Origin of the sequence: Streptomyces sp. NPDC046712 (assembly GCF_040645695.1) — a bacterium.
In the GTDB taxonomy this organism is placed as follows: Bacteria; Actinomycetota; Actinomycetes; order Streptomycetales; family Streptomycetaceae; genus Streptomyces.
Genome location: NZ_JBEYYW010000003.1, coordinates 53,212 through 108,699, shown reverse-complemented (window position 1 = coordinate 108,699; position 55,488 = coordinate 53,212). Strand labels below are relative to the sequence as shown.

Genomic DNA, 55,488 nt, shown 5'->3' with positions numbered 1-55,488 from the left:
TCCGGGCCGGTGTGGTGCCGCCGCACATCGACCTGCATCTCCATGTAGCGGGCGAACTCACTGCGCACATGGTAGAGATCACGCGGCAGCGAGTGGATGGGCCGCGGATCGCCGAGCATCTCGCACTCCATGCCGATCACATGGGACACGATGTCGCGCACCGACCAGCCCGGGCACGGTGTCGCGCGGTTCCATTCGCCTTCCACGAGCGGCTGCACCAGCTCGGATATCGCTTCGATGGAGTGGGTCCAGGCGTCGGCGTAGGTCTGAAGGCTGGGATGGACGGTCACGGGACCCCTCGGCGGTTCTGCGGTGCGCGGGCTGAAAACAAGACTGCGTGGGAGGCTCGGACGCTAAGTTACGCTGCCCGAAGGCACCCCGGCAGTGCTTTCGTGTGACGATCGTAGGCCCGTGTTGACGGCTCGAATGCCAGGACGGTGGTAGTGTGCGCGCCTCGCTGATCCAGATCGCAGTAGACCCGGACGAATCGGTCGAATCTCGTCGAGCGCGGGTGGCCGGTCTCGTACGGCAGGAGCGCGGCGCCGCGGACCTCGTCGTCCTGCCGGAGCTGTGGCCGATGGGGGCGTTCGCCTACGAGTCCTTCGCGGCCGAGTCCGAGCCGCTGAACGGCCCGACCTACCGGGCGATGGCGGCGGCGGCCCGGGACGCGGAGGTCTGGCTGCACGCCGGGTCGATCGTCGAGGCGGCCGGCGGAGCCCTCTACAACACCTCGCTCGTCCTCGCCCCGGACGGCACACTCGCCGCCGCGTACCGCAAGATCCACCGCTTCGGCTTCGACAAGGGCGAGGCCGTCATGATGGCGGCGGGGGACGAGCTGGTGACGGTGGCTCTGCCGGAACTGACGGTCGGCGTCGGCACCTGCTACGACCTGCGCTTCCCGGAGCTGTTCCGGGGGCTGGTCGACGCGGGCGCGCAGGCGTTCGTCGTCCCGGCCGGCTGGCCCGCCCGCCGCCGCGCCCACTGGACGCTCCTCGCGCAGGCGCGGGCGGTGGAGAACCAGGCGTACATGCTGGCCTGCGGCACGGCGGGCACCCACGCGGGCGTGGAACAGGCGGGGCACTCGATCGTGGTGGACCCGTGGGGCGAGGTCCTCGCCGAGGCGGGCCCCGGCGAGGAGATCCTGCGCGTCGAGCTCGACGCGGCGAAGGTGACGACGACCAGGGAGCAGTTCCCCGCACTGAAGGACCGGGTCCTGGGCGTGGCACGGCCGGAACGGGCCTGACGGCGGGTCGAGGCGTCGACGGGCCTGACGGCGGTCGAGGGGCGTGCGCCCTGACGACAGGTCAAGACCCGAGCCCGCCGGACGGGTCGGTCGAGCGGGGTGTGGTCGGGGCGGCCTCCCCCAGGGCGAGCGTGGGACCCGGCCGTCCCCAGGGCGGGCGGGTGACCTGGCCGTCCCCAGGGCGAGCGGGCGGACCAATCCGGCGGGATTGGATCTGGGGTTCGCCGGCTTGGTCCCTGTTCACTGACGCCATGAGCGACGACACCGGAGCCCTCCGTCCCGAGACCCTCGCCGTCCACCCTCCCCAGCCGGAGATCACCGGCAGCCGGCCGATGAGCGTCCCCCTGTACCAGGGGCACATCTTCTCCTTCGACAGCGCCGACGCGATGGCGGACGCCTTCCACGCGCCCGACACCTTCCTCTACAACCGCTTCGGCAACCCCACCGTCCGCGCTCTGGAGGACGCCGTCGCCCGCCTGGAGGGCGGGGCCGCCGGGCTCTCGTACGCCTCCGGCATGGGCGCCATCAACGGCGTCCTGCTCGCACTGCTCTCCGCCGGCGGGCACGTCGTCGCCCAGCGCTGCCTCTACGGCGGTACGTACGCGGTCCTCACCGACCTCACCGAACGCTGGGGCGTCGAGGTCACCTACGTCTCCGGGACGGACCCGGAGGAGGTACGCCGTGCGCTGCGCCCCGAGACACGGCTGCTGTACCTGGAGACCATCGCCAACCCGACGACGCGGGTCGGCGACCTGCCCGCCCTGATCGCCGTCGCCGCGGAGGCGGGCGTGCCGAGCGCCGTGGACAACACCTTCGCCTCGCCACTGCTCTTCCGGCCGATCGAGTACGGGGCGGACATCGTCATCCACTCCGCGACCAAGTACCTCGCCGGGCACGCGGACGTCCTCGGCGGCATCGCGGTCTTCAAGGACGCCGAACTGTACGACCGGGTCCGCCACTACGCGATCGAACTGGGCGCGTCCACCGACCCGTTCGCCGCCTGGCTGACCCTGCGCGGCCTGCAGACCCTGCCGCTGCGGATCGAGCGGCAGTGCGCGAACGCCCTCGACCTGGCCGGCCGGCTCGCCGCGCACCCCGCGGTCTCGGCGGCGCTCCACCCGGCCCTGGCCGGACACCCCGACGAGGCCGTCGCCCGGCGGCTGCTGCCGAAGGGCGGCGGCGGGGTGATCTCGTTCGACCTCGCGGGCGGCCGGGAGGCCGGCCGTGCGTTCGTGGGGGCGGTCCGGGTGGCCTCGCTGAGCCCCTCGCTCGGCGATGTGAAGACCCTGGTGATGCACCCGGCCTCCACCTCGCACCGCCAGCTCGACGCGGCGGCCCTGGAAGCGGCGGGCATCGGCCCGGGGACCGTACGGGTGTCCGTCGGCATCGAGCACGTCGACGACCTGTGGACGGACCTGGAGCAGGCCCTGGAGGTGGCGGCGAAGGCCGCCTAGGAGCGGCCAGGTCAGTCCTCCCGTTCCGCCATTCGGATCACGCACACCGCGACCGCGATCAGCAGCGCCGCGTCGGCGTCGTCACGGACGACGTTCACGGCGTAGGTGTCCCGGACGTGGAACCACTGCCGGGAGATGTGGGCCAGGAGTTCGCCGTCGTACTCGACGGTGAACTCGCGGTCCAGGATCCGGCCGCTGACGTCGAGCTCGGTGCCCTCCACCAGCGTGACCCGGTAGTGGTTGCGGAGCAGCGAGAGCCGCTTCCTGCGGATCGTGGCGAGCGGACGGTCGTCCCGCTCGATCGTCATCGCGTCCCGCAGGCTGAACATCTTCTGCCGCAGCGTGACCAGCACCTGACCCTGCGGGTCCTTCAACTCCAGGGTGTCGCGCACCCGCAGGGCCTTGCCGTCGACGAGAAAGGCATGGCGGCCGCTCTCGTCCTCGATCCAGTAGTCGTCACCGATGGCGAAGATTTTGTCCCGTACGAGGTATTTCATACGGTCAGGGCTTCCCCGGCGGTCCCTGGTTCACGCAGGCGGGTGGGGGTCCGGCGCGGCAGGGCCGGGGTCGGGTTCGACGGCGCCGAGCGCCGCCGGATCGTGTGGGCGGTGGCGCCCGCGACCGGGGTGCACGCTCCCGGATGGCAAGCTTGAACCATGAACGATGCCGCCCCGGCGCCCACCCCTGCGCCCCGCCGTGCCCGTGTCCGCGCCCCCGAGCTCATCGGCAAGGGCGGCTGGCTGAACACCGGTGGAGACGAACTGACCCTCGCCGACCTGCGAGGAAAGATCGTTCTGCTCGATTTTTGGACGTTTTGTTGCATCAACTGCCTACATGTCCTCGACGAGCTCCGTGAGCTGGAGGAGAAGCACCGCGACACCTTGGTGATCATCGGCGTGCACTCCCCGAAGTTCGTGCACGAGGCCGAGCACCAGGCCGTCGTCGACGCCGTCGAGCGGTACGAGGTCCACCACCCCGTTCTCGACGACCCCGAGCTCGCCACCTGGAAGCAGTACGCGGTCCGCGCCTGGCCGACGCTCGTCGTCATCGATCCCGAGGGGTACGTCGTCGCCCAGCACGCCGGTGAGGGGCACGCCAACGCGATCCGGACGCTCGTCGAGGAGCTGGAGGCCGAGCACGCGGCCAAGGGGACGCTGCGGCGCGGGGACGGGCCGTACGTGGCACCGGAGCCGGTCGCGACCGATCTGCGGTTCCCGGGCAAGGCCGTCCTGCTGCCCTCCGGGAACTTCCTGGTCTCCGACACCACCCGCCACCAGCTCGTCGAGCTGGCCCCGGACGGCGAGACCGTGGTGCGGCGGATCGGGGACGGCGAGTTCCGCGAGCCGCAGGGGCTCACCGTGCTCCCCGACGGTACCGTCGTCGTCGCCGACACCGTGAACCACGCGCTGCGCACCTACGACCCCGAGAGCGGCGCGATCCAGCTGCTCGCCGGCACCGGGAAGCAGTGGTGGCAGGGGTCCCCGACCTCCGGGCCCGCCCTCGAGGTCGACCTCTCCTCGCCGTGGGACGTGGCCTGGTGGCAGGGCAAGGTGTGGATCGCCATGGCCGGTGTCCACCAGCTGTGGACGTACGACCCCGCGACGCGGACCGTCGAGGTCGCGGCCGGTACGACCAACGAAGGGCTCGTCGACGGGCCGGCCGCCGAGGCCTGGTTCGCGCAGCCGTCCGGGCTCGCCGCCACCGAGGACCGGCTGTGGATCGCCGACTCGGAGACCAGTGCCGTGCGCTGGATCGACACCGAGGGCGTCGTCCACACCGCTGTCGGCACCGGCCTCTTCGACTTCGGCCACCGCGACGGCGCCGCCGACCAGGCGCTCCTCCAGCACCCGCTGGGCGTGACCGCTCTGCCCGACGGTTCGGTCGCCGTCAGCGACACGTACAACCACGCCCTGCGCCGTTTCGACCCGGCGACGGGCGAGGTGACGACGCTCGCCACCGATCTGCGCGAGCCGAGCGACGCCGTGCTCGTCGGGGACGAGATCGTCGTCGTCGAGTCGGCCCGGCACCGACTGACCCGCCTGCGGCTGCCCGAGGAGGCCGTCCAGGTCGAGGCGGTCGCCCACCGCACGCAGCGCGAGGCCACCGAGGTGGCACCCGGCCGGCTCCGGCTCGACGTCGTCTTCCAGGCGCCGACGGGCCAGAAGCTGGACGAGCGCTACGGTCCCTCGACCCGGCTCCTCGTCTCCTCGACCCCGCCCGAGCTGCTGCTCGCCGGCGAGGGCACCGGCACGGACCTCTTCCGGGAGCTGGACCTCAACCCGGAGATCACCGAGGGTGTGCTCCATGTGTCGGCGATGGCGGCGTCCTGCGACGACGACCCGGCCAACGAGTACCCGGCCTGCCATGTGCACCAGCAGGACTGGGGTGTTCCGGTGAAGGTCACGGCGCAGGGTGTCCAGCGGCTCCCGCTCATCCTCGCCGGGATGGACGCCTAGGGACCGGGGCCCAGGCCCGCGGTCTGTCCGACCCTGATCCGCCGGACACTCCTAGCGGACGAACCCCTGGTTCCTCGACGGGCGGCCCGCCGCGCCGTCCAGGCAGCCGGTCACCCAGGCCGGCGGGTCGTGGACGGCACGGTCGCCGCCCATGCCCCGGCGTTCCATGGCCGCGCACTCCCCGGCCAGCAGGGCGCGGGTTCGCTCGCCGTCCAGGTCGCTCTTGCGGATGCGGACGGCCTGGAGGTATCCGCCCTCATAGGCGATGTCCGTGCCCCATGGCGGGCGTTCGTCGTAGCGTGCGACGACGGCGCCGGCCGTCGCCGTGCCGAGCAGCACGGCGACGGTGAGACCGGCGGCGAACGTCGCCCGTGAGGGCCCTTCCGGGCGAACCTGACGCTCCATGAGGTCGAGGCTGCCAGGAGGGGCCTTTCGTGGATGTTTCGCGCTCGGCGGTGCCGTCGGTGGGGTCAGTAGCCGCCGTCGCGGCGGTCGTCGTCCACCACGGTCGGGGCGACCGGCGGGACGACGGCCCGCCGGCGCCGCGCGATGCTCGTGAACGTCGCCGTGCCGATGAGACCGACGGCCATCATGATCAGTCCCGCCACGTCGAGATTGACTCCGTCGATCTCCCAGTCCGTGGCGAACGTGAGGATGGCGCCCACGGCGATGAGGATGATGCAGCCTCCCAGGCCCATGAATCCCGCCTCCTATTGGGGTAGTCGGGATCGCGTACCCGGGCTGGCCCCCGCTATCCCTCCAGGAACGCCACCAGCGCGTTGGCGAGCAGGTACGGGTCCTCGGCACCGCACAGCTCGCGGGCGCTGTGCATCGAGAGGCAGGCGACGCCGATGTCGACCGTGCTGATGCCGTGGCGGGCCGCGGTGATCGGGCCGATCGTCGTGCCGCAGGGCATGTCGTTGTTGGAGACGAAGGACTGCCACGGCACGCCGGCCTTCTCGCAGGCCGCGGCGAACACCGCCCGGCCGCTGCCGTCGGTGGCGTACCGCTGGTTGACGTTCACCTTCAGGATCGGGCCGCCGTTGGGACGCGGGCGGTGCGTCGGGTCGTGGCGCTCCGCGTAGTTGGGGTGGACGGCGTGGCCGACGTCGGAGGAGAGACAGATCGAGCCGGCGAAGGCGCGGGCGCGGTCCTCGTAGGCGCCGCCGCGGGCGTAGACGGAGCGCTCCAGGACGTTGCCGAGGAGCGGGCCCTGCGCGCCGGTGTCGGCCTCGGAGCCGTTCTCCTCGTGGTCGAAGGCGGCGAGGACGGGGATGTACGGGAGCTCCTCCCGGCCCGCGACGGCGGCCAGGGCGGCGACGCCGGCGTGGACGGAGATGAGGTTGTCCATGCGGGGGCCGGCGAGGAGTTCGCGGTCGCGGCCCAGGTAGGTGGGGGCCTCGATGGCGTGGACCATCAGGTCCCAGCCGCTGACATCCTCGGCGTCGACACCCGCCTCCTCGGCGACGAAGCGGATCAGGTCGCCTTCGCGCACCTCGCCGAGGCCCCAGATCGGCTGCATGTGGCGCTGGCGCTCCAGCTTCATGCCCTCGTTGACCTGTCGGTCGAGGTGGATGGCGAGCTGCGGGACGCGCAGTACGGCCCGGTCCACGTTCACCAGGTGGTGGCTGCCGTCGCGCAGGGTCAGCCGGCCGGCGAGGCCGAGGTCGCGGTCGAGCCAGGTGTTGAGCAGCGTTCCGCCGTAGATCTCGACGGCGACCTGGCGCCAGCCCTGGGCGCCCATGTCGGGCTCCGGCTTGACGCGCAGGTTGGGGGAGTCGGTGTGGGCGCCGACGATCCGGAAGGGGGTGTGGGCGGCGGCGCCTTCGGGCACGTACCAGGCGATGAGCGCGCCGCCGCGGATCACGTACTTCCCGCCGGCGGTCCCCTCCCAGGCCGCGGTCTCCTCGACCTGCCGGAAGCCGGCCTTCTCCAGCCGCTCGGCGGCGTTAGCCACGGCGTGGTACGGCGACGGGGAGGCCGCCAGGAAGGTCATGAGGTCATCGGTGTGGCCGCGGTCGAAGCGGGCGGTGCTCGTCATGGGTTCACCTTACGCACGCCCCGGAATGCGGCGCCGGGACCCCGAAAGACGGACCCGTGACCTCCGCAAACTCGGAACCGTGGCCTCCGCAAAGGCGGCCCTGTGGCCTCCGCGAAGACGGCGCCGTGGCCTCCGCGAGCCCGGACCCATAGCCGCCCCCGCGGGTCCGGACCCATCCGCTCCGCAATGACGGAACGGCCCACTCCCCTCCCCGGGAGCGAGCCGTTCGTCAGTGGACGGGGCGCGTACTAGAACGCGGCCTCGTCCAGGTCCATCAGCGAGCCGTCGACGGCCTCGGCGAGCGCGCGCTCGGCGGAGACGCCCGGCAGGACGTTGGCGGCGAAGAACTTCGCGGCCGCGATCTTGCCCTGGTAGAAGGCCTGGTCCTTGGCGGAGGCGCCGGCGGCCAGCTTCTCGGCGGCGACGGCCGCGCCCTTGAGGAGCAGGTAGCCGACGACCACGTCACCGGAGGCCATCAGCAGACGGGTGGTGTTGAGGCCGACCTTGTAGATGTTCTTGACGTCCTCGCCGGTGGCGGTGAGGTCGGTGAGCATCGCGCCGACGATGCCCTCCAGGTCCACGGCCGCCTTGGCGAGCGCGTCGCGGGCGTCGGCCAGCTCCTCGCCGCCGGTGCCGACCGCGAGGAACTTCTTGATCTCCTCGGCCAGCGCGTTCAGGGACGCGCCCTGGTCGCGGACGATCTTGCGGAAGAAGAAGTCCTGGCCCTGGATGGCCGTGGTGCCCTCGTAGAGGGTGTCGATCTTGGCGTCCCGGATGTACTGCTCGATCGGGTACTCCTGCAGGAAGCCGGAGCCGCCGAAGGTCTGGAGCGACTGCGCGAGCTGCTCGTAGCCCTTCTCGGAGCCGTAGCCCTTCACGATCGGCAGCAGCAGGTCGTTCAGGCCGATCTCGGCCTTCGCGTCCTCGCCGGCGGCCTCCTTGAGCTGGATCGCGTCCTGCACGGCGGCCGTGTAGAGGACGAGGGAGCGCATGCCCTCCGCGTACGCCTTCTGCGTCATCAGCGAGCGGCGGACGTCGGGGTGGTGCGTGATGGTGACCTTGGGCGCGGCCTTGTCCATGAAGTTCGCCAGGTCGGTGCCCTGGACGCGCTCCTTGGCGTACTCCAGGGCGTTGAGGTAGCCCGTGGAGAGGGTGGAGATCGCCTTCGTGCCGACCATCATGCGGGCGAACTCGATGATGAGGAACATCTGGCGGATGCCGTCGTGCTTGTCGCCGATCAGCCAGCCCTTGGCGGGGTGCTGGTCGCCGAAGGTCATCTCGCACGTGTTGGAGGCCTTGAGGCCCATCTTGTGCTCGACGTTCGTGGCGTAGACGCCGTTGCGCTCGCCCAGCTCGCCGGTCTCCCAGTCGAAGTGGTACTTCGGCACGAGGAAGAGCGAGAGGCCCTTGGTGCCGGCGCCGGCGCCCTCGGGGCGGGCGAGGACGTAGTGGAGGATGTTCTCCTCCATGTCGTGCTCACCGGACGTGATGAAGCGCTTCACGCCCTCGATGTGCCAGGAGCCGTCCTCCTGCTGGATCGCCTTGGTGCGGCCGGCGCCGACGTCCGAGCCCGCGTCGGGCTCGGTGAGGACCATGGTGGAGCCCCACTGCTTCTCGACCGCGATCTGCGCGACCTTCTTCTGCGCCTCGTTGCCCTCGTTGAAGAGGATGCCGGCGAAGGCCGGGCCGGAGGAGTACATCCAGACGGCCGGGTTCGCGCCGAGGATCAGCTCCGCGTAGGCCCAGATCAGGGAGCGCGGGGAGGTGGTGCCGCCGATCTCCTCGGGCAGGCCGAGGCGCCAGTACTCGGAGTCCATGAAGGCCTTGTAGGACTTCTTGAAGCTCGCGGGGACCGGGGCGGTGTTCGTCTCGGGGTCGAAGACCGGCGGGTTGCGGTCGGCGTCGGCGAAGGACTCGGCCAGCTCGTTCTCGGAGAGGCGGGTCAGCTCCTCCAGGACGCTCTTGGCGGTCTCGACGTCCATCTCCTCGAACGGACCGGTGCCGTACACCTTGTCGCGCCCGAGCACCTCGAAGAGGTTGAACTCGATGTCGCGGAGATTCGACTTGTAGTGCCCCATGGCGACGGCTCCGTATGGATCGGGGAGGCAGGGTTCCTCGTACACGTACCAGCGAGTAGCTAATGCTCTCTCCGATAATGCTACCCACCGGTAATAAGAAGCAACCCCTATCCCGTCAACTGTGACGTCAATCGCTGCCCGCCGAGTCGGACGGTGTGGGGTCCGTCTCGGCCCGCCGTACCCGCCCTGCGGGCTTCGCCCGCTCGATAGGCTGGGGCCCATGTACGGCTACGACCAGAATCAGGGCGCCCAGCAGCAGTACGCCCCGCCGCCGCAGCAGCCGATGTCGGGCGGTGTGCAGGGTGGGATGCAGGGCGGGTACGGGCAGCAGCCTCCCCTGTATCCGGAGCCGTCTCCACCGTCGCTCGCCGACGCCGTGCGGGCCTTCACGACCGGTTCGCTGGCGGCCGAGGACTTCCAGCAGATCTTCGCGACCTCGAAGGTCTACTGCCCCCGGGGCGACAACCCCGGCTTCCTGGCGCTGCACAACACCCAGCAGCCGGTCATCCCGATGTTCACCTCGCTCAAGGAGCTGCGGCGGTACGCGGGCAAGGAGTCGAAGTACTTCGTGATCACCGGCGCCGAGGTGATCGACCTGCTGCCGACCGGCTACGGCTTCGTCCTGGACATGGAGGGCGACCACCGCATGGTCTTCGACGCGAAGGCCGTGGAGCAGATGGTCGACTTCGCGATGCGGCGGATGTACGGCTAGGCCGGACCGACAGTGAGTGAGCGGTGGCCCCGGAGGGATTCCCTCTGGGGCCACCTTCTCTTTACGGAGTCGGTGAAGGGCTTACGGAGTCGGTGTCGGAGCGGGCGTCGGCGTCGGCGTCGGTTCTTTACGGAGCCGGTGACGCTGTCGCAGCCGGCGTCGGCGTAGGCGTCGTGCCGCGGTGGGTCCACCGGGCGTAGCCGCACCACGCCCCGGCGGCCAGCAGCACCGCGGCCGCCCCCGATCCCAGAATCGCCGGTTCCGGGCGGTAGGCGAGCGCCAGCCGGGTACCGAAGAAGACGAGGGCGAGGCAGACCCGGCCAGGCCCGTAGACCGGAATCCGTGCCGCCGTGACGCGCAGCAGCGCGGCGGCGGCCAGGCCCGCGACGCCGCACACGGCGAGCAGCGGCCAGGGCGAGCCGGGGGCCGCGCTCGGGATGCCGAACTCGGGCGGACCCAGGCGGAACGTCGACGCGGCCCAGCCGAGGCCGAGGCCGCAGAGGGTGACGCCCACGGTCCAGAGCGCGTGGCGCCACAGCGGGCCGGGTCTGAGCTCGCCCTCCTCGTGCTCCGGCAGGTCGTGGTCGGGGTCGGGGTCCAGGGCATCCATCACGGACCGTAGGACGCCGGACGGCCGGTGTCGGTTGGGTCCGGGGGAATGTCTTCCGGGACTCTCGGTGTTCCGGGTGGCAGGAAGTTCATTGTTCAACTAAACTGGTCGCACAAGGAGGTCCCGCCATGCCCGCTGTGACTGTCGAGAACCCGCTCACCCTGCCGCGCGTCGCCGCCCCGGCCGACGCCGTCTCCCGCCCCGTGCTCGCCGTGACCACGGCACCTTCCGGCTTCGAGGGCGAGGGATTCCCGGTGCGCCGCGCGTTCGCCGGGATCAACTACCAGTACCTCGACCCGTTCATCATGATGGATCAGATGGGGGAGGTGGAGTACGCCCCAGGAGAGCCCAAGGGCACGCCCTGGCACCCCCACCGCGGCTTCGAGACCGTCACGTACATCATCGACGGCATCTTCGACCACCAGGACTCCAACGGTGGCGGCGGCACCATCACCAACGGCGATACCCAATGGATGACAGCCGGTAGCGGGCTGCTCCACATCGAGGCCCCGCCGGAGTCCCTCGTCGTCAGCGGCGGTCTCTTCCACGGGCTCCAGCTGTGGGTCAACCTGCCGGCCTCCGACAAGATGATGGCCCCGCGCTACCAGGACATCCGCGGTGGCCAGGTGCAGCTGCTGACCTCCCCCGACGGCGGCGCGCTGCTCCGCGTCATCGCCGGCGAGCTCGACGGCCATGCCGGCCCGGGCATCACCCACACGCCGATCACCATGATCCACGCGACGATCCGGCCCGGCGCCGAAGTGACCCTGCCCTGGCGCGAGGACTTCAACGGACTCGTCTACGTCCTGGCCGGGCGCGGCTCCGCCGGCACCGAGCGGCGACCGGTCCACATGGGCCAGACCGCCGTCTTCGGCAAGGGCGGCGCGCTGACGGTCCGGGCCGACGAGAAGCAGGACGGGCACACGCCCGACCTGGAGGTCGTCGTCCTCGGCGGGCAGCCGATCCGCGAACCGATGGCTCACTACGGCCCGTTCGTGATGAACACCCAGGCCGAGCTGCGCCAGGCGTTCGAGGACTTCCAGGCGGGCCGACTGGGCACGATCCCGGCCGTCCACGGCATGGGCGAGTAACGAGCACCCAGGGGTATGGGTACGGGACCGGGCACGCGCCCGGTCCCGTATCCGTATCCGGTCGTGTCCGTACCCCGTCCCGTATCCGGTCGTGTCCGTATCCGTATCCGGTCGCATACCGGTTCCGTGCCCGTCCCCTTACCCGTACGAGGTCTGACGGGGCGTCACCCGTCCGGGTCCGCAGCGCAGGACGACACGCCGAGCCGCGTGGTCCGGTGGACGGGTGCAGACGCCGACTTCCCGCCCCCTCCTCCCCGAGGTCGCCCGCCGGGTCGCCGCCTGGTGTGTCGTCGCGCTGCTCGTCGCGGGGGTGGCCGCCGTCGGCATCTGGCTGTGCATCGTGTTCCAGACGGCCGTCACACCCGTCCTGCTCGCGATCCTCGGCACCGCGCTCCTCGGGCCGCTCAACCGGCGCCTGCTGCGGATGAAGGTGCAGAAGTCGCTGGCCGCCGGACTCACGGTCCTCGCCGTCCTCGCCTTCGTCGGCGGCGCCACCTACATCGTGGTCGTCGCGCTCATCGAGACCGGCGACCAGATCATCGCCTCGGTGCGGCAGGCCGCCGCCGACATCGCCGAGCACCTGGGCGCGGCCGGCACCTCGCTCGACGACCTCGCCAAGAACGCGCGGGCGCTCCTCGAGAAGTTCGGCGGGACCGCCGCCTCCGGGGTGATCTCCGGGCTGAGCGTCGTCGGCGAGGTGGCCGCCACCGCCCTCCTCGCCCTGCTGCTGATCTTCTTCTTCCTCCGCGACTCCGACCGGGCCGCCGAGGCCCTGCGCTCGCTCGCCCCCCGCTCGACCGGCGACACCCTGGAGGCCATGGGCCGCCGCGCCTTCGAGGCCGTCGAGGGCTTCATGCGCGGCACGACCCTCGTGGCCCTGGTCGACGCCGTACTCATCACCATCGGGCTGCTGATCCTGCGGGTGCCCGGCGCCGTCGGGCTCGGCGCGCTCGTCTTCGTCACCGCCTACATCCCGTACCTCGGCGCCTTCCTTTCCGGGGCCGTCGCCATCCTCGTCGCCTTCGCCGACCGCGGATTCGTCATCGCGCTCTGGGCCCTCGGCGTCGTGCTGGCCGTCCAGGTCATCGAGGGCAACGTCCTCCAGCCCGCGATCCAGAGCCGGACCGTGCAGATGCACCCCGCCGTCGTCATGCTCGCCATCACGGCCGGGGCGTCCGTCGCCGGGATCCTGGGCATGCTTCTGGCCGTACCGGTGACGGCGGCCGCCTTCGGGGTGATCGGCGAGTTGCGGAGCCGGTACGGGGCGGAGGAAGGGACATCGGAGGAGCCCGCCCCGGAGTGACTGAGCTTCCGGGGCGGCATGGCACCCGCCCCGGAGTGACTCAGGTTCCGGGCCGGCATGCCCCACCCGCTCCGGAGTGACTCAGGTGGCGGCCGGCATGCCACCCGGCTCGAAGGAGGCCAGCATCTGCTCGAGCGCCGCCTGGTCCGGTCCCACGAACGGGTCCGCGTCGGGGGCCATCGTGATCGTCTCGATCATCAGGTCCGTCATCCGCACGGCGGGCGGCAGATGCGTGCTGAGCACGATCTCCGGGTTCATCTCCCGCAGGGGCGCGATCGTCGCCCGGTACTTCACCGGGTCAACGACGTGCACCCAGGGGCTGTCCACGGTCGCCCACAGCAGCTGAGCCTGCTGCAGCTCCTCCGGCTTGAGGTCGTTCGCGTGCCCGCTCTCGGCGAGCTCGGAGGTCGGCATCGGTCCGCCGAAGCAGTCGGAGCTGAAGCAGATCCGGGTCTTCTCGTCGTAGAAGCCGACGGTGGCGGGGTTGTCGAAGAGCGGCGGCTTGAAGGCGTGCAGCATGCGGTCACCGACGTCGAGGGACTGGCCGGGGTTGAGGAAGTAGACGCGGTCCATCGGCAGCGGGCGTTCGGTGGTCATGATCCCGGCGCCGATGAAGGTGGTCACGACCTTCGCCCGGGGCGCGGCCACGAGCAGGTCGAAGATGCCGCCCGTGTGGTCGCGGTCGGGGTGCGTGAGCCAGATCCAGCGGACGTCGGCGGGGTCCATGACCGCGCCGAGCGTGCTGACGAAGTTCCGGTCGGCTATCGAGAGCCCGGTGTCGACGACGACCGGTTCCTTGGCGGTGAGGACGTACGCGTTGGCGGGGATGTGGCCGATCCCCGGTACTTCGAGGCTGTCGGCCAGGACGGTGGTGTCGCTTCCGACCTTGTGGGTGTCCATGGGATGCTCCGTGGTCCCCCCGGCGGCGGTCGTACGACACCAGTGTCCTCCCCACCCGTGCGCGTCGCGTTTTTTGCGCCGGCTCCCCGGGGGCGACTACGCGCAGCAGCCCTTCCCCGAGGCCGGTTCGGTCAGTTCGAACCAGATCGACTTGCCCTCGCCCCGCGGGTCGACGCCCCACGCGTGCGCCAGCATCTCCATCAGCACCAGACCGCGTCCGGACGACGCCATCTCGCCCGGGTGCCGCTTGTGGGGCAGCTCGTCGCTGGCGTCGGAGACCTCCACCCGCAGTCGGCGGGAGTCGTCGCCGCAGGTCACCTCCGCGACGAGGAGGGCGTCGCCGTCCGTGTGGATGAGGACGTTGGTGACCATCTCGGAGACCATCAGGACCGCCGAGTCGATCTGGTCCTCGTCGGTCCAGTCGTGCAGCAGCTGGCGCAGGTGCTGGCGGGCCGCCGCGATCCGCTGGGGTTCCGCCTGGGCGACGGTCATCATCGTGCGGCGCGGCGCCTCGCGGACGGCCGGGCCCTGGCGGGACAGGAGCAGGACCGCGATGTCGTCCTCGCGCCGGTCCGCGAGCGGCCCCGTGGTGTGGTGGGAGCCGGGGCCGTGGACGGCCTCGACGAGGCTGTCGGCCAGGTCCTCGAGGGAGTCCCCGTCGTGCCCTTCGAGCAGGTCGCGGACGCGTTTCCAGCCGGTGTCGAGGTCGTGGCCGCCGGTCTCCAGGAGCCCGTCGGTGCACATCATCAGGGTCTCGCCGGGCTCCAGCGTGAACCGGGTGGTGGGGTAGTCGGTGTCCGGGTCGATGCCGAGAGGGAGCCCGCCGGCGGTGGGACGCAGAAGAACCGTTCCGTCTGTCATCCGGACCGCCGGGTCGGGGTGTCCGGCCCGGGCGATGTCCACGACACCGGTGACCGGGTCGATCTCCAGGTAGAGGCAGGTCGCGAAGCGCGGCCCGCCGTCGTGCGCACGCCTGCCGTGCCCGTCCACGCCCGAGATGCCCGCGCCGATGCCCCCGCCCGAGATGCCCACGCCCGAGACTTCCGCACCCCTGCCGCTCGGTACGTCACCGTCCCCGTCGGTGATCCCGTACAGGAAGCGCGAGGCGCGGGAGAGGACGGCGTCCGGCCGGTGGCCCTCGGAGGCGTAGGCCCGCAAAGCGATCCGGAGCTGGCCCATCAGCCCGGCGGCGCGGACGTCGTGGCCCTGGACGTCGCCGATGACCAGTGCGATGCGTCCGCCGGGGAGCTGGATCATGTCGTACCAGTCGCCGCCGACCTGGAGCCCGCCGCCGGTGGGGACGTACCGCGCGGCGACGTGCAGGCCCGGGATCCCGGGCCCGAGGACCGGCAACATCGTGCGCTGGAGGCCGAGCGACAGCTCGCGCTCGGACTCCGCGACCCCCGCCCGGGCGAGCGCCTGGGCGAGCATCCGGGCGACCGTGGTGAGGACGGACCGCTCGTCGGGGGTGAAGGCGACCGGGTGCTTGAAGGCGGCCATCCAGGCACCCATGGTGCGCCCGGCGACGATGAGCGGCAGGTAGGCCCAGGACTGCCGGCCGAAGCGCTGCGCCAGCGGCCAGGTCACCGGGAAACGCCGCAGGTACTCCTCCGGCGTCGGCAGGTAGATCGCCCGCCCCGTCCGTACGACCTCGGCCGCCGGGTAGTCGGTGTCCACCGACATCGAGGTGAACGGACCCTCGTCGCCCGCGCTGTGCCCGTGGTGGCCGATGATCGTCAGCCGTTCGCCCGCGACCCCGAAGACGGCGAGCCCGTCGGGCGAGAAGCCCGGCATGGAGAGGGAGGCGGCGACCCGCAGCACCTCGGCGGTCGACCGGGCCTCGGCCAGCGCCCGGCCGGCGTCGAGCAGGAACGCCTCGCGGGAGCGGCGCCAGTCGCCGGTGATGGGCGTGCGGGCCGCGGTGCCGGGCTGGGGTTCGGCGACCTCCTGGAGGGTGCCGACGAGCTGGTAGTCGTCACCCTCGATGAGCGGCTTGGACCTGCTCCGTACGGTACGGAGCACCCGCCCGTTCCCGTCCATGATCCGCAGCCGGGACTCGGCGAGGGTCCCTTCGGCCACGGCGAGGTTCACGACCCCGTCGATCTCGTTCCAGTCGACGGGATGAAAACGGGAGCGTACGGCGGCTTCCGTGAGCTGGACCGGTTCGGAGGGCAGCCCGAGCAGCCGGGCCGCCTCGGCGTCGAGCGTGACGATCCCGGAAGCGTTGTCCCAGCGCCACAGGCCGGTCGCGATCGCGGCCAGGACGTCCTCGGTGCGCATTGCCCCACTTTATGAATATCGGACTCCAGGTCGCCACTGAGCGTATTCGAAATGCGATCTTGGGTCTCCCGGTAGTCTTGGTCGGGTCTGCCCTGTGCGGTGGTCAACCCCCTAGATTCCTCAGATCCCGAAGACTGGATGAACGACGATGCATCGGTACAGGTCCCACACCTGCGGCGAGCTCCGCGCCTCTGACGTCGGCACCGACGTCCGGCTGAGCGGCTGGCTGCACAATCGGCGCGACCTGGGCGGCATCCTCTTCATCGATCTGCGCGACCACTACGGCATCACGCAGCTCGTCGCCCGGCCCGGCACCGCCGCGGCCGAGGTGCTCGACAAGCTGACGAAGGAGACCGTCGTCCGCGTCGACGGCAAGGTCGTCTCGCGTGGCGCGGAGAACGTCAACCCGGAGCTCCCCACCGGCGAGATCGAGATCGAGGCCGCCGACATCGAGGTCCTCGGCGCGGCCAAGCAGATCCCGTTCACCGTCAACACCGACGACGGCGTGAACGAGGAGCGGCGCCTGGAGTACCGCTTCCTCGACCTGCGCCGCGAGCGCATGCACCGCAACATCATGCTGCGCTCCGCCGTCATCGCGGCCATCCGCTCCAAGATGGTGGCCCTCGGCTTCAACGAGATGGCGACCCCGATCCTGGCCGCGACCTCCCCCGAGGGCGCCCGTGACTTCGTGGTCCCGTCCCGCCTGAACCCGGGCAAGTTCTACGCGCTGCCGCAGGCGCCGCAGCAGTTCAAGCAGCTGCTGATGATCTCGGGCTTCGACCGCTACTTCCAGATCGCGCCGTGCTTCCGCGACGAGGACGCCCGCGCGGACCGTTCGCCGGGCGAGTTCTACCAGCTCGACGTCGAGATGAGCTTCGTCGAGCAGGAGGACGTCTTCCAGCCGATCGAGAAGCTCATGACCGAGATCTTCGAGGAGTTCGGCGGCGGTCGTCACGTCACCTCCCCGTTCCCGCGGATCCCGTTCCGCGAGTCGATGCTCAAGTACGGCAACGACAAGCCGGACCTGCGCACCGACCTGGAGCTCGTCGACATCTCCGACGTCTTCGAGGGCTCCGAGTTCAAGGCCTTCGCGGGCAAGCACGTGCGTGCGCTCGCGGTGCCGAACACCGGTGACCAGCCGCGCAAGTTCTTCGACTCGCTCGGCGACTTCGCCGTCTCTCTCGGCGCCAAGGGCCTGGCCTGGGTCCGCGTCGGCGAGGGCAACGCGCTGACCGGCCCGATCGCCAAGTTCCTCACCGAGGAGAACGTCAAGGTTCTCGTCGAGCGTCTCGGCCTGGAGGCCGGCCACGCCGTCTTCTTCGGCGCGGGCGACTTCGACGAGGTCTCCAAGATCATGGGCCCGGTCCGGGTCGAGGCCGCCAAGCGCGCCGGCCAGTTCGAGGAGAACGTCTTCCGGTTCGCCTGGATCGTCGACTTCCCGATGTACGAGCGGGACGAGGAGACCGGCAAGATCGACTTCTCGCACAACCCGTTCTCCATGCCGCAGGGCGGCCTGGAGGCCCTGGAGACCCAGGACCCGCTGGACGTCCTCGGCTGGCAGTACGACATCGTCTGCAACGGCATCGAGCTGTCCTCCGGCGCGATCCGGAACCACGAGCCCGAGATCATGTTCAAGGCCTTCGAGATCGCGGGCTACTCGCGCGAGACGGTCGAGCACGAGTTCGCGGGCATGCTCCGCGCCTTCGAGTACGGCGCCCCGCCGCACGGCGGCATCGCCCCGGGCGTGGACCGCATCGTGATGCTCTTGGCCGACGAGCCGAACATCCGCGAGACGATCGCCTTCCCGCTCAACGGCAACGCGCAGGACCTGCTGATGGGCGCCCCGACGGAGCTGGACGAGGCGCGCCTGCGCGAGCTGAACATCCAGCTGCGCAAGCCGGTGGAGAAGACCGTGGAGAAGCCGGCCGACGGCCGCCCGATCACGGAGGCCGTCCACCCGGACGCCTCGCGCTGAGCATGACCGAAGGGCCCGGAACCGTACGACGGTTCCGGGCCCTTCGCGTAGGTGCGTACGTGCGCGTGTGTGGACGCACGAGGAACGGTCTTCCCCGGCTGGTACCGGGGCCGTTGCGTCCACATCCACACCAAGGTGCACGTGGGCGGGAAGATGACGTCTTCCGGCTACGAGGGCGGCCACACCTGCCACACGGGCCAGCTGTTCTTCGCCGAGTCCGCCGTCCTGGACTGCGCGAAGGTCGCCCCGTACTCCACCAGCACGACGGAACGTACGACGCTCGACGCGGACACCATCTACCCGGGCAACGGGGCGGAGGGCGGGCTGCTCACCCTCAAGTACCCCAAGGGGAAGATCGCGAAGGGTGTCGTCGCCACGCTGACGATGGGCGTCGACCCGGACGAGACCCACACGGGCACGTCCTCCTAACCACGGAGCCCGTCCAGGAACAGGGCAGCGGCGAGCAGGTGGCCGCTGCCCCTGGGGCGCAGGCCGCGTGCGCGCAGCCGACGGTCGAGGTCGTCGGGGGCCAGGTGTCCAGCGAGGCCTCGCGTGCCCCGTCCTGCACCTCGCGCAGGCCGTGCGGGCCCGCGGTGTGCAGCAGGCCGGTGTCCTGGAGCGTCGTCATGATCGTGAGCAGGGCGTCGAGCCGCGCCGCCGGTTCCCGCGCCCCGGCCCGCCGCGCGGCGCCCAGGGCCGCCAACGCCTTGCGCACGTGCGGAATCCGGCGCGCGCCTCACCTTTCGCACCCGCGGCCCCGTACCGGACCGAGACGGCCGACCCGGGCGAGGGCCTGCGCGGAGCCTTCCGGTCCGGGTGCGCCGCGATCCGCCCCGCGAGCGCGGTGATCTCCTCCACGTCCCCACCGGGCGCGAGGGCGACCCCCGCCACGAGCAACCCGAGCGGCCACACGGCCCCGTGGTGCAGCCCCCTGCCCCCGTCGGCCCGCGCCATGTCCCGCTCCGCGGCCCGCCCGACGGCCCCGAGCTCCTCGCGCAGCCCCCGACTCGGCTCCCCCACCCGCCGCGCGACCGCCGCCATCGCCGCGAACCCGACCCCCAACGCCTCGGCGGACCACCGCAGAGCATCGAGGTCCACCTCGTGTAGCCCCGGCGTGGACGTCAACGCGACCGCGGCCAGCAGCCCCTCCACAGCGACGCGTGCCAGCCCCTCGTCCTCACGGCTCACATTCATGCGCGGCAGGCTAGGTCCCGGACCTGAGCGCCGGCTCGCGCCGAGCTGTGAGCCCGCTGTGTCACCCACGGGTTCGAAGCGGCAGCGGGCCGGACTTGGGCGCGAGACGGCTGTGGCCGCCGCCCCCCGGAGGGAGCGGCGGCCACAGCCGTGTGCGTACGGGAGGAAGGAGGTCAGTCCTTCTTCGGCTCCTCCAGGCGCGGGAAGAGCACCGCGCCCTTCGTCACCGTCGTGCCCGCCTGGAGCTGGCCCCACTCGCCGGCCGACTGGACCGGCTGGGCGGCGAGGGCGCCCAGGGTGGGTTCGGCGCCGAGGGAGTCCCAGAGCTTCTGGGAGGTCTCCGGCATGATCGCGTTCAGCAGGACCGCGACCGCGCGCAGGGACTCGGCGGCCGTGTAGAGGATCGTCGCCAGACGGGCGCGGCCCGTCTCCGACTCGTCCTTCGCGACCTTCCAGGGCTCCTGCTCGGTGATGTAGCCGTTGACCTGCTTCACGAAGTCGAAGATCGCCAGGATGCCGCCCTGGAAGTCCAGCTCCTCGCCGATCTTCTGGTCCGCGGTCGCGACGGCCTTCGCCAGGCCCTCGTGGATCGCCTTCTCCGCGTCGCCGTCGGCCGTCGCGGCCGGCAGGGCGCCCTCGAAGTACTTGCCGACCATGGCCGCCACGCGCGAGGCGAGGTTGCCGTAGTCGTTGGCGAGCTCGGAGGTGTAGCGGGCGGTGAAGTCCTCCCAGGAGAACGAGCCGTCCTGGCCGAACGCGATCGCCCGCAGGAAGTACCAGCGGTACGCGTCCACGCCGAAGTGCGAGGTCAGGTCCTGCGGCTTGATGCCGGTCAGGTTCGACTTTGACATCTTCTCGCCGCCGACCATCAGCCAGCCGTTCGCGGCCACGCGACCCGGCACCGGCAGGCCCTGGGCCATCAGCATCGCCGGCCAGATGATCGCGTGGAAACGCAGGATGTCCTTGCCGATGAGGTGGACGTTCGCCGGGAAGGTCTCGTCGAACTTCTCGGGGTTCTCGTTGTAGCCGACCGCCGTCGCGTAGTTCAGGAGCGCGTCGATCCACACGTAGATGACGTGCTTGTCGTCCCAGGGGACCGGGACGCCCCAGTCGAACGTCGAGCGCGAGATCGAGAGGTCCTCGAGGCCCTGCTTGACGAAGTTCAGCACCTCGTTGCGGGCCGACTCCGGCTGGATGAAGCCGGGGTTCGACTCGTAGAACTCGATGAGCTTCGGGCCGTACTCGCTCAGCTTGAAGAAGTAGTTCTCCTCCTTGAGGATCTCCACCGGCTTCTTGTGGACGGAGCACAGCTTCGTGCCGTCCTCCGCCTCGATGAGATCGCCGGGGAGCTTGTACTCCTCACAGCCCACGCAGTACGGGCCTTCGTACCCGCCCTTGTAGATCTCGCCCTTGTCGTACAGGTCCTGCACGAACTCCTGGACGCGATCGGTGTGACGCTTCTCCGTCGTCCGGATGAAGTCGTCGTTCGCGATGTTCAGGTGCTCCCAGAGGGGCTTCCACGCCTCCTCGACGAGCTTGTCGCACCAGGCCTGGGGCGTGACGTTGTTCGCCTCGGCCGTGCGCATGATCTTCTGACCGTGCTCGTCCGTGCCGGTGAGGTACCACACCTTCTCGCCGCGCTGACGGTGCCAGCGCGTGAGCACGTCGCCTGCGACGGTCGTGTAGGCGTGGCCCAGGTGAGGAGCGTCGTTGACGTAGTAGATGGGGGTCGAGACGTAGTACGCCTTCGCCCCCTGCTTCTCGGATCCAGTGGCCGCCATGGTCGAAATCCTAACGGCCACTTCAAGATCCACTCACATCGATAACCGGGGGTGGGGCGGGACGGGAGACGGAGAGGTCCGCGAAACGTTCCCCCGCGTAGAAAGCGGGCGTGAGGGAGGAACGTATGCGCGTACTGGTCGCCGAGGACGAGGAGGTCCTCGCGGAGCTCGTCGCCACCGGGCTGCGGCGGGCCGGCTTCGCCGTCGACACCGTCTACAGCGGCGACGCCGCCCTCGCCTACCTGGGCCTGCACGACTACGACGTCGTCGTCCTCGACCGCGACCTGCCCCGCGTCCACGGCGACGACGTGGCGCGCGAGCTCGTCGCCGGGGCCGCCAGGACCCGGATCCTCATGCTGACCGCGTCCGCCTCCACCGAGGACCGGGTCGAGGGGCTCGACCTCGGCGCCGACGACTACCTCGGCAAGCCCTTCGAGTTCCCCGAGCTGGTGTCCCGGGTGCGCGCGCTGCGACGGCGCAGCGCCCGTCCCGTACCGCCGCAGCTGGAGCGGGCGGGGGTACGGATGGACACCGTCCGGCGGACCGTGACCAGGGAGGGGCGCGCGCTCGACCTCTCCCCGAAGGAGTTCTCGGTGCTGCAGGTCCTGCTGGAGGCGGACGGGGCCACGGTCTCCGCCGAGGAGCTCCTGGAACGCGCCTGGGACGCCCACACCGACCCCTTCACGGGCGCGGTACGGGTCTGCATGAGCAAGCTGCGCGCGAAGCTCGGCGAGCCCGCGCTGATCCGTACCGTGCAGGGCGTGGGGTACGTGCTGTGAGCGAGGGTCTGCTCGGCTCGGGATCGACGATCCGGACCCGGATCGCGCTCGTGTACGGAGGCGTCTTCGTCGTCCTCGGGGGCTGCCTGCTCGGGGTGGTCAACCTGCTCTCCCGGGCCGGTACGGACGGGGAGGCGGAGGCCATCGCGGCGCGCGTGCGGGTGGCGGCGCCGTTCGAGACCGTCACCGCGTACCGGCTGAGTGACGACGTCAGCCGGGCGGCGGGCGAGCAGTGGCTCATGTGGTCCTGCCTCGCCCTGGTCGTCATGGCCTTCGGCGCGGTCGTCGTGGGCTGGTGGACCGCCGGGCGGGTGCTGCGACCGGTCCACGAGATGACCGCCCGGGCGCGGCGGCTCTCGGAGCGGAACCTGCACGAGAGGATCGCGGCGAGCGGGCCGGACGACGAGCTGAAGGAGCTCGGCGACACGATCGACGCGCTGCTCGTCCGGCTGGAGGCGGCCTTCGACAGCCAGCGGCGGTTCATCGCGAACGCCTCGCACGAGCTGCGGACCCCGCTCGCCACGCAGCGCACCGCGATCCAGGTCGGGCTCGACGACTCCTCCGAGGTCAAGCAGGTGCTGCTGGACTCCAACCGGCGCAGCGAGCGGCTCATCGAGGGGCTGCTGCTGCTCGCCCGGAGCGAGCGGGGTCTCGAGGCACGGGAGGACGTACGGCTGGGGGACGTGGTCGCGGAGGAGTGCGAGACGTACGGGGTGGAGGTGTCCGGGCAGGTGTCGGGAGAGGGGGGAGTCGTACGGGGGAGCCGGGTCCTGCTCGGGCAGCTCGTACGGAACCTGGTCGCCAACGCGGTCGCCTACAACCTGCCGGGCGGCGGGACGGTGGAGGTGCGCGTCGAGGGCGGGGTGCTGACCGTCGTCAACACCGGGCCGGTGGTGGCGGCCGGCGATGTGCCGGGGCTCTTCGAACCGTTCCGGCGGGGGGAGGGGCGCGACCGGATGGGGCCCGGGGCGGGGCTCGGGCTGTCGATCGTACGGTCGATCGCGGTGGCGCACGGCGGCACGGTGGGGGCCGTGGCACGGGGGGTGGAGGAAGGCGGGGGCCTGGTGGTGACGGTGACGTTGCCCGTCACCACCAGGTAGGCGCGTACTGGTTCCTACTGGCGCCGGTTCCTACTGGTGCTGGTTCCGGTTCCTACTGGTTCTGCCAGTCGGCGAGCAGCCCGCGGTAGAAGGCGGGGTGCGCGGTCTCGGACGGGGTCGCGCCGGCGAGGAAGGTGCCGGTGCGGGGGGCGGTGAGCTTACGGAGGTAGTCGAAGGCCTTGTTGTCCTCCTCGCCCCAGGCCACGAACTGCCAGTGGATCGGGCGGTCGGCGGCCTCGGCGAGTGCCTGGGTGGCGGCGGTCTTCGACTCGGGAGCGCCGTCGGTCTGGAAGACGACGAACGCGGGTCGGGTCGGGTCGGCCTTCTCGTGGTGGGCGAGGACCTCTTCGACGGCGCGGTGGTAGTTGGTACGGCCGAGGCGGCCGAGGCCCGCGTTGATCTCGTCGATGCGGCCCTCGAGGCCCTCGGGGCGGAGTTCGGCGGTGCCGTCGATGTCGGTGGAGAAGAAGACGGCGGTGGCGGTGGCGTCCTCGCTGAGGTGGGCGGCGAGGGCGACGGTCTGCTCGGCGAGACGCTGCACGGAGCCGTCCTTGAAGTACCCGCGCATCGACCCGGACCGGTCGACGACGAGATACACGGCGGCCCGCGCCCCGACGAGCCCCTGCTTCTTGAGCACGGCCCCGGCGGCCTTGTACGCCTCGACGAGGTACGGGGCGTCGGCCTTGACCTTGGCGAGCGGGGTGGCGGGGGCGGCGTCCTGCGCCTCCGGCTCGGGTTCGGCCGCCTCGGCGACCGGCGCGGCGACGTCTGCGGCGACCGCCTGAGGCGCGGGGTCGTCCTGCGGCTCCTCGGCGACCGGCGCCGCCACGTCCGCGGCGACCGTCTCCGGCTCCACCGTGGCGTCGGTGGACGTGTCACCTTCGCCCTCGGCCTGCTCGGCCGGGGCGGCGGTCTCGTCCGCGACGGCTTCGGCCGTCGGCTCCGCCACGGGGGCGGTGGTCTGCTCGTCCTCGGCGGCAGCCTCGTCCGACGCGGTCGCCTCGGCGACGAGTACGTCCTGCGGCTCCGCCGCGTCGGTCGCGGGCTCCGGGGCCTCGGCGGCCTGCGCCTCCGGCTCGCCCGCGTCGGCCTCAGCCACGGGGGCGGTGACTTGCTCGTCCTCGGCGGCAGCCTCGTCCGACGCCTCCGGCGCGGCTTCGGTCTGCGGCTCCGCCGCGGCGGCGTCCGCGGCCTGCGCCTCCGGCGCGGTGTCGGCGTCCGCCACGGGGGCGGTGATCTGCTCGCCCTCGGAGACAGCCGCCTCCGGGGCCTCGGCGGCCTGCGCCTCGTCCGCGTCGGCCTCCGCCACGGGGGTGGTGACCTGCTCGTCCTCGGCTGCGGCCTCGTCCGACGCCTCCGGCGCGGTGTCGGCGTCCGCCACGGCGACGGTGGTCTGCTCGTCGGCGGCAGCCTTCTCCGACGCCTCCGGCGCGGCTTCGGCCGTCGGCTCCGCTGCGGCGGCGTCCTCGGCTTCGGTCGCGGCCTCCGGGGCCGGCTCGACCGACTCGGCGGCGGGGGACGCGTCGGTCGACGTGGTGCTCTCGGCGTCGAGTGCGGAGTGCGGCTCGTCCGCGACAGAGGCCGCCTCGGCCTCGGCGGCCGGCTTCTCCGCGTCCGCGGCGACGGCCTGCGGCTCCGCCGTGGCGTCGGCGGACGTGTCCGTGTCACCTTCGGCCTCGACCTGCTCGGCCGGCTCGGCGACCTCAGAAGCGACCGTGTCGGCGACGGCCGCGCCCTCCGGGCCGGTGGCTTCGTCGGCGGACGCCGTCGTGTCCTGCCCGGCGGGCGTCTCGGCGGCGATCTCGGTCCCGGCCTCGTCCGCGGTGGGGGCCTCGGCGGTTACCTCGGTCCCGGCTTCGTCCGCGGCGGCCTCGGTCTTGGCCTCGTCCGCGACAGCCGGGGCCTCGGCCTCGGCCGTGACAGCCGCCTCCGGGGTCTCGGTCGTCGGCTCCGGCTCCGCCGTTCGGGCGCCCGGGACCTTCGGGTTGTCGAAGGCCGCCGCCACCAGGTCGTCCGCGGCGCGCTGGGCCGCCGACTCCTTCGGGCGGGTGGTCGTACGCTCGGCCGCCACCGGCTCCGTCGCCCGCTCGGTCGCGGACTCCGCCGGGGTCGGGGACGGCAGCGTCACCGACTGGGGCTCCTCAGACGTCGCGCGGTCCGCCTGGGGCGGGACGGAGGTTGCCGGAGTTTCGTCGTGCTGATCCGCACGGTCGCGTCCGAACACCTTGCGCAGCAAGCTCCGAATGCCCATGGGCGAGGCCTTTCGCATGAGTTGGGTGCGATGAATGTCCGTACTGGGAGGAATCATCCCTGGCCAGGGCGGACACGTAAGGTTAGCGGCCCCTGGTGTGTCGCCATCGGCGCCCCAAGCGCCCCTCGAACCGCCCCCCGAATGCCCCCGGTTCCCGCCCATTCATCCGACGTTCACTCCGGCGCCGCCCCCGTGCAGATGTGCACACATAACGTCACCGCCGAACGGATTTCCGACGCCATGTCGGAACCATGGGGGCGCAGTGTGCGCCGGAGGAGGACGAAGTGCGCAAACTGCTGCCGCTGCTGAGCACCAACCCGCACGGAGGCGGCCGTTCCGCCCTCACCTGCCGGTACCGCTGTGGTGACGCCTGCTTCCACGAGGTGCCCAACACCAGCGACAACGAGTACGTCGGCGACGTCATAGCCAGTGCCTACTCGCGCCGCTCCCTGATGCGCGCCGCCGCCGTCGTGACCGTCGCGGCCGCCGCCGGTGGCGCCGTCGTCGGCAACGCCCCGATCGCCGAGGCCCGTACCAGCCGGCCCGGACGCATCGACGGCGCCCGCGGCCTGCGCTTCACGCCCGTCGCGCCCAACACGGCCGACCAGGTCACCGTGCCCGCCGGCTACGAGCAGAACATCGTCATCCGCTGGGGCGAGCCGATCCTCCGCGGCGCCCCGGCCTTCGACGCCGACAAGCAGACCGCCAAGGCGCAGGCCGGGCAGTTCGGGTACAACAACGACTTCCTGAGCCTCCTCCCGCTCCGGGGTGAGCACAACCGCCAGGTCCTCGTCGCGAACCACGAGTACACCGACGAAATCCTGATGTTCAAGGGCTACGACGCCGAGAACCCGACCCGCGAGCAGGTCGAGATCGCCTGGGCCGCCCACGGTCTCTCCGTCGTCGTGGTCCAGGAGGAGTACCGCTCCGGCAAGCTCACGCCCGTCACCCGGCACCCGCTCAACCGCCGTCTGCACACCACCAGCGAGTTCGAGCTGACCGGCCCGGCCGCCGGCTCCGCGCTGCTGCGTACCTCCGCCGACCCGTCCGGCCGCAAGGTCCTCGGCACCCTCAACAACTGCGCAGGCGGCACCACCCCGTGGGGCACCACCCTCCACGGCGAGGAGAACTTCAACCAGTACTTCGCCAACGGCTCCAGCGCCACCGACAAGCGCTACGGCATCGGCTCCGGCGCCACCGAGCGCAAGTGGGAGCGGTTCGACAAGCGCTTCGACCTCAAGCAGGAGCCCAACGAGGTCCACCGCCATGGCTGGGTCGTCGAGCTCGACCCGTACGACCCCGACTCCACCCCGAAGAAGCGCACCGCGCTCGGCCGCTTCAAGCACGAGGCCGCGCAGCCCCGCCTCACCGAGGACGGCCGTCCGGTCGTCTACATGGGTGACGACGAGCGCTTCGACTACTTCTACAAGTTCGTCTCGTCGAAGCGGATGAAGAAGGGGAACTCCCGGGCCGCCCGCGAGCACAACCTCACCCTGCTCGACGAGGGCACGCTGTACGTCGCCAAGCTGACCGGCGACAGCCCGGCCGAGATCGACGGCACCGGCAAGCTGCCCAACGACGGCGAGTTCGACGGCAGCGGCCAGTGGATCCCGCTCGCCACCGGCAACGTGTCCCACGTGCCCGGCATGACCGCCGAGGAGGTGTACGTCTTCACCCGCCTCGCCGGTGACAAGGTCGGCGCCACCAAGATGGACCGGCCCGAGGACGTCGAGCCCAGCCCCCGCACCGGCCGCGTCTACGTCGCGCTCACCAACAACTCCAACCGCGGCAAGACCGGTTACGCCCCCGCCGACGAGGCCAACCCGCGCAACCTCAACAAGCACGGCCAGGTCCTGGAGCTCGCCGAGCACTGGGACGACCCGGCCTCCGACGGTTTCGCCTGGCGTCTCTTCCTCGTCGCGGGCGACCCGAACGACCCGGCCACGTACTTCGCGGGCTTCCCCAAGGACAAGGTCTCCCCGATCTCCTGCCCGGACAACGTCGCCTTCGACCCGTACGGCAACCTGTGGCTCTCGACCGACGGCAACCAGCTCGGCTCGCACGACGGCCTCTTCGGTGTCGCGACGCAGGGCGAGCGGCGCGGTGAGCTCAAGCAGTTCCTGACGGTCCCGAAGGGCGCCGAGACCTGCGGTCCGATCATCCAGGACCGCCGGGTCGTGGTCGCCGTCCAGCACCCGGGCGAGATCGACGGCGCGTCCGTCGAGAAGCCCGCCTCGGTCTGGCCCGACGGCCCCGGCAAGATCGTCCGCCCGTCCGTCGTCGCCGTCTGGCGCAAGGACGGCCGCGACATCGGCGTCTGAGCCGGATGACGGTGGTGTGAGGGCGCGGGGGGCGTCCTCACACCACCCCCAGGCCCTCCCTGAACCGTACGAACTGCTCCTCCGGATCCCCGGTGTACGACCAGGGCACCCACGACGCCCGGGCCCCGAGCATCCCGAGCAGCTCGCGTGCCACCTCCACCTGGCCCGCGTAACAGGCCGCGTGTGCCAGGTAGTTGAGGTCCGCGACCTCCTCCGGGGCGACCGGGCGGCCCGGTTCCCGGCCGCCGATCCAGCGGGCGTGCGTCCGGCGCAGCTCCGTCACCGCGAGCTCGTGCTTCCAGTGCTGGTCGAAGCCGCGCACCGGCCCGCGCCCGAGCGCCCCGTCCGCGATGTAGCGGTACTCCTCCACCCGCGCGAGCTGGACGAGCACCGGCAGCGGCGAGCCGGGCGGTGCCACTCCCGCCGCGTCGCGCGCAAAGTCGTACATCGCGCCGTGCGTGCCGTGCCACCGCGCCGACCAGTAGCGCAGCAGCTGCGCGTGTCCCTCGGTGTTGTACGGGTCCCTGCGCCGCAACTCGTCGAACCACTGCCGTAGTTCGCGGCGCTGCACCCCGCCCTCGTAGAGCCGGGCCACCGAGAGCAGCGAGACCCACGGCATCGGGTCGGTGGGCGCCGCCTGGGCGGCGCCGAGGCAGGCGTCGACGGTCGCGTCGAGCCGTCCCCGGTCCACGGTGCTGCCCCGGCCGGCCGCGATGGCCGTGTCGAAGACCCGGACCACCTCGGTCGCGGCCCGCAGCACCGCCGCGTCCGGGCTGTCCGGCTCGGCCGCCCGCCAGGCCTCGACCGTGGAGCTGCCCGCGGCGGCGTGCGCGAGGAGCCGCAGCCGGTGCGTGCGGCGCGGCCAGTCCTCGCCGGTGGCCCGCAGCAGGTCGCGTACGCCCTGCCAGCGGCCGATGACCATGTCGTGGCGCGCCTCGGTGAGCGCGCGGTCCCCGAAGTCCGGGTCGAGGTCGGGCGCGAAGCGTGCGGAGCGCGCCGAGCGGGACGGTCGGCGGAGAGCGGCCATCCGGGTCCTCCCTCAGTAGCCAGAAGTTCAGTAGCCAGGTGTTCGGAAGCCAGAAATTTTCAGAAGCCGGCGGTGAGACGTCAGGGGTGGGACGTCGGAGGTCAGAAATCGGTGGCGAGCGATTCGTCCGCGCGGCGGGCGCGGGGTGTGGTCCGCCCGAACGGTTCTGCAGCGGCCAGCGCGCGGGCCGCGTCGAGCCGGGAGGGACGGTAGTACGCGCTCCCCTTCCGCCAGTACACGAGCATCGGGACGACACCGGCGAGCAGCCCGCCGAGGCCGATGGCCAGGGCGGTCGTGGAGAGTTCGCCGAGCGACTCGACGAACGCCCACAGCATGAACGCGGCGCCGAGGAGCGGCCAGAGCCCGCCGATGAGGAAGTTACGTACGGAGGTCAGCAGCATGCCCTTGTACGCGACGACCGCGGCGATGCCCGCGAGGCCGTAGTAGAACGCGATCTGGAGGCCGATCGCGGAGACGGCGTCGCGGAGGATCGACCCCACGGAGCCGGCGGCCGCGGCCGCGCCGAACATCAGCAGCGCGGCGGCCCCGACGGCGGCGATCGCCACCCACGGGGTGTTCCAGCGGCGGTGCACGGTGCCGAGCGCGGCCGGCATCGTGCGGTCGCGACCCATCGCGAACAGCGAGCGGGTCACCTGGATGAGGGTGGTCTCCAGGGTGGCGACGGTGGACAGCAGTACCGCCGCGATCAGCAGCTTGCCGCCGACGCCCGGCCAGATCTCCTGGCCGAGGACGGCGAGCACGTTCGCCCCGGCCGACTCGATCTGACCGGCGCTCAGCAGCACGTTGACCGCGACCGTGAACGCCTCGAAGAGCAGGAAGACGACGCCGACGCCGACGAGGGCGGCGAGTCCGGCGGTGCGGCGGCTGTCGCGTGTCTCCTCGCTGAGGTTGCTCGTGACGTCCCAGCCCCAGTAGTAGAACGCGGCGATCAGCGCGCCGGAGGCGAAGCCGGCCGGTCCGTCGAAGTGGCCGAAGCCGAACCAGGACCAGTCGAAGGCGGTGGCGTGGCCGCGGTGGGCGACGGCGGCGAGGACGAAGAGGAGGAGGATCAGGATCTCGACGCCCGACATGAGCAGTTGGGCCCGAACGGTGAGTCGGGCGCCGCCGAGGACGACGAGCAGCATCATCAGGAACCAGCCGGCGCCGACGGCGGCGGCCAGCGGGGTGTTGTCGGCGAGTTCCGGATCGATCAGGGAGAGCGTCATCGCTCCGGCGGGCAGCGAGCCGGCGACCATGAAGACGGTCGCGGAGACGACGAGGGCCCAGCCGGAGAGGAAGCCGAGGAAGGGGTGGAGGGTGCGGCCCACCCAGGAGTACCCGGCGCCCGCGTTGACGTCGATCCGGCCGAGGCGGGCGTAGGCGAGGACGATGCCGAGCATCGGTATCGCGCAGTAGAGCAGCGCCGCCGGTCCGGCCAGGCCGACCGCGCCGAAGAGGACGGCGGTGGTGGCGGCGAGCGAGTAGGCGGGTGCGCTGCCCGCGACGGCCATGACGATCGTGTCGAAGGTCCCGAGGACATTGGGCTGGAGCCCTCTGCCGGTGGTGGTGCGCATGGCGGATGTCCTTGGAGGCACGTGGGGGGTGGTGCAGGACGAAGTGACCGTGTCGCCGGGTCACTTGTTCGCCGGAACGAGCACGGATCAAGGTGAATCGAGCGCATCGTAGTCGCACCCGTGGATTCCGGTAACGGCGGTATGGAGGGTTCCGTTCAGTGACCGCCGGTAAGGGCTTCCGTACGCCCCGCGTCGGGTGTTTAGTCCGTCTCGCGCCGGGGAGTCGCGATGGCCCGGGCCGCCGTCACCTCGTGGCGCAGCGGTGCGAGGACCCCCTCCTCGTCGCCGCTCAGCTCCGCCCGTACCTCCACGAGGACGTCGCTGCTGCGCAGTCCGTCGGCGAGCTCCCGCAACTGCTGTTCGACCGCGTCCACTTCCGCCGGATCGGGCGCCGGGGCGCCGTGGTCGACGCGGACCCGGGCGGCGGTGGTGGCGTCGACGATCCGCTCCACGGCGACGACCAGCGGCCACCAGGCGGAGGCCACGGTGCCGGTCGGCGGCGGTTCGGTCAGGGCGCGCTGGAACTCGGAACGTACGACGGACAGGTCGCGGTAGAGCACGCGACGGGCGCGGACGCGGGCGGCCGGGTCCTCCTCCCGGGGTGAGCAGAACGCCCGGTTCACATACGCCGCGGAGTCGGCGACGGCGTCCGCGAGCCGGTCGCCGATGCGGCTGTGCCAGGACTCCGGCCAGAGCAGGTATCCGAAGACGAGGACGATCCCGCAGCCGATGAGCGAGTCGTACAGCCGGGGCAGCACCAGGTCGAAGCCCTGGCGGTTGAGGAGGTCGGAGAGCAGCAGGATGACGGGGGTGATCGCCGCGGTCTGGAAGGCGTACCCCTTCGCGGAGAAGGCCGGGATCAGCGCGGCGAGCACGAACATCACCGGCACGTCCCACCATCCGCGCGGCACCTCGGCGAGGATCAGCGCGGCGACGACGAGCCCGGCCGCGGTGCCGGCCGCGCGCAGCACGGCCCGGGAGAAGACGGAGCCGAAGTCCGGCTTGAGGACGAAGGTGACGGTGAGGGCGACCCAGTAGGAGCGGGGTACGTCGATGAGGGAGACCAGCGCCTGGGCGAGGCCGATGCAGAGCGCGAGCCGCAGCCCGTACCGCCAGGACTCCTTGGAGAACAGCACGGCGCGGGCGGTGCGGCGGACCCGGACGCGCAGGGCGGCGGGGCGGCCGAGCCGGTCGTCGACGTTGTAGGGGTTGGGCTCCGCCGCGTGGACGACGGTCGCCGCATGGCGCAGGGCCTGGTCGACGGCCTTCTCGGACGGGCGCGTGGCCTCCGGGAGGTCGAGGACGGGCGTGCCGGTACGGCCCTCCTCGACCGCGTCGGCCAGTTCGCGCACGGCCGCCGGGATCTCGGCGGGCAGCGGCCGGTGGAGCCGCCGCGCCGAGAGGTGCGCGGCCGGGGCGGCCTCCACGAGTGGGATCAGGGCGTTCAGCTGGGCGAGTAGCCGGACGAGGGCGGGCGTGCGGCCGTGCACGCGGGTGCGGCGGGCGAGGACGAGGTCGTAGGACTGGTTGAGGGAGGTGGTGACGGCCTGGCGTTTCTCGTCGTACGCGTCGGTTCCGGCGGCTTCGAGGATGTCGGCGACGGTCCGGTAGGTGCCGGCGACGGCCGACCGCTCCGGGATGCCGCGGCGCAGGGGCCAGCCGAGCAGGGTCAGCACGAGGACGACGACCCCGCCGAGGCCGAGCAGCAGCGGCGGCCTCCACCAGGGCTCGGGCATGGGCAGGCCGGCGCCGACGACCGCGTTGAGGAGGAGCAGCAGGCCCGATACGGAGGCGACGGCGCCGATCGAGGAGATCATCCCGGAGACGAGCGCGACCAGGGTCAGGACGATGACGGCGAGCCAGCCCTGGCCGAAGACGAGGGAGCCGAGGGTGACACCGAGCGCGCCGAAGACCTGGGGGACGGCGATGTTGTAGAACCGCATCCGGTACGCGTCGGCGGTGTCGCCGATGACGCCGGCGAGGGCGCCCATGGAGACCAGCGCGCCGTAGACGGGCTGGTCGACGGCGAGGCCGACGGCGAGGGGCGCGGAGAGCGCGATCGAGGCGCGGGCGACGGCGGCCCATGGAATCGGCGCGGCGGTCGGGCGAAGCCCGGCGGTGAGCCAGGGGGGCGGGGAGAGCCGGGGGGTGCGCGCCATGCCCCCAACTTACGGCGCGACCGCCCACTACCGGGTTGTGGCCAGGCGTTCGGCAGGGCGGTGCCCACCCCTCCCCGGGGGAGCGGGTGGGCGCGACCCCGCGACGGCGCCGCACCCGTAGGCACCGTACGGACCGGGGGCCTGGGCCCGGCAAGGGCGCCGTCCCGTGTGCCCACCCGTCCCTCCCCCTAGGGCTTCGCCCTGGGGGGACCCCCACAGCGGGACGATTGCCCACACGGGGGGTGGAGGGCTAGCTGCGGTAGCTTTCGACTTCTGATGCCGGGCGGACCGCCGCCGTGTCCGGGTCCTCGCCGAATTCCGCCTTCGCGCGGCGCTGGCGCAAGAGGTCCCAGCACTGGTCCAGTTGCACCTCCAGCTCGGCGAGCCGGGTCAGCTCCTCGGGGAGCAGTCCGCCGACCCGCTGCCGCAGGGCCCGCTCCTCCTCGACGAGGGCGCCGATGTTCGCCAGGATCTCGTCGTCGTCGTACATCTGGTCCATGTAATCCAGCGTGGCCGATCAGCGCCCGGCGTGCAGGTCGAGCTCGGCGAGCACGGCCCGGTGGTCCGTCTCCGCGAGGTCGAGGAAGCGCACCCCGCGCACCCGGAAGTCGTCGCTGACCAGCACGTGGTCGATCTGGACGTACGGCGGCAGCCGCGCCTCCCGCGGCCAGGTCGGGGTCCTGGCCCCGCCCGCGAGCCGGGCGGCGTCGTGCAGCCGGCCGGCGTCCAGGACCGAGCGGAAGGCGGCGTGGTCCTGGGAGGCGTTGAAGTCGCCGGCCAGGATCACGGGCCCGTCGTCGCGGTGCGCGGCGGCGAAGTCCTCCACCCGCCCCAGCTCGCGCTTCCAGAGGTGGACCTGGCGCGGGATCGGCGGCAGCGGGTGCGACAGCCGCAGCTCCACGGTCCGGCCGCCGATCCGCGAGGTGGCGCCGGGCATCCCCATCACGGCCGGGATCGCGGGCCGCGCGGTCAGCGGGTACGCGCTCAGGATCACCGAGCCCCTCGAGCCCTCGCCGCCCACGACGGCCCGATGGGGGTGGCTCGTGCCCAGGGCGGCGGTGAGGGTGCGGACGCAGGAGGGGCCGCACTCGGAGACGTACACGAGCTGCGGCCGCTCGCGGCGTACGGCCTCGGCCAGGGCCTCGGTGGCCTGGCCGAACTCGACGTTGGCGGTGAGCACCCGGAGCCGTTCGACGACGGGTCCGCGGGCGGTGGTCGTGTCCGGGCCGTACGGCAGGACGAACCAGGCGGTCACCGCCACGACGAGCGCCGCCCATCCGGCGAGCAGCCGCCGCCGGGCGATCACGGCGAGGAGCAGCGCGAGACCGGCCGGAAGGGTCAGCCAGGGCAGGAAGGACAGCAACTGCGGTACGGGGGTGAACGCGTCGGTGCCGAGGAGCCGGCAGCCGGTGACCAGGGTCGGTACGGCGACCAGCAGCCCGGCGGCCCAGGCGATGGTGCGTTGCCTGGGCCGTACGGGCGCGGTGGGTTCGGGCACGGAGCTCGGGGGAGCTGCTAGGACGCGGTCCACACCGTCAGTGTCGCAGTGCCTGGGCGACTTCCGCCTTCGTGTCGCCCGCGAGGGTGCGATTGCTGCGTGCCGTACCGGTCTTGGACTTCCCCGGCTCGACGCCGTCGATGTTCAGGACGACGGCGTCGAGCAGATTGCCGTCGCTGTCACGGAAGTTGACCATGATCGTGTAGTCGGCGTTCTTGTCCCTCGGGTTGGTGGCGGTGATCTCGGCGGTGGTCCGGTCTCCTTCGGCCTTCGTCGGCCCGGCCTTCACGTCGCCGGTTGCGTTCACCCCGCCCTTGACCTGGTTCATCTTCTCCTGGGCCGCCGAGGCAACGGCCGCGGTGGCGGAGGAGACGATGTCCTCGGCCTTCTGCTGGTCCTCCTCGGTGCAGCCGGTCACGGTGGGAACGGTCAGCGCGAGGAGCACGGTGGCCGAGACGGCGAGGGCGCGGGTCACACCGTGTCCTTGCCGTAGAACTCGTCCGTGGCCAGCGCCCAGATCACGAAGATCGAGATCGCCATCGAGAACAGCGCCCACCACGGGTGGTACGGCAGGAAGAGGAACTGGGCGATGACGTTCAGCGAGGCCAGGGCGATACCGGCGATCCGGCCCCATCCGGTGCCCATGAGAATTCCGGCGCCGGCGATGGCCACGACGATGCCGAGGCAGAGATGGATCCAGCCCCAGCTGGTCAGATCGAACTTGAAGATGTAGTCGCCGACGCGGGTGTAGACGTCGTCCTCGGCGATCGCGACGATGCCCTGAAGGATGTCCATGACGCCGATGACCAGCATCAGGACACCGGCGAACATGGTGCCGCCGGAGGCCCAGGCGGCGCCTGAACCGGTGCTTTGCCTCGGAGGTGCGGTGTTCTGGCTCATGCGGTCATCGTCCGGTCGCCGTCTCGGGCGCGGCTTGTTCAGCTGGGCCGAACGAGTGAACCGAGGAAGGCGTCGAGCGCCGCGTCGAAGTCGGCCGGACGCTCCAGGTTCGGCATGTGCGCGGCCCGTTCGACGATCGCCAGCGTGGAGTCGGGAAGCAGCGCGTGCATCGCCTCCGCGTCCGCCACCGGCGTGTACGCGTCGTCGCGGCCGACGACCACCAGGGCCGGTACGGAGACGGTGGTGAGCAGCGCCCGGTAGTCGGGGCGCTCGGCCCGGCCGCGCAGGGCCGCCGCCGCGCCCTCGGGGTCGGTCGCGCACATCATCCGGTGGACGTGGGGTGCGGCGTGGGTGTTGTACGGCGCGACCATCCGGTCGAGCACCTCGTCGGCGTACCCCTTCATGCCCTCGTGGATCAGCCGGTCGGCGAGGGCGCGGCGGCCGGCCTTCCCCTCCTCGGTCTCGGCGGCGGGGAAGGTGTCGGCGAGGACGAGGCCGCGGATCCGGCCGGGGAAGAGGCGGTAGCACTCCATGACGATCTGGCCGCCCATGGAGAGCCCGCCGAGGACGAACTCCTCGATGCCGAGGTGGTCGAGGAGGGCGGCGAGGTCGGCGGCGAAGGCGGAGAGCGGGGTGGTGCCGGGGACGACGGTGGTCGTTCCGTAGCCGCGCAGGTCGGGGGCGACGACCCGGTGCGTGGCGGAGAAGCGGTCGATCTGGGGCTGCCACATGGTGCGGTCGAAGGGGTGGCCGTGGATCAGGACGAGCGCGGGGCCCGTGCCCTGGTCCTCGTAGCCGATCGTGAGTCCGTTGATCTCTGCGGAGGGCATGGTCCGAAGGCTAGGCAGCCCGAACTTCTCGGTGCAATAAGATCTTTGCTCTCGGTGCAATGTGAGGGGGCCGTCGGTCGGATGGACGAGTACCGCAGGATCGCCGACCGGGTGGCGGAGCGGATCGCGGACGGGCGGCTGCGGCCCGGCGACCGGCTGCCGCCCCAGCGGGCCTTCGCCCGCCGGCACCGCATCGCCAACTCCACCGCGATCCGCGTGTACGGCGAGCTGGCCCGCCGCGGCCTGGTCGTCGGCGAGGTGGGGCGCGGCACGTTCGTCCGGGCGGCGCCGCCGCTGCCCGGGCCGGCGCTGGCCGAGGCGACCGGGGACGCTCCGGTCGATCTCCAGCTCAACTACCCGGTGGTGGAGGGGCAGTCCGAACTGATGGCGCGGGCGCTCGCGTCCCTCGCCCGACCTGATGTGCTCGCCGAGGCGACGGTGCGTCCGGCGGCGGCCGTGGGCACGCCGGAGGCGAGGGCGGCGGCGGTGCGGGTGCTCGCGCGGGCGGGCTGGGAGCCGGACCCTGACCGGGTGCTCTTCGCGGGCAACAGCCGCCAGGCCATCGCGGCGGCGATCTCCGCGCTCGTGCCGCCGGGCGGTGCGCTGGGTGTCGAGGCACTGACGTATCCGCTGGTCAAGACGGTGGCGGAGCGGCTCGGTGTACGGCTTGTGCCGATCGCGCTCGACGCGGAGGGGATGCGGCCGGACGCGCTGGCGGCGGCCCACCGTACGGGTCCGATCTCGGCCGTGTACGTCCAGCCGACCCTGCACAATCCGCTGTCCATGACGGCGGGTTCGGGGCGCAGGGCCGAACTGGCTGGCGTGCTGCGGGAGTCGGGGCTTTTCGCGATCGAGGACACCACCTGGGCGTTCCTCGTGCCGGACGGCCCGGCGCCGCTCGCCGCCCACGCGCCTGAGCGGGTGGTGCTCGTGGACAGTCTGTCCAAGCGGCTCGCGCCCGGCCTGACCGTCGGGCATCTCGTCGCGCCGGAGGGCCGGGTGGAGGACCTCGCGCGGGCGCTGCGCTCCGGCGCGTGGACGGCGGGCGGCCTGGCGCTCGCGGCGGCGACCCGGTGGGCGGCGGACGGGACGGTGGCGGAGGTCGTGGGGGCGAAGCGCGTGGACGCGGCGGCCCGGCACATGCTGGTGCGGCGGCACCTGGGGGCGTACGCGATCCGTACCTCGCCGCACGCGTACTACTGCTGGTGGGAGCTGCCGGCGCCGTGGCGGGCGGAGACCTTCGTGGCCGCGGCGGCGGAGCGGGGCATCGCGCTGACCCCGGGCACGGCCTTCGCGGTGGGCGGGAGCGGGCACGGGGCGGTGGACGCGGTCAGGCTGGGCCTCGCGTCGCCGCCCGTACGCGTCCTGGAGGGGGTGCTCGCGCGGCTCGCGGAGCTGGCGGAGGCCGGGCCGGGCGGAAACGGGTTGCCCGCATGATCCTGGACATCTAATATCCAGGACATGAGGATGAACGAGGGCGTCGAATGGGCGCTGCACAGCTGCCTCAACCTGGCCTGGATCGGGCCGGAGCGGGCGGTGACGGCAGCGCGGCTCGCGGCGTACCACGAGCTTCCCGCCGCCTACCTCAACAAGCAGCTCCAGGCCCTCTCCCGGGCCGGGATCGTCACCTCGGTCTCCGGGCCCAAGGGCGGCTTCCGGCTGGCGCGGCCGCTCGACCGGATCACCCTCATGGACGTCGTCACGGCGATCGAGGGCCCGGAGGAGGCGTTCCGCTGCTCGGAGATCCGGCAGCAGGGGCCCGGCGCCGGGCCGGCCGGGAGCTACGTCGCCGAGTGCGCGATCGCGGGCGCGATGGGCGCGGCGGAGCTGGCCTGGCGGCGGGAGCTGGCGGCCCGGACGCTGGACGACGTACGGGAGCGGGCGGAGCGCCAGGCGCCTGCGGCACCGGACCGTATCCGCCGCTGGTTCGCCAACGCCTGAGCGGTCGGCCCGGCTGTTCATTCGACGCGCCCTCCCGGCCGGGAGGGCTTTTCAAGGGGGTAATTCTGGATGTTGAATATCCAGGTTGAACGGGCGGCGTGGGCCCCGGTCGGGGCGGTCACGCTCGGCATCTTCACCGTCATGACGGCGGAGCTGCTGCCGGTCGGGCTGCTCACCCCGGTCGGGGCCGAGCTCAGCGTGTCCGCCGGTACGGCGGGCCTGATGGTGACCGTCCCGGGCCTCGTGGCCGCCGTCTCCGCCCCGCTGATCGCCCTCCGGGCGGCCGGGGCCGACCGGCGCGCGGTCCTCGTCCTGATGGCCCTCGCGCTCGGCGCCCTCCTCGGCGGGCTGCTCGTCGACGCGACCACGCTCTCCACGGTGCTCCTCACGGGCGCCGCGCTCACCCTGGCCGCCTGCCTGGCGGCCGTACTCCCCGGAAGGACACACCCGGCATGACCAGCACCGACCAGCGCTCGATCACCAACCCCGGCACGCTCCACGACCCGTCCCCCTTCGGCTACAGCCACGCCGTCTCCGCCCCCGGCGAACTCGTCTTCATCGGCGGCCAGTACGCCTCCGACGAGACCGGCGCCCCCGTGCCCGGGGACTTCGCCGCCCAGGTCGAGCTGTCCTTCACGCGCCTCCGGCTCGCGCTGGAGGGCGTGGGGCTCGGCTTCGAGCACGTCGTGCGCCTCGGCTCGTACATCGTCGACCACGACCTCGCGAAGCTGGAGGTGCTGGGCAAGGCGCTGCACGGCGCCTTCGGCGACCGGCTGCCCGCGCAGACGCTCAGCGGGGTCGCGTCCCTGGCGCTGCCCGGGATGCTCTTCGAGATCGACGCGGTCGCGGTGCGGCCGGCGGGCTGATCAGCCCGACCACCGCTGATCCAGTTGCGGGGGCAGGGGCTCCGGGTGTGCCCTGGAGGGTGCAGGGGGGCGAGAGTGAAGGAGCTCCTGCCATGGCCGCACACGCAGCGGTGCCGACGCGACGGCATATGAGTACGCACGGCTGGGGTCTGCCCGTCACGCTGGGATTCGCCTACGGCTTCTACGCGGCGGCGATCCAGCGCTCCGGTGGCGTCATCACCTGGGGCCAGGTCCTGCTCGGACTGGTCTCCGGAGTCGTGCTCGCCGGGGCGGTGTACGCGCTGCGGCAATGGGGCCGCGTCCTGCCACGTGAACTGCGCGCCGCGGCCTGGGCGGTGCTCGCCGGCTGCGCGATCGGCTTCCTCTTCAGCTTGTCGCGGGTCAGCGTGCTGTCCGCGACGGTACTGGGCCTGGTGGTGGCCGCGGCCACGTTCCTCACCGCGTTCTACCTGTTCTACACGCACGAGGACGCGTCCGGAGCGCCCACGAGCGCGGCCCCGGACCGCACTCCGGTACGGCGGCGGTAGTAGGCGACGGCGACGGCGGCGAGCAGCGGGGCCCAGGCGATCAGCGGGAGGTAGCAGGCGTAGAACAGCGCGTCCTGGACCGGGCCGTCCGTGTGCGTGCCGGCGGCGTTCTGTCCGATCCCCGCGAGCGCCACGTACGTGAACCAGCCGATCAGTGCGACGAGCCCCGTCGCCCCGCCCAGCGCGGCGGCGGTCGCGCCGCGCGGGGAGACGGCCCGCCCGCCGAGGAACGGGATCCACCGGGGGAACACCTCGCCCCAGGAGCGGACGAGCCCGAGGGTGAGGAAGGCGAGCAGCTCGCCGACGACGGTCAGAACGATCTGGTACACGTTCTGGGCGAACCCCGGGTCGTCGACCCTGGCGACGGGCAGTCCCAGCGTCAGCGCGATCCGCCAGATGCCCGAGGGCAGGACGATCAGCGGCACGGCGTGGGCGGCGAGGGCAGCCCAACGGGGCACGTCGGGCAGGGCCTTGATCTTCATCATGTCCCTCAGCGTGCCGCTGGGAGGCCCCCTCGGTCGTCGCCCCGACGGCCGTTCCGCCTCCGCCGCACGGGGGAGCCGGGCTCCTCCCCGTCCAACCCGCCCTCCGGGACCTCCGTCCTCCCCATGGCATCCCGGGCGCCTCCGTCGGAGACTGGTTGAAGCGGACCCGAACCCGGCAGCCGGGAGGACAGCGCATGACCGACCTCGCCATCGAGACCGAGGGCCTGGTCAAGGTCTTCGGCACGAACCGTGCCGTCGACGGCATCGATCTGCGCGTTCCGGCCGGCACCGTCTACGGCGTCCTCGGCCCCAACGGCGCGGGCAAGACCACGGCCGTCAAGATGCTCGCCACCCTTCTCCGCCCCGACGGCGGCCGGGCCAGCGTCTTCGGCAAGGACGTCGTCAAGGACGCCGACACCGTACGCGGCCGGGTCAGCCTCACCGGCCAGTACGCCTCCGTCGACGAGGACCTCACCGGCACCGAGAACCTGGTCCTGCTCGGCAGGCTCCTCGGCCACACCCGGCCCGCCGCCCGGGAGCGCTCGGCGCAGCTGCTCGCCGCGTTCGGGCTCGCGGAGGCCGCCGACAAGCAGATCAAGAACTACTCGGGCGGCATGCGGCGCCGTATCGACATCGCCGCGTCCATCCTCAACACCCCCGACCTGCTCTTTCTCGACGAACCGACGACCGGCCTCGACCCGCGCAGCCGCAACCAGGTCTGGGACATCGTCCGCGCGGTCGTCGCCCAGGGCACGACCGTCCTGCTGACCACCCAGTACCTGGACGAGGCGGACCAGCTGGCCTCCCGTATCGCCGTCATCGACCACGGGAAGGTGATCGCGGAGGGCACGAAGGGCGAGCTGAAGGCGTCCGTCGGCTCGGGTTCGGTGCACGTACGGCTCCGGCACCCCGAGCAGCGCCCGGAGGCCGAGCGGGTCCTCCAGGACGCCCTGAAGGCCACCGTGCAGCTCGACCCGGACCCGGTCGCGCTCACGGCCACCGTCAACGGCCACGGGACGGACCTGGGCGCCGCCGAGCAGGCCGCGCGGGCGCTGGCGGAGCTGGCGCGGGCCGGCATCACGGTCGACAACTTCGGGCTCGGGCAGCCCAGCCTCGACGAGGTGTTCCTGGCGCTCACGGACAGGCCGGCCGACGGCACCACGACCCCCGACCGGAAGGGAACGACGGCATGACCACCGTCACCACCGGCAAGGACACGCAGACCACCGACACCCTCGACTTCGTCGCCCCGAAGACGGACGAGCTCGCGGCGCTGCTCGTGGGGCAGTCCCGCCCGCCGCGTCCCAGCGCGCTCTCCGCGTCGCTGACCTTCGGCTGGCGGGCCATGCTGAAGATCAAGCACGTGCCGGAGCAGCTGTTCGACGTGACGGCGTTCCCGATCATGATGGTGCTGATGTACACGTACCTCTTCGGGGGCGCGCTGGCCGGCTCGGTCTCGGCGTACATCCAGTTCCTGCTGCCGGGCATCCTCGTGATGAGCGTCGTGATGATCACGATGTACACGGGTGTCTCGGTCAACACGGACATCGAGAAGGGCGTCTTCGACCGCTTCCGTACGCTGCCGATCTGGCGGCCCGCGCCGATGGTGGGCTATTTGCTCGGCGACGTGGTGCGCTATCTGATCGCCTCGGCGGTCATGGTGACCGTCGGCATGATCATCGGCTACCGGCCGGACGGCGGCGTGGTCGGCGTGCTACTCGGCGTCGCGCTGCTGCTGGTGTTCTCGTTCGCGTTCTCGTGGATCTGGACCATGTTCGGACTGATGCTGCGCAGCGAGAAGTCGGTCATGGGCGTCAGCATGATGGTGATCTTCCCGCTGACGTTCCTGTCCAACGTCTTCGTGGACCCGAGCACGATGCCCGGCTGGCTGCAGGCGTTCGTCAACAACAGCCCGGTGACGCATCTGGCGACGGCCGTACGCGAGTTGATGGCCGGGAACTGGCCGGCGGCGGACATCGCCTGGTCGCTGGGGTGGTCGGCGCTGTTCGTGGTGGTCTTCGGGGCGATCACGATGCGGCTCTACAACCGCAAGTAGTCAGCCGTTCCGTGGCGTGGTCTGCTGGACCGACCAGCGGTTGCCGTCCGGGTCGGCGAAGTAGACGAACGAGCCCCAGGGCTGGTCGTCGATCGCGCTGACCTCGATGCCCCGCCGGGTGAGGTCTGCGTGGGCCTCCTCGATGGAGGCGACGACGACCTGCATGTTGTCCAGGGACCCCGGCTTCATCTCCGTGATGCCCTTGCCGAAGGCGATCGAGCAGGCCGAGCCGGGCGGGGTCATCTGGACGAAGCGGATCTCGTCGCTGACCGGGATGTCGTGGTCGGCGTGGAAGCCCACCCGCTCGTAGAAGGCCTTGGCCCGGTCGATGTCGGTGACGGGCACGCCGATCAGTTCCAGCTTGATGTCCATGAAGGCATCATGCGCCCGGCGGGCCCCGGGCGCATGACGTGGCGTCACTCGGGAGGCGGCGTCACTCGCCGCGGACCACGACCACCGGACACGGGGCGTGCTGGGCCACCCTGGTGGAGACGGAGCCCAGCACCGCGGCCTTGAAGCCGGCCCGGCCGCGGTCGCCGACGACCAGCAGGGACGCGCCCTCGGCCTGGTCGACCAGGGCCTGGGCCGGGTTGCCGCCGACGACCGTGCGGGTCACGCCGGCGGCGACGGCCGGGTCCAGCGCCTTGGCCAGGGACTCGTCCAGGAACTGTTCGGCGAGCATTTCGGGGTTGAACTCCGGCGGCACCCCGGGCGCTGCCGTCCAGGTCGACGGGTACTCCCACCCGATCACCGCCTGGAGCGAGTCCCCGGTGAGGGCGGCCTGCGCGGCCGCCCACTTCAGCGCCTTCAGGGACGGCTCCGAACCGTCCACGCCCACCACGATCCTGCCGGCCATGGCCGACCTCCGTTCGTCGTACGGCACATCCGCCATCAACGTAACAAAGTGGATCAATCCAGGCGCAGATCCGCCAGCTGACGCTCGAACGGCACGACCTCGTCCTCGTCGGCCTCCCGCGCCGGCCGGGCCGCGACGAGGTCCGCGAGCTCGTGGCCCGCCCTGCCGATCCGGGACGGCAGGCCGTCGGTGTACTCGTCGCCGCCCGAACCCCAGTCCTCCGAGGCCGCGTAGACGGCGGTCGGGACGACGAGCGCCCGCAGGTAGGAGAAGAGCGGCCGCAGGGCGTGGTCGAGCACCAGGGAGTGGCGGGCGGTCCCGCCGGTCGCGCCGATCAGCACCGGCTTGCCGGTCAGCGCGTCCGGGTCGATCAGGTCGAAGAAGGACTTGAACAGACCGCTGTAGGAGGCGGTGAAGACAGGGGTCACCGCGATGACCCCGTCCGCCGCCGTCACCGCGTCGATCGTGTTCTGGAGCTCCGCCGAGGGGAAGCCCGTCACGAAGTTCTTCGCGATGTCGACGGCGTGGTCGCGCAACTCCACGACCCGGACCTCGACCGCGTACTCCTGCTCGGTGAGCCGCTCCTGGGCCGCCTTGGCGAGCCGGTCGGCGAGCAGCCTCGTCGAGGACGGGGAGCTCAGTCCGGCGGACACGGCGACCAGCTTCAGGGTCTGCATGACTTACGCCTCCTGGGGCGACGTACGGGTGAGGGCGGGGTGGAGCGGGGCGGTCTCCGGGACGCCGGCCGGCCGCAGGTTGGCGAACTCCTTGCGCAGCACCGGGACGACCTCCTCGCCGAGGATGTCGAGCTGCTCCAGGACCGTCTTCAGCGGCAGACCCGCGTGGTCCACCAGGAACAACTGCCGCTGGTAGTCGCCGACGTAGTCCCGGAAGGAGAGCGTGCGGTCGATGACCTCCTGCGGGGAGCCGACGGTCAGCGGCGTCTCCCGGCTGAACTCCTCGAGGGACGGGCCGTGGCCGTAGACGGGGGCGTTGTCGAAGTACGGGCGGAACTCCCGTATCGCGTCCTGGGAGTTCTTGCGCATGAAGACCTGCCCGCCGAGGCCGACGATCGCCTGCTCGGGCGTGCCGTGGCCGTAGTGCGCGTAGCGCTGCCGGTAGAGGCGGACCATCTTCTCGGTGTGCTGCTTGGGCCAGAAGATGTGGTTGGCGAAGAAGCCGTCGCCGTAGTACGCGGCCTGCTCGGCGATCTCGGGGGAGCGGATGGAGCCGTGCCAGACGAACGGCGGGACGCCGTCGAGCGGGCGCGGCGTGGAGGTGAAGCCCTGCAGGGCGCTGCGGAACTTCCCCTCCCAGTCGACGACGTCCTCCCTCCACAGCTTGTGGAGGAGGGCGTAGTTCTCGATGGCGAGCGGGATGCCCTGGCGGATGTCCTGGCCGAACCACGGGTAGACGGGGCCGGTGTTGCCGCGCCCCATCATGAGATCCACCCGGCCGTCGGCGAGGTGCTGGAGGGTGGCGTAGTCCTCGGCGATCTTCACCGGGTCGTTGGTGGTGATCAGCGTCGTGGACGTGGACAGGATCAGGTTCTCGGTCCGCGCGGCGATGTGCCCGAGGAGGGTGGTCGGGGAGGACGGCACGAACGGCGGGTTGTGGTGCTCGCCGGTCGCGAAGACGTCGAGCCCGACCTCTTCGGCCTTGAGCGCGATGGCCACCGTGTTCTTGATCCGCTCGTGCTCGGTGGGGGTGCGGCCGGTGGTGGGGTCGGTCGTCACGTCGCCGACGGTGAAGATCCCGAACTGCATCGTGCTCACCTCTCGATGGGGCGCTTCTCGGAGCTAGTGGTTGAATCTTAAACCATCACGCTCAACCGTGCGCCCACGTCCTGTATTCCGCGGGTCTCTCATCGCCTTCACCGTACCGGATAACTATCCGGTTATCCAGGGTGGCCGTGCTCGCCCGTACGCTGGTGGGCATGTCCGACGACTACGAGCGCTGGAAAGAGCGCGGCGTCCTCCTCCGCGTCTTCGTGTACGTCTTCGCGACGCACGCGTTCGCGGGCTTCGTCTGGCTGCTCTTCTACGTGGGGCAGAACGCCCAGAAGTGACCGCCCGGGGGCAGCGGGAAGGGCTCACGTAGAGTTCGCCGACGTGAGCACCGTTCCTCCAGCTGCGATATCGGTCGTCGGAATCGGCGCGGACGGCTGGGACGGCCTTCCCGAGAACGCCCGCCGGACCCTGCGCGACGCCGAGGTCCTGATCGGCGGCCCCCGACAGCTCGACCTGCTGCCCGTGGCCGAGTGCCCCGGTGAGCGGATCGCCTGGCCCTCGCCCCTGCGCCCGGCCGTCCCCGGCCTGCTCGCCGCCCACGCGGGCCGCTCCGTGGCCGTCCTGGCCAGCGGGGACCCGACGTTCTACGGGATCGGCCGCACCCTCGCCGAGACGGTGGGCGCCGACCGCCTGCACGTCCTTCCGCACCCCTCCTCCGCCTCGTACGCCTGCGCGCGCCTCGGCTGGCCCCTGGAGGCCGTGGAGACGGTCTCGCTGGTCGCCAGGCCGCTCGCCGCGCTCTCCGCCGCGCTCCACGACGGACGCCGGCTCCTCGTCCTGAGCGAGGGGGCCGACACCCCCGGCGCGGTCGCGGCCCTGCTGCGCGAGAAGGGCTTCGGCGGAACCCGGATGCGGGTCCTGGAGCAGCTGGGCTCCGCGCGCGAACGGATCGTCGACGGCACGGCCGACACCTGGCCGCACGAGCCGGTCGACCCCCTGAACGTGATCGCGCTCGACTGCGTGCGCTCCCCCGACGCGCTCCGGCTCGGCGCCGTACCCGGCCTGCCGGACGAGGCGTACGAGAGCGACGGCCAGCTCACCAAGCGGTACGTGCGCGCGGCGACGCTCGCCGCACTCGCCCCCGCGCCCGGGGAGCTGCTGTGGGACATCGGCGGCGGCTCCGGCTCGATCGGCATCGAGTGGATGCGGGCGCACCGCTCCTGCCGGGCGGTCGCCGTGGAGAAGGACCCCGTGCGCGCGGAGCGCATCACCCGCAACGCCTCCGCCCTCGGCGTCCCGGCGCTGCGGGTCGTCACCGCCGCCGCCCCCGACGGCCTGGCCGGTCTCCCCACCCCCGACGCCGTGTTCATCGGCGGCGGCCTGACGGCTCCCGGCCTGCTCGACGCCTGCTGGGAGGCGCTGCCCGTGGGCGGCCGGCTGGTCGCCAACACGGTGACGATGGAGTCCGAGGCGCTGCTCGCGGAGCGCTACCGCGAATACGGCGGGGAGCTGGTCCGGCTCGCCGTCGCCCAGGCCGTCCCGGTGGGCGGCTTCACCGGCTGGCGCCAGGCGATGCCGGTCACGCAGTGGTCCGTAACGAAATCAGGAGTTGGAGCATGACCGTCTACTTCATCGGCGCGGGCCCGGGCGCGGCCGACCTGATCACCGTGCGGGGCGCCCGTACCCTCGCCTCCTGCGGCGTCTGCCTGTACGCCGGCTCCCTGGTCCCCCGCGAGCTGCTCGCCGAGTGCCCGCCGGACGCGCGCCTCGTCGACACCGCCGACCTGGACCTGGACCGGATCGTCGCCGAGATCGTCCGCGCCCACGAGGCCGGCCAGGACGTGGCCCGGCTCCACTCGGGCGACCCGTCCGTCTTCAGCGCGGTGGCGGAGCAGATGCGCCGGCTGGACGCGCTGGACATCCCGTACGAGGTCGTGCCGGGCGTCCCGGCTTTCGCGGCGGCGGCCGCCGCGCTCAAGCGGGAGCTCACCGTCCCGACGGTGGGTCAGACGGTCATCCTCACCCGCATCGCCCAGCAGGCCACGCCCATGCCGGAGGGCGAGGACCTCGCGACGCTCGGCCGAAGCGGCGCCCTTCTGGTCCTGCACCTGGCGGCCCGGTACGTCGACCGGGTCGTCTCCGAGCTGCTGCCGCACTACGGCGCCGACTGCCCGGCCGCGGTCGTGGCGATGGCGAGCCGCCCGGACGAGATCGTGCTGCGGGGCACGCTGGAGGACATCGCGGCCCAGATGAAGGAGGCGGGGATCACGAAGACGGCGGTGATCCTGGTCGGCCGGACGCTGGCAGCCTCGCAGTTCCGCGACAGCCACCTCTACGACCCGGCGCGGGAGCGCCACGTCTGCTGAACCCTCCGTCCCCGGCGGGACGGCCGGGGACGTGTCCTCTCGCACGACGGTGGCCGGGCCCGTGATCGGGCCCGGCCACCGTCGGCAACACGGTCAGGCGTTGGGACGCTTGCCGTGGTTCGCCTTCTTCTTCTTGCGGGCACGCTTCTTGTTGCCGCGCTTCGCCATGGGACTCCCTCTCGATAGGGGTTCTGCCCTGGCAAGCCTAGGTTCGGGCGCGGTGCGCCGCATCCGGTATGCGCGAGTCGACTACGGGCCCGCAGGCGCGGAGCGGCCCACCACCGTGCCCGCGCGGTCGATGCAGACGACGTCGACCGCGACCGGGGCTCCGCGCAGGACCGTGAGGGCCTCGTCGCGGGCGCGGGCGGCCACCAGGTCGCCGAGGGGGACGCCTGCGGCCTCGCAGAGGCGGAGGGCCGCCAGGCCCGTGTTCGCCGTGGCGATCTCCGCGGCGAGCGCATCGGACGCGCCGCCCGTGCGGGCCAGGTCGGCGAGGAACGGCTTGTCGACCTGGGAGCGGGCCGAGTGGAGGTCCAGGTGGCCCGCCGCCAGCTTGGAGAGCTTGGCGAAGCCGCCGCAGATGGTGAGGCGGTCGACCGGATGGCGGCGGATGTACTTCAGGACCGCGCCCGCGAAGTCGCCCATGTCGAGCAGGGCGATCTCCGGCAGGTCGTAGAGCGTCGTCACCGTCTTCTCGGACGTGGAGCCGGTGCAGCCCGCCACGTGGGTGAGACCGGCCGCGCGGGCCACGTCCACACCGCGGCGGATGGAGTCGATCCAGGCCGAGCAGGAGTACGGCACGACGATGCCGGTCGTCCCCAGGATGGACAGCCCGCCGAGGATGCCGATCCGCGGGTTCCAGGTGGAGCGGGCGATCTCCTCGCCGTGGTCGACGGAGACCGTGATCTCCACGTCGCCGGTGCCGCCGTGGGCCGCGGCGACCTCCGCCACGTGTGCGCGCATCATTTGCCGCGGGACCGGGTTGATCGCCGGCTCGCCGACCTCCAGGGGCAGGCCGGGCAGCGTCACCGTACCGACGCCCGGCCCGGCCCGGAAGACGACTCCGGAGCCGGCCGGGAGGATCCGTACCGTCGAGCGGACCAGCGCGCCGTGCGTGACGTCCGGGTCGTCGCCCGCGTCCTTCACGATCGCCGCCATGGCGTGGCCGGCCGCCAGCTCCTCGGCCGCCAGCGCGAACGAAGGGCGCCCGCCCTTCGGCAGCGTGATCGTCACGGGGTCGGGGAACTCGCCGCTCAGCAGCGCCGTGTACGCGGCCGTCGTCGCCGCCGTCGCGCAGGCACCGGTCGTCCAGCCGGGGCGCAGACCCGTGTGCTTGAGTTGGGCGTCGCGCCCGCCTGAACTCATGAAAGGGCTCCCGTGCACGTACTCATTCTCGGCGGGACCACCGAGGCCCGCGCCCTCGCCACGGCCCTGCACCCCGGCGTCCGCGTCACCAGCTCCCTCGCGGGACGCGTCGCCAGCCCCCGGTTGCCCGCGGGCGAGGTACGGGTCGGCGGCTTCGGCGGTGTCGAGGGGCTGGTCGACTGGGTGCGCGAGCACCACGTGGACGCGGTCATCGACGCCACCCATCCCTTCGCCGAGCGGATCAGCTTCAACGCGGCCCGGGCGGCCGCCACCGCCCATGTTCCCCTGCTCGCCCTGCGCCGCCCCGGCTGGGTCCCGGCCGAGGGGGACGACTGGCACCAGGTCGCCTCGCTGGAGGAGGCGGCGGGGGCGCTGAACGGTCTCGGGTGGGGGGACCTCCGAGGACGAAGTCCCAGGGGGAGGGTGTTCCTGACGACCGGCCGGATGGGCCTCGCCGCGTTCGCCGACTGCCCCCAGTGGTTCCTGGTCCGCTCCGTGGACGCCCCCGAACCCCCGATGCCGGCCCGCACGGAGATCCTCCTGGACCGCGGGCCCTTCACCCTCGACGGCGAACGGGATCTGCTCCGCCGGTACGCCATCGACGTCCTGGTCACGAAGGACAGCGGCGGCGCGGCGACGGCCCCGAAACTGACGGCCGCGCGCGAGGCCGGCATCCCGGTCGTGGTGGTCCGCCGCCCGCCGGTACCGGAGGGCGTACCGGTGGCGGCGACCTCCGAGGAGGCCGCCGCCTGGGTGTGGGCGGGGTGGGAGCTCAGCCCGCGTACGGGGCGAACTCGGTGACCTCGACCCAGGAGACGGAGTCGAGGTCCGTCACGGCGAGCGAGTTCTCCCAGTCGTCCACGGCCACGACGGCGTAGCGCACGGTCTCGCCGTCGCCCGGGACCGCCCGGAAGAAGGAGGTGGTCTCCTCGCCGAGCCACGCGATGCGCGAGAACATCCAGACGCCTTCGCCGTCCTCGCTCTCCAGCCACTCGCCCCGCAGCACCTCGTACCGCTTGAGGTCCGGCTCGGTGTTCGGCTCCCACTCCACGAGTTCGCCGTCCTCGCGCGCCGTCACCTTCAGACCGGCGACGGGCGCAGGGGCGACCAGGTCGCCCTCGGTCGTGACCGAAGCCTCGGCGGAGACCGGGGACTCGTTGCCGGCCCCGTCCACCGCCGCGACCGTGTACCGGTACGTCGTGCCGTACCTGACGGTCCCGTCGGTGCTGCTGGTGCCGGAGGCGGTCTTGAGGAACAGGCCGTCACGGTAGATGCGGTAGGAGACCACGTCCGTGTCGGCGGGGGCGGTCCAGTTCAGGATGATCCACCGGGGGTCGTCCACCACCGTCAGGCCGGTCGGCGCCGCGGACGCGTAGTCGCCGTGCGTGGCGGAGACGGCGGTCCGCGGGGAGGTGTTCCCGGCGGCATCGAGGGCGGAGACCCAGTAGGTGTAGCCGGTCCGCTCGGTGACGGCCGTGTCGTTCCAGGACGTCGCGGTCACCGTGGCGACCTGGGTGACCGGTTCGGTCGTCCCGGCGGCGGCTGTCCGCTGGCGGTGGACGAGGTACTTCGCCGCCCCGGGCACCGGCTGCCAGGCCAGGCCCACTCCGGCCTGCGCGTCGGTGACCGTCAGCCCGCCCGGCGCGGCCGGCGCCGTCCGGTCCACGCTCGCGACCGTCAGGTCCGCGCTGCCGACGGACTCCAGGCCCGCCTTGTCGACGGCGCGGACCTCGTAGAGGAACGATTCGCCGGTGGCAGGCGGGTAGTTCACGTACGAGGTGCCCGTGACCAGGGCCGTACCGCTGATCTTGGCCCAGGACGTCGTGGCCAGGCGGCGGTAGACGCGGTAGCCGGCGAGGTCCATCTCCTTGTTCGCCGCCCAGCGGAGGGTCGCCTTGTTGGCGACCCGGTCGTACGCGACGGTCGGGCCGGTCGGGGCGAGCGGGCGGACCGTATCGACGGTGGCCGTCGTGCGGGGCGCGTAGGAGAAGCTGACGTTCGCGTTGCCCGTCCAGGCCACGTAGTCCACGCGGATGGTGTGGCGTCCCGCCGGGACGGTGAGGTTGACGGTCTTGTACTGCGTCGTGGAGACGTTCCGCCACAGGTCGATCTTGCGCACCCCGTCGACGTACACGCGGATGCCGTCCTGCGTCGCGGCGGAGAACGCGAACGGTCCGCCGGAGCCGAAGTCGCGGGTGACGGACCACCGGACGGAGAAGTTGTCCCTGGGCAGGGTGACGCCGGCCGGGTCGCCGGTGCCGTAGTTCTCGGCTATGGCGGTGTCGCAGGCGGTCAGCTTGGGCGTGCCGCTGAACGAGGTGTTGGCGTAGTACTGCGCCGTCCAGACCGGGGACGTGCAGGTGACGGCCGCGGAGGCCGGGGTGGCGGTCAGCAGACCGCCGGCGGCGGTGAGGGCGGCCGTCGTGGCCAGCGCGCTCAGCCGAGTACGAGTCATCACAGAGAGAGGGGCCCTTTCCGGACCAACACGAAGCCAATGAGGTGTGGGGGAAGGGCGGTGCGGGTGGGGCCGGTGATCCGCCGGAGGGGGACTCTACCGCCCCCCCGCCGAACCCCGACCAGGGGTTTCGGCGGGGGCCGGGGAGCCGGAAGCCGACCGCGTCACCCGTACCGGCGCGGCGTCCAGGTGATCGTGCGGCCGTCGCCGCGTTCCACCGCGCGCGTCTGGGACGAGCCGATCAGGAGCAGCGTGCGCATGTCGACCTCGCTCGGCTCCAGGGTCTTCAGGGTGACGATCCGGACCGACTGCTCCGGGCCGCCCACGTCCCGTGCCACGACCACCGGCGTCTCGGGCGAACGGAGTTCGAGGAGCAGCTCGCGGGCGGCCGCCACCTGGTGGGTGCGGGACTTGGAACCCGGGTTGTAGAGCGCCAGGACCAGGTCCGCCTCCGCCGCCGCGCGCAGCCGGCCGGCGATGACGTCCCAGGGCTTGAGGCGGTCGGAGAGGGAGATGGTCGCGTAGTCGTGGCCGAGCGGCGCCCCCGCCGCGGCCGCCGCGGCGTTCGCCGCGGTCACGCCGGGCAGGACGCGCACGGGCACGTCCGCGTACCGCTCCTCCGAGGCCACCTCCAGGACCGCCGTCGCCATGGCGAAGACACCGGGGTCGCCGCCCGAGACGACCGCGACCCGGTGCCCGCGCCTGGCCAGGTCGAGCGCGAACTCGGCGCGCTCGGACTCGACCTTGTTGTCCGAGCCGTGCCGGCGCTGGCCGGGCCGCAGCACCGGGACCCGGTCGAGGTACGTGGTGTAGCCGACCAGGTCGTCGGCGTTCACCAGCGCACCGCGCGACTCCGGCGTCAGCCAGGGCGCGCCCGCCGGGCCGGTGCCCACGACGACGACCTCGCCCCGCTCGCGTACGGGCGGAACGGCGTCGATACGGGAGGGCAGTACGGCCACCGAGAAGTACGGGACGGTCTCCGGGTCCACCTCGGCGAGTTCGGAGGTCCGCTCGCCCGCCATGAACGCCCGCTCCACGTACCGCGCGTCCTCCAGGCGGCCCGCCCGCTCCAGGGCGCGCCGCACGGTCGGGAACGTCCGGCCGAGCTTCATCACGACCGCCGAGTCCGTGCCCGCCAGGCGGGCCGTCAGCTCGTCCTCCGGCAGCGTGCCGGGGATGATCGTCAGGACCTCCTCGGCCTCGCACAGCGGCTCGCCGAGCCGCGCGGCGGCCGCGCTGACCGAGGTGACGCCGGGGATGACGGTGGTGTCGTAGCGGTCCGCGAGCCGCTTGTGCATGTGCTGGTACGAGCCGTAGAAGAGCGGGTCGCCCTCGGCGAGCACGGCAACCGTGCGGCCCGCGTCCAGGTGCGCGGCGAGGCGGGCCGCCGCCTCCTCGTAGAAGTCGTCGAGCGCGCCCCGGTAGCCGCCGGGGTGGTCGGTGGTCTCCACCGTGAGCGGGTACATGAGCCGCTCCTCGATGTGGTCCTCGCGGAGGTGCTCCGCCGCGATGGAGCGCGCGATGGACCGGCCGTGGCGGGCCGAGTGGTACGCGACGACATCGGCCTCGGCGATGGCCTTCACCGCGGCCACCGTCATCAGGTTCGGGTCGCCGGGCCCGAGGCCGACTCCGTACAGCTTGCCGCTCATGCCTGGATCTCCGCTTCGGTCGCGATGGCGTTGATCGCGGCGGCGGTCATCGCACTGCCGCCGCGCCGGCCCCGTACGACGAGGTGGTCGAGACCCAGCTCCTGTCCCCGGTCCACGAGGGCGTCCTTGGACTCGGCGGCGCCGATGAAGCCGACCGGTATGCCGAGGACGGCGGCGGGGCGCGGCGCGCCCTTGGCGATCATCTCCAGCAGGTGGAAGAGGGCGGTGGGCGCGTTGCCGATGGCGACGACGGAGCCTTCGAGGCGGTCGCGCCAGAGTTCGAGGGCGGCGGCGCTGCGGGTGGTGCCGAGGTCGGCGGCGAGGCCGGGCACGGCCGGGTCGGAGAGGGTGCAGATCACCTCGTTGTCGGCGGGCAGCCGCTTGCGGGTGACTCCGCTGGCGACCATCTGCGCGTCGCAGAGGATCGGGGCGCCGGCGCGCAGCGCCTCCCGGGCGCGGGCGACGACCTGCGGCGAGTAGGCGATATCGCGTACGAGGTCGGTCATGCCGCAGGCGTGGATCATTCGCACCGCGACCTGGGCGACGTCGGCGGGGAGCCCCGCGAGGTCCGCCTCGGCGCGGATCGTGGCAAAGGACTGGCGGTAGATCTCCGCGCCGTCCTTCTCGTAGGCGAACATCGTGTCGTTCTCGCTCATCTCGTTGTACGGGTTGTGCGGGCCGTTGCGACTGCTTCGGTCAGGGAGGTACGGGGGGTGGGGACGCCGTTCACCAGGTAGGCGCCGTCGGCGCCGGCGAGGACGTCGACCCAGGTGCCGTCGGAGCGCTGGGGGTGGCCGCAGCGGCGCTCGCACCCGGAGTAGTGGACGGGGAGGCCCACGCGACCGGGCACGGCGTCGGCGCGGACGTCGGCGAGGGACTTGGCGCAGCCGGGGCGCCCGGTGCAGGCGCTGACGCCGGCCCAGGGGGAGTCGGGGCGGGTGATCAGCCCGTACGACTCGAGCTCGGCCAGCCGGTCCCCGGCCGTGGCCGCCGGCGTCCCGGCGACGACCACGCCCCGCCACGGGGTGAACCGCACCTCGTCCGCCGAGGCGGCCAGGGCGCGCAGCTGTTCGGCCGTCAGCCGGCCGAGGGGCGCGAGGACGTGGAGGGCGGTGGCGCCGAGGACTCCGGGGGCGGGCGGCTCGGCACCGGGGAGATCCGACGGGGGTACGGGCTCCGCCTCGATCCCGGCCCGGGCGAGGGCCCCTGCCAGGTCCGGCTCATGTCCCTCGGGCAGCTCCCGCACCCGCCAGGCCCCGTTCCCGGCGCCGCGGGCGGCTTCGAGGAATGCCTCGGCGGCGGCGAGCGCGGCACGGGGCGCGGCGCCGGCGTCAGCGGCGGCGACCCGGAAGACCTGGGCGCCGACGTGCAGGAGCGCGGTGGAGGCGCCTCGCGTGTCCGGGTCCCGGATCCCGTCCGCACCCTCGCCGTCCGCCGAGGACGCCGCTGCGATCAAGGTCACATCTCCGCCGAGGCCGGCCACATCCCCCCGCCCGTCGTCCAGGACGAAGAGGAATCGGCCGGAAAGCGCCGCCGTCCACTCCCGGGCGCACAGCAGCTCGTCCAGCTCGCGGGCCCACAACTGCACGGCGCCGTGGCCGAGTCCGTCGAGCCCGGCGGCCGGGGAGGCCACGATGTTGCGGACCCGCTCATGGGTCGGGGACGGCAGGAGACCGGCCGGGGCAAGCAGTTCCGCGAGCCTTGTCCCGCAGTCCTCCCCGAGGCCGCGCAGCTCCACGTTTCCCCGGGAGGTGACGCTGACCCGCCCGTCGCCCAGAACCTCCGCCGCGGTGGCCAGGACCTCGACCTGATGTGGCGTCAACAGGCCAGCGGGCAGGCGCAGTCGGGCCAGGCGGCCGTCGTCGGCGGGGTGCAGTCGGAGCGCCCCGGGGCAGGCGTCGCCACGGTCCCGTATGAGAGGTTCGCCCGGGTTGGGCGTGGCGGGTGGGGTGGGCGGCATGGCGGCGAGCATACCCACGTGAATCCGGCTGACCACCGGGTGTGATCCGGCCAACCCCCCGGCCTGCCGGGGGCAGGATCTACTATGCAGATCGGCATGGGGTCCCAGGACCCCGGGGAGGAAGCCCGGTGAGAATCCGGCGCGGTCCCGCCACTGTGAGCCAGGTCGCACCAGCGTCCCGGTGAGTCAGGAACTCCTGCCGTCCACACGACCACCCGGGGCGCGGACAACCCCGAGGAAGGCCTGCGCACGCATGCGAATTCTGTTGCTGTCGCACTCCGACACCGACCTGCTCAGCGCCCGCGCGGCCGGCGGCCCCGTCGAGTACCGGTTCGCCAACCCCTCCCGCCTCTCCATGGACGAGCTCCCCGGGCTCCTCGACGGCGCCGACCTCGTCCTCGTACGCCTCCTCGGCGGCCTGCGGGCCTGGGAGGAGGGACTTCAGGCGCTGCGGGCGGCGGAGAAGCCGCTGGTGGTGCTCTCCGGCGAACAGGCCCCCGACGCCCAGCTCATGGAGGCGTCCACCGTCCCCATCGGCGTCGCCACCGAGGCCCACGCCTACCTCGCGCACGGCGGCCCGGACAACCTGGAGCAGCTGGCGCGCTTCCTCTCCGACACCGTGCTGCTCACCGGCCACGGCTTCGAGGCCCCGGCCGCCGCGCCGACCTGGGGCCCGCTGGAGCGCGAGCCGCGCGTCACGGACGGCCCCGTCGTCGCCGTGCTCTACTACCGCGCCCACCACATGAGCGGGAACACCGCCTTCATCGGCTCCCTCTGCGAGGCGATCGAGGACGCCGGCGCCCGCGCCATGCCCCTGTACGTCGCGTCCCTGCGCGCCCCCGAGCCGGAGCTGCTCGACCGCCTGCGCGAGGCCGACGCGATCATCACCACCGTCCTCGCGGCCGGCGGCACCAGGCCCGCCGAGGCCCAGGCCGGCGGCGACGAGGAAGCCTGGGACGCGGGCGCGCTCGCCGCGCTCGACGTACCGATCCTGCAGGCGCTCTGCCTCACCGGCTCGCGCGCGGCCTGGGAGGAGAACGACGAGGGGCTGTCCCCGCTGGACGCCGCCAGCCAGGTCGCCGTCCCCGAGTTCGACGGCCGGCTCATCACCGTCCCGTTCTCCTTCAAGGAGATCGACGAGGACGGTCTGCCCGCCTATGTCGCCGACACCGAACGCGCGGCCCGCGTCGCCGGGATCGCCGTCCGCCACGCCCGCCTGCGGCACATCCCGAACGCCGAGAAGAAGCTCGCGCTCGTCCTCTCCGCGTACCCCACCAAGCACTCCCGGATCGGCAACGCGGTCGGCCTCGACACCCCCGCCTCCGCCGTCGCACTGCTTCGCCGCCTCCGCGCGGAGGGCTACGACTTCGGCCCGGTGGAGGAGATCCCCGGCCTCGTCTCCGGTGACGGCGACGAGCTGATCTACGCCCTGATCGAGGCCGGCGGCCACGACCAGGACTGGCTGACCGAGGAGCAGCTGGCGAAGAACCCGGTCCGCATCCCGGCCGCCGACTACAAGCGCTGGTACGCCGAACTCCCGCAGGAGCTGCGCGCCGAGGTCGAGGAGCACTGGGGGCCGCCGCCCGGCGAGATGTTCCTGGACCGGTCGCAGAACCCTGAGGGTGACATCGTGCTGGCCGCCCTGCGGCGCGGGAACCTGCTGATCCTCATCCAG

Annotated in this window: 50 protein-coding genes, 3 pseudogenes and 1 riboswitch (2 of these 54 cut by a window edge); of the genes and pseudogenes, 23 read left to right on the top strand and 30 right to left on the bottom strand. The window is 72.2% G+C overall.

From position 1 onward, the window contains the following. Positions 1-290: the 5' portion of a maleylpyruvate isomerase family mycothiol-dependent enzyme gene (locus ABZ939_RS04990; RefSeq protein WP_361849428.1), read on the bottom strand. The gene continues 538 nt to the left of window position 1, outside the view; only the first 290 of its 828 coding nucleotides appear in the window; its start codon is at positions 288-290; the stop codon falls past the left edge of the window. Between the two features lie 155 nt (positions 291-445). Between ABZ939_RS04990 and ABZ939_RS04985 the strand changes: the two genes are divergently transcribed. Continuing rightward, on the top strand, positions 446-1,243 hold the full coding sequence (locus tag ABZ939_RS04985) for a carbon-nitrogen family hydrolase (RefSeq protein WP_361849426.1): 798 nt from the start codon (positions 446-448) through the stop codon (positions 1,241-1,243). A gap of 251 nt (positions 1,244-1,494) precedes the next feature. Next, positions 1,495-2,697 (top strand): aminotransferase class I/II-fold pyridoxal phosphate-dependent enzyme, encoded by a 1,203-nt coding sequence (locus ABZ939_RS04980; protein WP_361849424.1) that lies wholly within the window; start codon positions 1,495-1,497, stop codon positions 2,695-2,697. Between the two features lie 11 nt (positions 2,698-2,708). Here ABZ939_RS04980 and ABZ939_RS04975 read toward each other — a convergent pair whose 3' ends face one another. Further along, on the bottom strand, positions 2,709-3,194 hold the full coding sequence (locus tag ABZ939_RS04975) for an LURP-one-related family protein (RefSeq protein ID WP_361849422.1): 486 nt from the start codon (positions 3,192-3,194) through the stop codon (positions 2,709-2,711). A gap of 159 nt (positions 3,195-3,353) precedes the next feature. Here ABZ939_RS04975 and ABZ939_RS04970 point away from each other — a divergent pair, with 159 nt between their 5' ends. Continuing rightward, complete coding sequence (locus ABZ939_RS04970; RefSeq protein WP_361849420.1) at positions 3,354-5,153, top strand: NHL domain-containing thioredoxin family protein; 1,800 nt, start codon at positions 3,354-3,356, stop codon at positions 5,151-5,153. Positions 5,154-5,204: 51 nt separating this feature from the next. Here the strand turns inward: ABZ939_RS04970 and ABZ939_RS04965 are convergent, their stop codons facing one another. The 4 genes from ABZ939_RS04965 to ABZ939_RS04950 form a co-directional block, all read right to left on the bottom strand. After that, on the bottom strand, positions 5,205-5,558 hold the full coding sequence (locus ABZ939_RS04965) for a hypothetical protein (protein WP_361849418.1): 354 nt from the start codon (positions 5,556-5,558) through the stop codon (positions 5,205-5,207). Positions 5,559-5,623: 65 nt separating this feature from the next. After that, complete coding sequence (locus tag ABZ939_RS04960) at positions 5,624-5,851, bottom strand: DUF6458 family protein (RefSeq protein ID WP_361849416.1); 228 nt, start codon at positions 5,849-5,851, stop codon at positions 5,624-5,626. A 53-nt stretch (positions 5,852-5,904) separates the two neighbouring features. Further along, positions 5,905-7,194, bottom strand: a complete 1,290-nt coding sequence (locus ABZ939_RS04955) for a M18 family aminopeptidase (RefSeq protein WP_361849414.1) — start codon at positions 7,192-7,194, stop codon at positions 5,905-5,907. A gap of 248 nt (positions 7,195-7,442) precedes the next feature. Then, positions 7,443-9,272 carry an acyl-CoA dehydrogenase gene (locus ABZ939_RS04950; protein WP_361849964.1) on the bottom strand — a complete coding sequence of 610 codons (1,830 nt, stop codon included), beginning with the start codon at positions 9,270-9,272 and terminating at the stop codon, positions 7,443-7,445. Positions 9,273-9,492: 220 nt separating this feature from the next. On the opposite strand from ABZ939_RS04950, the gene ABZ939_RS04945 reads away from it, so the two are divergent. Continuing rightward, complete coding sequence (locus ABZ939_RS04945) at positions 9,493-9,984, top strand: SseB family protein (protein ID WP_361849412.1); 492 nt, start codon at positions 9,493-9,495, stop codon at positions 9,982-9,984. 127 nt (positions 9,985-10,111) lie between these two features. On the opposite strand, the gene ABZ939_RS04940 is transcribed toward ABZ939_RS04945, so the two are convergent. Continuing rightward, a complete protein-coding gene (locus ABZ939_RS04940; RefSeq protein WP_361849410.1) occupies positions 10,112-10,594 on the bottom strand; it encodes a hypothetical protein in 483 nt (160 codons plus the stop codon). A 128-nt stretch (positions 10,595-10,722) separates the two neighbouring features. On the opposite strand from ABZ939_RS04940, the gene ABZ939_RS04935 reads away from it, so the two are divergent. Next, positions 10,723-11,685 carry a pirin family protein gene (locus tag ABZ939_RS04935; RefSeq protein ID WP_361849408.1) on the top strand — a complete coding sequence of 321 codons (963 nt, stop codon included), beginning with the start codon at positions 10,723-10,725 and terminating at the stop codon, positions 11,683-11,685. A gap of 223 nt (positions 11,686-11,908) precedes the next feature. Further along, complete coding sequence (locus ABZ939_RS04930) at positions 11,909-12,988, top strand: AI-2E family transporter (protein WP_361849406.1); 1,080 nt, start codon at positions 11,909-11,911, stop codon at positions 12,986-12,988. Positions 12,989-13,069: 81 nt separating this feature from the next. On the opposite strand, the gene ABZ939_RS04925 is transcribed toward ABZ939_RS04930, so the two are convergent. Continuing rightward, entirely contained in the window at positions 13,070-13,888 is an 819-nt protein-coding gene (locus ABZ939_RS04925) for an MBL fold metallo-hydrolase (RefSeq protein ID WP_361849404.1), read from the bottom strand. Between the two features lie 96 nt (positions 13,889-13,984). Then, entirely contained in the window at positions 13,985-16,168 is a 2,184-nt protein-coding gene (locus ABZ939_RS04920; RefSeq protein ID WP_361849402.1) for a SpoIIE family protein phosphatase, read from the bottom strand. 148 nt (positions 16,169-16,316) lie between these two features. Between ABZ939_RS04920 and aspS the strand changes: the two genes are divergently transcribed. Together aspS and ABZ939_RS04910 are read left to right on the top strand one after the other, a co-directional pair. Then, positions 16,317-18,143 (top strand): aspartate--tRNA ligase, encoded by a 1,827-nt coding sequence (aspS, locus tag ABZ939_RS04915; protein ID WP_361849400.1) that lies wholly within the window; start codon positions 16,317-16,319, stop codon positions 18,141-18,143. Positions 18,144-18,227: 84 nt separating this feature from the next. After that, positions 18,228-18,572, top strand: a pseudogene (locus ABZ939_RS04910) (dioxygenase); the annotation flags it as partial. On the opposite strand, the pseudogene ABZ939_RS04905 reads toward ABZ939_RS04910, so the two are convergent. Both ABZ939_RS04905 and metG read right to left on the bottom strand, forming a co-directional pair. Next, positions 18,569-19,337, bottom strand: a pseudogene (locus tag ABZ939_RS04905) (triphosphoribosyl-dephospho-CoA synthase). The pseudogenes ABZ939_RS04910 and ABZ939_RS04905 sit on opposite strands and share 4 nt — an antisense overlap. Before the next feature lie 173 nt (positions 19,338-19,510). Beyond that, a complete protein-coding gene (gene metG / locus ABZ939_RS04900) occupies positions 19,511-21,118 on the bottom strand; it encodes a methionine--tRNA ligase (protein ID WP_361849398.1) in 1,608 nt (535 codons plus the stop codon). Positions 21,119-21,243: 125 nt separating this feature from the next. Here metG and ABZ939_RS04895 point away from each other — a divergent pair, with 125 nt between their 5' ends. Then, positions 21,244-21,897, top strand: coding sequence for a response regulator transcription factor (locus ABZ939_RS04895; protein ID WP_361849396.1), 654 nt, complete (start codon positions 21,244-21,246; stop codon positions 21,895-21,897). Next, positions 21,894-22,997: an ATP-binding protein gene (locus tag ABZ939_RS04890; protein ID WP_361849394.1), complete on the top strand. Its 1,104-nt coding sequence runs from the start codon at positions 21,894-21,896 to the stop codon at positions 22,995-22,997. Before ABZ939_RS04895 ends, ABZ939_RS04890 begins: the two co-directional genes overlap by 4 nt. 52 nt (positions 22,998-23,049) lie before the next feature. Here ABZ939_RS04890 and ABZ939_RS04885 read toward each other — a convergent pair whose 3' ends face one another. Next, a complete protein-coding gene (locus ABZ939_RS04885; RefSeq protein WP_361849392.1) occupies positions 23,050-25,125 on the bottom strand; it encodes a VWA domain-containing protein in 2,076 nt (691 codons plus the stop codon). Between the two features lie 407 nt (positions 25,126-25,532). Between ABZ939_RS04885 and ABZ939_RS04880 the strand changes: the two genes are divergently transcribed. After that, a complete protein-coding gene (locus ABZ939_RS04880) occupies positions 25,533-27,569 on the top strand; it encodes a PhoX family protein (protein WP_361849390.1) in 2,037 nt (678 codons plus the stop codon). 37 nt (positions 27,570-27,606) lie between these two features. Here the strand turns inward: ABZ939_RS04880 and ABZ939_RS04875 are convergent, their stop codons facing one another. The 8 genes from ABZ939_RS04875 to ABZ939_RS04840 form a co-directional block, all read right to left on the bottom strand. Next, the gene (locus ABZ939_RS04875) at positions 27,607-28,596 is read right to left on the bottom strand and encodes a hypothetical protein (protein ID WP_361849388.1); all 990 of its coding nucleotides are present in this window, start codon (positions 28,594-28,596) and stop codon (positions 27,607-27,609) included. 101 nt (positions 28,597-28,697) lie between these two features. Then, positions 28,698-30,170, bottom strand: a complete 1,473-nt coding sequence (locus ABZ939_RS04870) for an APC family permease (RefSeq protein ID WP_361849386.1) — start codon at positions 30,168-30,170, stop codon at positions 28,698-28,700. Positions 30,171-30,370: 200 nt separating this feature from the next. Continuing rightward, positions 30,371-32,329: an FUSC family protein gene (locus tag ABZ939_RS04865; protein ID WP_361849384.1), complete on the bottom strand. Its 1,959-nt coding sequence runs from the start codon at positions 32,327-32,329 to the stop codon at positions 30,371-30,373. A 250-nt stretch (positions 32,330-32,579) separates the two neighbouring features. Further along, positions 32,580-32,828, bottom strand: a complete 249-nt coding sequence (locus ABZ939_RS04860; protein ID WP_361849382.1) for a DUF2630 family protein — start codon at positions 32,826-32,828, stop codon at positions 32,580-32,582. 18 nt (positions 32,829-32,846) lie between these two features. After that, on the bottom strand, positions 32,847-33,827 hold the full coding sequence (locus ABZ939_RS04855) for an endonuclease/exonuclease/phosphatase family protein (protein WP_361849380.1): 981 nt from the start codon (positions 33,825-33,827) through the stop codon (positions 32,847-32,849). Positions 33,828-33,864: 37 nt separating this feature from the next. After that, on the bottom strand, positions 33,865-34,302 hold the full coding sequence (locus ABZ939_RS04850; RefSeq protein ID WP_361849377.1) for a hypothetical protein: 438 nt from the start codon (positions 34,300-34,302) through the stop codon (positions 33,865-33,867). Continuing rightward, entirely contained in the window at positions 34,299-34,727 is a 429-nt protein-coding gene (locus ABZ939_RS04845; RefSeq protein ID WP_361849374.1) for a hypothetical protein, read from the bottom strand. The genes ABZ939_RS04850 and ABZ939_RS04845 overlap by 4 nt, the downstream gene beginning before the upstream one ends. A 38-nt stretch (positions 34,728-34,765) precedes the next feature. Then, on the bottom strand, positions 34,766-35,557 hold the full coding sequence (locus ABZ939_RS04840; protein WP_361849371.1) for an alpha/beta fold hydrolase: 792 nt from the start codon (positions 35,555-35,557) through the stop codon (positions 34,766-34,768). An 81-nt stretch (positions 35,558-35,638) separates the two neighbouring features. On the opposite strand from ABZ939_RS04840, the gene ABZ939_RS04835 reads away from it, so the two are divergent. The 5 genes and pseudogenes from ABZ939_RS04835 to ABZ939_RS04815 all read left to right on the top strand — a co-directional run bounded on the left by ABZ939_RS04835 (position 35,639) and on the right by ABZ939_RS04815 (position 38,891). Then, positions 35,639-36,994: a PLP-dependent aminotransferase family protein gene (locus ABZ939_RS04835; RefSeq protein ID WP_361849368.1), complete on the top strand. Its 1,356-nt coding sequence runs from the start codon at positions 35,639-35,641 to the stop codon at positions 36,992-36,994. A gap of 30 nt (positions 36,995-37,024) precedes the next feature. After that, a complete protein-coding gene (locus tag ABZ939_RS04830) occupies positions 37,025-37,498 on the top strand; it encodes an Rrf2 family transcriptional regulator (protein WP_361849962.1) in 474 nt (157 codons plus the stop codon). Between the two features lie 69 nt (positions 37,499-37,567). Next, a pseudogene (locus tag ABZ939_RS04825) lies at positions 37,568-37,834 on the top strand (MFS transporter); the annotation flags it as partial. 116 nt (positions 37,835-37,950) lie between these two features. Beyond that, positions 37,951-38,364 carry a RidA family protein gene (locus ABZ939_RS04820; protein WP_361849365.1) on the top strand — a complete coding sequence of 138 codons (414 nt, stop codon included), beginning with the start codon at positions 37,951-37,953 and terminating at the stop codon, positions 38,362-38,364. A 92-nt stretch (positions 38,365-38,456) separates the two neighbouring features. Continuing rightward, positions 38,457-38,891, top strand: a complete 435-nt coding sequence (locus ABZ939_RS04815) for a hypothetical protein (protein ID WP_361849362.1) — start codon at positions 38,457-38,459, stop codon at positions 38,889-38,891. Here the strand turns inward: ABZ939_RS04815 and ABZ939_RS04810 are convergent. Beyond that, positions 38,819-39,376, bottom strand: coding sequence for a hypothetical protein (locus ABZ939_RS04810; RefSeq protein ID WP_361849359.1), 558 nt, complete (start codon positions 39,374-39,376; stop codon positions 38,819-38,821). The two genes, ABZ939_RS04815 and ABZ939_RS04810, sit on opposite strands and share 73 nt — an antisense overlap. Before the next feature lie 194 nt (positions 39,377-39,570). On the opposite strand from ABZ939_RS04810, the gene ABZ939_RS04805 reads away from it, so the two are divergent. Further along, positions 39,571-40,569: an ATP-binding cassette domain-containing protein gene (locus ABZ939_RS04805; RefSeq protein ID WP_361849356.1), complete on the top strand. Its 999-nt coding sequence runs from the start codon at positions 39,571-39,573 to the stop codon at positions 40,567-40,569. Next, positions 40,566-41,432, top strand: coding sequence for an ABC transporter permease (locus tag ABZ939_RS04800; RefSeq protein ID WP_361849353.1), 867 nt, complete (start codon positions 40,566-40,568; stop codon positions 41,430-41,432). Before ABZ939_RS04805 ends, ABZ939_RS04800 begins: the two co-directional genes overlap by 4 nt. Here the strand turns inward: ABZ939_RS04800 and ABZ939_RS04795 are convergent, their stop codons facing one another. The 4 genes from ABZ939_RS04795 to ABZ939_RS04780 form a co-directional block, all read right to left on the bottom strand. Further along, a complete protein-coding gene (locus tag ABZ939_RS04795; RefSeq protein ID WP_361849350.1) occupies positions 41,433-41,804 on the bottom strand; it encodes a VOC family protein in 372 nt (123 codons plus the stop codon). A gap of 61 nt (positions 41,805-41,865) precedes the next feature. After that, the gene (locus tag ABZ939_RS04790) at positions 41,866-42,288 is read right to left on the bottom strand and encodes a universal stress protein (protein ID WP_361849347.1); all 423 of its coding nucleotides are present in this window, start codon (positions 42,286-42,288) and stop codon (positions 41,866-41,868) included. Between the two features lie 53 nt (positions 42,289-42,341). Then, entirely contained in the window at positions 42,342-42,965 is a 624-nt protein-coding gene (locus ABZ939_RS04785) for an FMN reductase (RefSeq protein WP_361849344.1), read from the bottom strand. Between the two features lie 3 nt (positions 42,966-42,968). After that, positions 42,969-44,054, bottom strand: coding sequence for an LLM class flavin-dependent oxidoreductase (locus tag ABZ939_RS04780; protein ID WP_361849341.1), 1,086 nt, complete (start codon positions 44,052-44,054; stop codon positions 42,969-42,971). A 170-nt stretch (positions 44,055-44,224) separates the two neighbouring features. Here ABZ939_RS04780 and ABZ939_RS04775 point away from each other — a divergent pair, with 170 nt between their 5' ends. The 3 genes from ABZ939_RS04775 to cobM are packed head-to-tail and all read left to right on the top strand — an operon-like array spanning position 44,225 to position 46,384. Further along, positions 44,225-44,356 (top strand): DUF6126 family protein, encoded by a 132-nt coding sequence (locus ABZ939_RS04775; RefSeq protein ID WP_361849338.1) that lies wholly within the window; start codon positions 44,225-44,227, stop codon positions 44,354-44,356. A gap of 43 nt (positions 44,357-44,399) precedes the next feature. After that, complete coding sequence (gene cbiE / locus ABZ939_RS04770) at positions 44,400-45,638, top strand: precorrin-6y C5,15-methyltransferase (decarboxylating) subunit CbiE (RefSeq protein WP_361849335.1); 1,239 nt, start codon at positions 44,400-44,402, stop codon at positions 45,636-45,638. Next, complete coding sequence (cobM, locus tag ABZ939_RS04765) at positions 45,635-46,384, top strand: precorrin-4 C(11)-methyltransferase (protein ID WP_361849332.1); 750 nt, start codon at positions 45,635-45,637, stop codon at positions 46,382-46,384. Before cbiE ends, cobM begins: the two co-directional genes overlap by 4 nt. Positions 46,385-46,633: 249 nt before the next feature. Here the strand turns inward: cobM and ABZ939_RS04760 are convergent, their stop codons facing one another. Then, a complete protein-coding gene (locus ABZ939_RS04760) occupies positions 46,634-47,749 on the bottom strand; it encodes a cobalt-precorrin-5B (C(1))-methyltransferase (RefSeq protein WP_361849329.1) in 1,116 nt (371 codons plus the stop codon). 12 nt (positions 47,750-47,761) lie between these two features. On the opposite strand from ABZ939_RS04760, the gene ABZ939_RS04755 reads away from it, so the two are divergent. Beyond that, entirely contained in the window at positions 47,762-48,550 is a 789-nt protein-coding gene (locus ABZ939_RS04755) for a cobalt-precorrin-6A reductase (RefSeq protein ID WP_361849326.1), read from the top strand. Here ABZ939_RS04755 and ABZ939_RS04750 read toward each other — a convergent pair. The 4 genes from ABZ939_RS04750 to ABZ939_RS04735 all read right to left on the bottom strand — a co-directional run bounded on the left by ABZ939_RS04750 (position 48,522) and on the right by ABZ939_RS04735 (position 53,825). Continuing rightward, positions 48,522-50,204, bottom strand: coding sequence for a PA14 domain-containing protein (locus ABZ939_RS04750; protein ID WP_361849323.1), 1,683 nt, complete (start codon positions 50,202-50,204; stop codon positions 48,522-48,524). The two genes, ABZ939_RS04755 and ABZ939_RS04750, sit on opposite strands and share 29 nt — an antisense overlap. Before the next feature lie 164 nt (positions 50,205-50,368). Beyond that, on the bottom strand, positions 50,369-51,853 hold the full coding sequence (locus tag ABZ939_RS04745; RefSeq protein WP_361849320.1) for a precorrin-2 C(20)-methyltransferase: 1,485 nt from the start codon (positions 51,851-51,853) through the stop codon (positions 50,369-50,371). Next, positions 51,850-52,491: a precorrin-8X methylmutase gene (locus ABZ939_RS04740; protein WP_361849960.1), complete on the bottom strand. Its 642-nt coding sequence runs from the start codon at positions 52,489-52,491 to the stop codon at positions 51,850-51,852. The genes ABZ939_RS04745 and ABZ939_RS04740 overlap by 4 nt, the downstream gene beginning before the upstream one ends. Before the next feature lie 14 nt (positions 52,492-52,505). Then, positions 52,506-53,825: a cobalamin biosynthesis protein CobG gene (locus tag ABZ939_RS04735; protein ID WP_361849958.1), complete on the bottom strand. Its 1,320-nt coding sequence runs from the start codon at positions 53,823-53,825 to the stop codon at positions 52,506-52,508. A 65-nt stretch (positions 53,826-53,890) separates the two neighbouring features. Beyond that, positions 53,891-54,030: riboswitch (cobalamin riboswitch) on the top strand. 36 nt (positions 54,031-54,066) lie between these two features. Here ABZ939_RS04735 and cobN point away from each other — a divergent pair. After that, positions 54,067-55,488 carry the beginning of a cobaltochelatase subunit CobN gene (gene cobN / locus ABZ939_RS04730; RefSeq protein WP_361849317.1) on the top strand. The gene runs 2,187 nt beyond the window's last position, so only the first 1,422 of its 3,609 coding nucleotides appear in the window; the start codon lies at positions 54,067-54,069; the stop codon falls past the right edge of the window.

Excerpts from the sequence above, each read along its gene's own strand:
- ABZ939_RS04980 (WP_361849424.1), top strand. The coding sequence starts at position 1,495 with ATGAGCGACGACACCGGAGCCCTCCGTCCCGAGACCCTCGCCGTCCAC.
- ABZ939_RS04975 (WP_361849422.1), bottom strand. The coding sequence starts at position 3,194 with ATGAAATACCTCGTACGGGACAAAATCTTCGCCATCGGTGACGACTAC.
- ABZ939_RS04970 (WP_361849420.1), top strand. The coding sequence starts at position 3,354 with ATGAACGATGCCGCCCCGGCGCCCACCCCTGCGCCCCGCCGTGCCCGT.
- ABZ939_RS04965 (WP_361849418.1), bottom strand. The coding sequence starts at position 5,558 with ATGGAGCGTCAGGTTCGCCCGGAAGGGCCCTCACGGGCGACGTTCGCC.
- ABZ939_RS04960 (WP_361849416.1), bottom strand. The coding sequence starts at position 5,851 with ATGGGCCTGGGAGGCTGCATCATCCTCATCGCCGTGGGCGCCATCCTC.
- ABZ939_RS04955 (WP_361849414.1), bottom strand. The coding sequence starts at position 7,194 with ATGACGAGCACCGCCCGCTTCGACCGCGGCCACACCGATGACCTCATG.
- ABZ939_RS04950 (WP_361849964.1), bottom strand. The coding sequence starts at position 9,272 with ATGGGGCACTACAAGTCGAATCTCCGCGACATCGAGTTCAACCTCTTC.
- ABZ939_RS04945 (WP_361849412.1), top strand. The coding sequence starts at position 9,493 with ATGTACGGCTACGACCAGAATCAGGGCGCCCAGCAGCAGTACGCCCCG.
- ABZ939_RS04940 (WP_361849410.1), bottom strand. The coding sequence starts at position 10,594 with ATGGATGCCCTGGACCCCGACCCCGACCACGACCTGCCGGAGCACGAG.
- ABZ939_RS04935 (WP_361849408.1), top strand. The coding sequence starts at position 10,723 with ATGCCCGCTGTGACTGTCGAGAACCCGCTCACCCTGCCGCGCGTCGCC.
- ABZ939_RS04925 (WP_361849404.1), bottom strand. The coding sequence starts at position 13,888 with ATGGACACCCACAAGGTCGGAAGCGACACCACCGTCCTGGCCGACAGC.
- ABZ939_RS04920 (WP_361849402.1), bottom strand. The coding sequence starts at position 16,168 with ATGCGCACCGAGGACGTCCTGGCCGCGATCGCGACCGGCCTGTGGCGC.
- aspS (WP_361849400.1), top strand. The coding sequence starts at position 16,317 with ATGCATCGGTACAGGTCCCACACCTGCGGCGAGCTCCGCGCCTCTGAC.
- metG (WP_361849398.1), bottom strand. The coding sequence starts at position 21,118 with ATGGCGGCCACTGGATCCGAGAAGCAGGGGGCGAAGGCGTACTACGTC.
- ABZ939_RS04895 (WP_361849396.1), top strand. The coding sequence starts at position 21,244 with ATGCGCGTACTGGTCGCCGAGGACGAGGAGGTCCTCGCGGAGCTCGTC.
- ABZ939_RS04875 (WP_361849388.1), bottom strand. The coding sequence starts at position 28,596 with ATGGCCGCTCTCCGCCGACCGTCCCGCTCGGCGCGCTCCGCACGCTTC.
- ABZ939_RS04870 (WP_361849386.1), bottom strand. The coding sequence starts at position 30,170 with ATGCGCACCACCACCGGCAGAGGGCTCCAGCCCAATGTCCTCGGGACC.
- ABZ939_RS04865 (WP_361849384.1), bottom strand. The coding sequence starts at position 32,329 with ATGGCGCGCACCCCCCGGCTCTCCCCGCCCCCCTGGCTCACCGCCGGG.
- ABZ939_RS04860 (WP_361849382.1), bottom strand. The coding sequence starts at position 32,828 with ATGGACCAGATGTACGACGACGACGAGATCCTGGCGAACATCGGCGCC.
- ABZ939_RS04845 (WP_361849374.1), bottom strand. The coding sequence starts at position 34,727 with ATGAGCCAGAACACCGCACCTCCGAGGCAAAGCACCGGTTCAGGCGCC.
- ABZ939_RS04840 (WP_361849371.1), bottom strand. The coding sequence starts at position 35,557 with ATGCCCTCCGCAGAGATCAACGGACTCACGATCGGCTACGAGGACCAG.
- ABZ939_RS04835 (WP_361849368.1), top strand. The coding sequence starts at position 35,639 with ATGGACGAGTACCGCAGGATCGCCGACCGGGTGGCGGAGCGGATCGCG.
- ABZ939_RS04830 (WP_361849962.1), top strand. The coding sequence starts at position 37,025 with ATGAACGAGGGCGTCGAATGGGCGCTGCACAGCTGCCTCAACCTGGCC.
- ABZ939_RS04820 (WP_361849365.1), top strand. The coding sequence starts at position 37,951 with ATGACCAGCACCGACCAGCGCTCGATCACCAACCCCGGCACGCTCCAC.
- ABZ939_RS04815 (WP_361849362.1), top strand. The coding sequence starts at position 38,457 with ATGGCCGCACACGCAGCGGTGCCGACGCGACGGCATATGAGTACGCAC.
- ABZ939_RS04810 (WP_361849359.1), bottom strand. The coding sequence starts at position 39,376 with ATGATGAAGATCAAGGCCCTGCCCGACGTGCCCCGTTGGGCTGCCCTC.
- ABZ939_RS04805 (WP_361849356.1), top strand. The coding sequence starts at position 39,571 with ATGACCGACCTCGCCATCGAGACCGAGGGCCTGGTCAAGGTCTTCGGC.
- ABZ939_RS04800 (WP_361849353.1), top strand. The coding sequence starts at position 40,566 with ATGACCACCGTCACCACCGGCAAGGACACGCAGACCACCGACACCCTC.
- ABZ939_RS04795 (WP_361849350.1), bottom strand. The coding sequence starts at position 41,804 with ATGGACATCAAGCTGGAACTGATCGGCGTGCCCGTCACCGACATCGAC.
- ABZ939_RS04790 (WP_361849347.1), bottom strand. The coding sequence starts at position 42,288 with ATGGCCGGCAGGATCGTGGTGGGCGTGGACGGTTCGGAGCCGTCCCTG.
- ABZ939_RS04785 (WP_361849344.1), bottom strand. The coding sequence starts at position 42,965 with ATGCAGACCCTGAAGCTGGTCGCCGTGTCCGCCGGACTGAGCTCCCCG.
- ABZ939_RS04780 (WP_361849341.1), bottom strand. The coding sequence starts at position 44,054 with ATGCAGTTCGGGATCTTCACCGTCGGCGACGTGACGACCGACCCCACC.
- ABZ939_RS04775 (WP_361849338.1), top strand. The coding sequence starts at position 44,225 with ATGTCCGACGACTACGAGCGCTGGAAAGAGCGCGGCGTCCTCCTCCGC.
- cobM (WP_361849332.1), top strand. The coding sequence starts at position 45,635 with ATGACCGTCTACTTCATCGGCGCGGGCCCGGGCGCGGCCGACCTGATC.
- ABZ939_RS04760 (WP_361849329.1), bottom strand. The coding sequence starts at position 47,749 with ATGAGTTCAGGCGGGCGCGACGCCCAACTCAAGCACACGGGTCTGCGC.
- ABZ939_RS04750 (WP_361849323.1), bottom strand. The coding sequence starts at position 50,204 with ATGACTCGTACTCGGCTGAGCGCGCTGGCCACGACGGCCGCCCTCACC.
- ABZ939_RS04745 (WP_361849320.1), bottom strand. The coding sequence starts at position 51,853 with ATGAGCGGCAAGCTGTACGGAGTCGGCCTCGGGCCCGGCGACCCGAAC.
- ABZ939_RS04740 (WP_361849960.1), bottom strand. The coding sequence starts at position 52,491 with ATGTTCGCCTACGAGAAGGACGGCGCGGAGATCTACCGCCAGTCCTTT.
- ABZ939_RS04735 (WP_361849958.1), bottom strand. The coding sequence starts at position 53,825 with ATGCTCGCCGCCATGCCGCCCACCCCACCCGCCACGCCCAACCCGGGC.